General features: G+C 61.7%; 41 protein-coding genes, 5 pseudogenes and 2 riboswitches (1 of these 48 running past the window's edge). Of the genes and pseudogenes, 20 read left to right on the plus strand and 26 right to left on the minus strand.

The annotated features are described in order from the left end of the window. Nucleotides 1-352: 352 nt before the first annotated feature. The gene (locus P0D96_RS34320) at nucleotides 353-1,297 is read left to right on the plus strand and encodes a flagellar brake protein (RefSeq protein WP_408318089.1); all 945 of its coding nucleotides are present in this window, start codon (nucleotides 353-355) and stop codon (nucleotides 1,295-1,297) included. Nucleotides 1,298-1,332: 35 nt separating this feature from the next. On the opposite strand, the gene P0D96_RS34325 is transcribed toward P0D96_RS34320, so the two are convergent. The 4 genes from P0D96_RS34325 to cobW all read right to left on the minus strand — a co-directional run bounded on the left by P0D96_RS34325 (nucleotide 1,333) and on the right by cobW (nucleotide 7,975). Then, the gene (locus tag P0D96_RS34325) at nucleotides 1,333-1,872 is read right to left on the minus strand and encodes a vWA domain-containing protein (RefSeq protein ID WP_408318148.1); all 540 of its coding nucleotides are present in this window, start codon (nucleotides 1,870-1,872) and stop codon (nucleotides 1,333-1,335) included. Nucleotides 1,873-2,003: 131 nt separating this feature from the next. After that, on the minus strand, nucleotides 2,004-3,074 hold the full coding sequence (locus tag P0D96_RS34330) for a magnesium chelatase ATPase subunit I (protein ID WP_408318090.1): 1,071 nt from the start codon (nucleotides 3,072-3,074) through the stop codon (nucleotides 2,004-2,006). Next, on the minus strand, nucleotides 3,071-6,877 hold the full coding sequence (cobN, locus tag P0D96_RS34335; RefSeq protein WP_408318092.1) for a cobaltochelatase subunit CobN: 3,807 nt from the start codon (nucleotides 6,875-6,877) through the stop codon (nucleotides 3,071-3,073). The genes P0D96_RS34330 and cobN overlap by 4 nt, the downstream gene beginning before the upstream one ends. A 6-nt stretch (nucleotides 6,878-6,883) precedes the next feature. Beyond that, on the minus strand, nucleotides 6,884-7,975 hold the full coding sequence (cobW, locus tag P0D96_RS34340) for a cobalamin biosynthesis protein CobW (protein WP_408182664.1): 1,092 nt from the start codon (nucleotides 7,973-7,975) through the stop codon (nucleotides 6,884-6,886). Nucleotides 7,976-8,174: 199 nt separating this feature from the next. Next, nucleotides 8,175-8,455, minus strand: a riboswitch (cobalamin riboswitch). 67 nt (nucleotides 8,456-8,522) lie between these two features. After that, nucleotides 8,523-8,774: riboswitch (cobalamin riboswitch) on the plus strand. Nucleotides 8,775-9,012: 238 nt separating this feature from the next. On the opposite strand from cobW, the gene cobA reads away from it, so the two are divergent. From cobA to bluB, 5 genes are read left to right on the plus strand one after another with little or no spacing between them, the layout of a single operon-like run. Beyond that, complete coding sequence (gene cobA, locus P0D96_RS34345) at nucleotides 9,013-9,786, plus strand: uroporphyrinogen-III C-methyltransferase (RefSeq protein WP_408318150.1); 774 nt, start codon at nucleotides 9,013-9,015, stop codon at nucleotides 9,784-9,786. Then, on the plus strand, nucleotides 9,783-10,226 hold the full coding sequence (locus P0D96_RS34350; protein ID WP_408318095.1) for a cobalamin biosynthesis protein: 444 nt from the start codon (nucleotides 9,783-9,785) through the stop codon (nucleotides 10,224-10,226). Before cobA ends, P0D96_RS34350 begins: the two co-directional genes overlap by 4 nt. Before the next feature lie 11 nt (nucleotides 10,227-10,237). Beyond that, nucleotides 10,238-10,840, plus strand: coding sequence for a cob(I)yrinic acid a,c-diamide adenosyltransferase (gene cobO, locus P0D96_RS34355; protein ID WP_132377049.1), 603 nt, complete (start codon nucleotides 10,238-10,240; stop codon nucleotides 10,838-10,840). A 3-nt stretch (nucleotides 10,841-10,843) separates the two neighbouring features. Then, nucleotides 10,844-12,142, plus strand: coding sequence for a cobyrinic acid a,c-diamide synthase CobB (locus P0D96_RS34360; protein ID WP_408318097.1), 1,299 nt, complete (start codon nucleotides 10,844-10,846; stop codon nucleotides 12,140-12,142). Further along, entirely contained in the window at nucleotides 12,126-12,785 is a 660-nt protein-coding gene (gene bluB, locus P0D96_RS34365; protein WP_132377047.1) for a 5,6-dimethylbenzimidazole synthase, read from the plus strand. The genes P0D96_RS34360 and bluB overlap by 17 nt, the downstream gene beginning before the upstream one ends. 12 nt (nucleotides 12,786-12,797) lie before the next feature. Here bluB and P0D96_RS34370 read toward each other — a convergent pair whose 3' ends face one another. The 6 genes from P0D96_RS34370 to P0D96_RS34395 all read right to left on the minus strand — a co-directional run bounded on the left by P0D96_RS34370 (nucleotide 12,798) and on the right by P0D96_RS34395 (nucleotide 19,614). Beyond that, nucleotides 12,798-13,442: a DUF4136 domain-containing protein gene (locus P0D96_RS34370; protein ID WP_408318099.1), complete on the minus strand. Its 645-nt coding sequence runs from the start codon at nucleotides 13,440-13,442 to the stop codon at nucleotides 12,798-12,800. Continuing rightward, complete coding sequence (locus tag P0D96_RS34375; protein WP_408318101.1) at nucleotides 13,439-15,988, minus strand: CHASE2 domain-containing protein; 2,550 nt, start codon at nucleotides 15,986-15,988, stop codon at nucleotides 13,439-13,441. Before P0D96_RS34375 ends, P0D96_RS34370 begins: the two co-directional genes overlap by 4 nt. 66 nt (nucleotides 15,989-16,054) lie before the next feature. Next, complete coding sequence (locus P0D96_RS34380) at nucleotides 16,055-17,506, minus strand: FecR family protein (RefSeq protein WP_408318103.1); 1,452 nt, start codon at nucleotides 17,504-17,506, stop codon at nucleotides 16,055-16,057. Further along, on the minus strand, nucleotides 17,503-18,240 hold the full coding sequence (locus P0D96_RS34385; protein ID WP_408182674.1) for a response regulator transcription factor: 738 nt from the start codon (nucleotides 18,238-18,240) through the stop codon (nucleotides 17,503-17,505). The genes P0D96_RS34380 and P0D96_RS34385 overlap by 4 nt, the downstream gene beginning before the upstream one ends. Before the next feature lie 475 nt (nucleotides 18,241-18,715). Next, nucleotides 18,716-18,991, minus strand: a complete 276-nt coding sequence (locus tag P0D96_RS34390) for a hypothetical protein (RefSeq protein ID WP_408293444.1) — start codon at nucleotides 18,989-18,991, stop codon at nucleotides 18,716-18,718. A gap of 281 nt (nucleotides 18,992-19,272) precedes the next feature. Then, nucleotides 19,273-19,614 carry a hypothetical protein gene (locus P0D96_RS34395; protein ID WP_132377041.1) on the minus strand — a complete coding sequence of 114 codons (342 nt, stop codon included), beginning with the start codon at nucleotides 19,612-19,614 and terminating at the stop codon, nucleotides 19,273-19,275. A 627-nt stretch (nucleotides 19,615-20,241) separates the two neighbouring features. Here P0D96_RS34395 and hpnJ point away from each other — a divergent pair. From hpnJ to P0D96_RS34455, 12 genes and pseudogenes are all read left to right on the plus strand, one after another. After that, nucleotides 20,242-21,663 (plus strand): hopanoid biosynthesis associated radical SAM protein HpnJ, encoded by a 1,422-nt coding sequence (gene hpnJ, locus P0D96_RS34400; RefSeq protein WP_408318105.1) that lies wholly within the window; start codon nucleotides 20,242-20,244, stop codon nucleotides 21,661-21,663. A gap of 1,469 nt (nucleotides 21,664-23,132) precedes the next feature. After that, nucleotides 23,133-24,305 (plus strand): annotated as a pseudogene (gene hpnI, locus P0D96_RS34405) (bacteriohopanetetrol glucosamine biosynthesis glycosyltransferase HpnI); the annotation flags it as partial. A 306-nt stretch (nucleotides 24,306-24,611) separates the two neighbouring features. Then, on the plus strand, nucleotides 24,612-25,115 hold the full coding sequence (locus P0D96_RS34410; protein WP_408318107.1) for a hypothetical protein: 504 nt from the start codon (nucleotides 24,612-24,614) through the stop codon (nucleotides 25,113-25,115). A gap of 300 nt (nucleotides 25,116-25,415) precedes the next feature. Continuing rightward, the gene (locus tag P0D96_RS34415; protein ID WP_408318109.1) at nucleotides 25,416-25,640 is read left to right on the plus strand and encodes a hypothetical protein; all 225 of its coding nucleotides are present in this window, start codon (nucleotides 25,416-25,418) and stop codon (nucleotides 25,638-25,640) included. A gap of 730 nt (nucleotides 25,641-26,370) precedes the next feature. Beyond that, nucleotides 26,371-26,868: a MaoC family dehydratase gene (locus P0D96_RS34420; protein WP_408318111.1), complete on the plus strand. Its 498-nt coding sequence runs from the start codon at nucleotides 26,371-26,373 to the stop codon at nucleotides 26,866-26,868. 2 nt (nucleotides 26,869-26,870) lie between these two features. Further along, complete coding sequence (locus P0D96_RS34425) at nucleotides 26,871-28,601, plus strand: PHA/PHB synthase family protein (RefSeq protein WP_408318113.1); 1,731 nt, start codon at nucleotides 26,871-26,873, stop codon at nucleotides 28,599-28,601. Between the two features lie 550 nt (nucleotides 28,602-29,151). Next, nucleotides 29,152-30,153, plus strand: coding sequence for an AraC family transcriptional regulator (locus tag P0D96_RS34430; RefSeq protein ID WP_132377036.1), 1,002 nt, complete (start codon nucleotides 29,152-29,154; stop codon nucleotides 30,151-30,153). Between the two features lie 248 nt (nucleotides 30,154-30,401). Further along, nucleotides 30,402-32,204 (plus strand): acyl-CoA dehydrogenase, encoded by a 1,803-nt coding sequence (locus P0D96_RS34435; RefSeq protein WP_408318115.1) that lies wholly within the window; start codon nucleotides 30,402-30,404, stop codon nucleotides 32,202-32,204. Nucleotides 32,205-32,221: 17 nt separating this feature from the next. Then, nucleotides 32,222-33,895 carry an electron transfer flavoprotein-ubiquinone oxidoreductase gene (locus tag P0D96_RS34440; RefSeq protein ID WP_408318117.1) on the plus strand — a complete coding sequence of 558 codons (1,674 nt, stop codon included), beginning with the start codon at nucleotides 32,222-32,224 and terminating at the stop codon, nucleotides 33,893-33,895. Nucleotides 33,896-33,956: 61 nt separating this feature from the next. Next, entirely contained in the window at nucleotides 33,957-35,153 is a 1,197-nt protein-coding gene (gene bktB / locus P0D96_RS34445; RefSeq protein WP_408318119.1) for a beta-ketothiolase BktB, read from the plus strand. A 25-nt stretch (nucleotides 35,154-35,178) separates the two neighbouring features. Further along, nucleotides 35,179-36,030, plus strand: a complete 852-nt coding sequence (locus P0D96_RS34450) for a 3-hydroxybutyryl-CoA dehydrogenase (protein ID WP_408318152.1) — start codon at nucleotides 35,179-35,181, stop codon at nucleotides 36,028-36,030. Between the two features lie 510 nt (nucleotides 36,031-36,540). Then, nucleotides 36,541-37,167, plus strand: a complete 627-nt coding sequence (locus P0D96_RS34455) for a hypothetical protein (RefSeq protein WP_408182214.1) — start codon at nucleotides 36,541-36,543, stop codon at nucleotides 37,165-37,167. A 145-nt stretch (nucleotides 37,168-37,312) separates the two neighbouring features. On the opposite strand, the gene P0D96_RS34460 is transcribed toward P0D96_RS34455, so the two are convergent. From P0D96_RS34460 to P0D96_RS34495, 8 genes and pseudogenes are all read right to left on the minus strand, one after another. Next, on the minus strand, nucleotides 37,313-38,137 hold the full coding sequence (locus tag P0D96_RS34460; protein ID WP_408182213.1) for a hypothetical protein: 825 nt from the start codon (nucleotides 38,135-38,137) through the stop codon (nucleotides 37,313-37,315). Between the two features lie 102 nt (nucleotides 38,138-38,239). Then, nucleotides 38,240-38,489, minus strand: a pseudogene (locus P0D96_RS34465) (IS5/IS1182 family transposase); the annotation flags it as partial. Nucleotides 38,490-38,573: 84 nt separating this feature from the next. Beyond that, nucleotides 38,574-40,667 carry a glycogen debranching protein GlgX gene (glgX, locus tag P0D96_RS34470; protein WP_408318122.1) on the minus strand — a complete coding sequence of 698 codons (2,094 nt, stop codon included), beginning with the start codon at nucleotides 40,665-40,667 and terminating at the stop codon, nucleotides 38,574-38,576. Further along, a complete protein-coding gene (locus P0D96_RS34475; RefSeq protein ID WP_408318124.1) occupies nucleotides 40,651-43,146 on the minus strand; it encodes a glycogen/starch/alpha-glucan phosphorylase in 2,496 nt (831 codons plus the stop codon). The genes glgX and P0D96_RS34475 overlap by 17 nt, the downstream gene beginning before the upstream one ends. Nucleotides 43,147-43,190: 44 nt before the next feature. Beyond that, the gene (locus tag P0D96_RS34480) at nucleotides 43,191-45,587 is read right to left on the minus strand and encodes a phosphoketolase family protein (RefSeq protein ID WP_408318126.1); all 2,397 of its coding nucleotides are present in this window, start codon (nucleotides 45,585-45,587) and stop codon (nucleotides 43,191-43,193) included. Between the two features lie 44 nt (nucleotides 45,588-45,631). Then, nucleotides 45,632-45,862: pseudogene (locus P0D96_RS34485) on the minus strand (arginine deiminase family protein); the annotation flags it as partial. A gap of 1,025 nt (nucleotides 45,863-46,887) precedes the next feature. Next, nucleotides 46,888-49,395, minus strand: coding sequence for a mechanosensitive ion channel family protein (locus P0D96_RS34490; RefSeq protein ID WP_408318128.1), 2,508 nt, complete (start codon nucleotides 49,393-49,395; stop codon nucleotides 46,888-46,890). Nucleotides 49,396-49,468: 73 nt separating this feature from the next. Then, nucleotides 49,469-49,759: a DDE-type integrase/transposase/recombinase gene (locus P0D96_RS34495; protein ID WP_408318130.1), complete on the minus strand. Its 291-nt coding sequence runs from the start codon at nucleotides 49,757-49,759 to the stop codon at nucleotides 49,469-49,471. Between the two features lie 34 nt (nucleotides 49,760-49,793). Between P0D96_RS34495 and P0D96_RS34500 the strand changes: the two are divergent. Then, nucleotides 49,794-50,031 (plus strand): annotated as a pseudogene (locus P0D96_RS34500) (DDE-type integrase/transposase/recombinase); the annotation flags it as partial. A 470-nt stretch (nucleotides 50,032-50,501) separates the two neighbouring features. On the opposite strand, the gene P0D96_RS34505 reads toward P0D96_RS34500, so the two are convergent. Next, nucleotides 50,502-50,714 carry a DUF2964 family protein gene (locus P0D96_RS34505; RefSeq protein ID WP_132383185.1) on the minus strand — a complete coding sequence of 71 codons (213 nt, stop codon included), beginning with the start codon at nucleotides 50,712-50,714 and terminating at the stop codon, nucleotides 50,502-50,504. A 159-nt stretch (nucleotides 50,715-50,873) separates the two neighbouring features. Between P0D96_RS34505 and P0D96_RS34510 the strand changes: the two are divergent. After that, nucleotides 50,874-51,191 (plus strand): annotated as a pseudogene (locus tag P0D96_RS34510) (integrase core domain-containing protein); the annotation flags it as partial. Between the two features lie 348 nt (nucleotides 51,192-51,539). Here P0D96_RS34510 and P0D96_RS34515 read toward each other — a convergent pair. From P0D96_RS34515 to P0D96_RS34545, 7 genes are all read right to left on the minus strand, one after another. Beyond that, on the minus strand, nucleotides 51,540-51,908 hold the full coding sequence (locus P0D96_RS34515) for a BON domain-containing protein (RefSeq protein ID WP_408182201.1): 369 nt from the start codon (nucleotides 51,906-51,908) through the stop codon (nucleotides 51,540-51,542). 30 nt (nucleotides 51,909-51,938) lie between these two features. Further along, nucleotides 51,939-53,084, minus strand: coding sequence for a porin (locus P0D96_RS34520; RefSeq protein WP_408318132.1), 1,146 nt, complete (start codon nucleotides 53,082-53,084; stop codon nucleotides 51,939-51,941). A gap of 92 nt (nucleotides 53,085-53,176) precedes the next feature. After that, nucleotides 53,177-54,805: a 3-(methylthio)propionyl-CoA ligase gene (locus tag P0D96_RS34525; RefSeq protein WP_408318134.1), complete on the minus strand. Its 1,629-nt coding sequence runs from the start codon at nucleotides 54,803-54,805 to the stop codon at nucleotides 53,177-53,179. 41 nt (nucleotides 54,806-54,846) lie between these two features. After that, complete coding sequence (locus P0D96_RS34530; RefSeq protein WP_408289629.1) at nucleotides 54,847-55,203, minus strand: Rieske (2Fe-2S) protein; 357 nt, start codon at nucleotides 55,201-55,203, stop codon at nucleotides 54,847-54,849. Nucleotides 55,204-55,389: 186 nt separating this feature from the next. Further along, a complete protein-coding gene (locus P0D96_RS34535) occupies nucleotides 55,390-55,950 on the minus strand; it encodes an RBBP9/YdeN family alpha/beta hydrolase (RefSeq protein ID WP_408289626.1) in 561 nt (186 codons plus the stop codon). Between the two features lie 7 nt (nucleotides 55,951-55,957). Further along, on the minus strand, nucleotides 55,958-56,806 hold the full coding sequence (locus P0D96_RS34540; protein ID WP_408289623.1) for a TauD/TfdA dioxygenase family protein: 849 nt from the start codon (nucleotides 56,804-56,806) through the stop codon (nucleotides 55,958-55,960). Between the two features lie 10 nt (nucleotides 56,807-56,816). Further along, a protein-coding gene (locus P0D96_RS34545) for a quinone oxidoreductase family protein (protein ID WP_408318136.1) crosses the window boundary here: on the minus strand, nucleotides 56,817-57,671 show its 3' portion. The gene runs 126 nt beyond the window's last position; the window shows 855 of its 981 coding nt (coding positions 127-981); the start codon falls outside the window, past its right edge; its stop codon occupies nucleotides 56,817-56,819.

Below are 57,671 nucleotides of genomic sequence, written 5' to 3' on the forward strand. Positions count from 1 at the left end.
GAGAGCGAGCGACAGGTCGTCAACCCCTTCGCGCAATATTTTTCAGAAAGTTGAGAGACACCGAAACAGACCACCACCACAACGCTGCCAAATTAGTTAGCCATCCGATTTAATTGGCCACTCATGAGGCAATCGTACTCGCGACGGCCAAACAGTAATCCGCGACCGCACCTCCCCGCCGCCAACCAGCCAAACCAGCCTCCGTACCATATAGAGAGCCACGAGACCCATCCGGCGCACACCCGAAAGAAGCGTCGCAAGAACTGGAAAGCCGGCCGCGCCGCTAAAACCTAAAGTTTCCCTCTCGCCAGCCGTCAACCAAGATATCCTGTCACTTAAATGGCCGCCGACCATGGATAACCCAGTTGAGGAACACGTCGAGGAAACCTCACTCGCAGCCCAAATGCCAGCTCTGAATCCGGAGAAGGTGCCGGTAGGCACGCCCCTCGACTGGCCGATCGTCGACGCCGACGGCACGCTCCTTTTCGCCAGCGGCACCATCCTGGCAACCACGGACGAGCGCAAATTCCTGTTCGGGCACTTCCGTCCGCAGCGCGGCGACCTGGTGGGCGCGGCCACGCAACCGCCGCTCCAGGCAGAGCCACAAGCGGATCCCAACGGCGAACTGACACTCAAGGACATGCATCTGGAAATCGGTGCATTGATCGGTGTGCGCTCGCAGCTCGGCAGCGGAGCGCCGATGCATCCGTGCCGCATCATCGGTTTCGCGCCGAATCTTTCGCTCTTCGTCACTCCGCCGATGCACGAAGGCCGCATGCTCCCGCTGGGCGTCGGCGAAAACATCGAAATCGTCGCGATCGCCAGCCATGCGGTGTTTCGTTTCGTCTGCACGATCGAAGCGATTTGCCGCACGCCGTTCGACTACGTCGTGCTGTCGAAGCCGGGCGTGATCCGCCGCCTGCGCGAACGCAAGTCGATCCGCGTCCGCGCGCACCTCGCAGTGCGTTTCGGCATCGGTCAAAGCGGGGAATCGTATGAGGGCCTCGGACTCGCGAGAGGCATCAGCGCACTCGGCATGTCGCTGGACGCCTCGTGGACGCTGGGCGCCGTCGGCGACCGCTTGCGCGTTGCGTTCCGCCTGAAATCGAAGGATCTCGACACGGAGATCGAAACCACGGCGGTGATCCGCAACGTGCACAAAGGCGGCGGCCCCGGCGAGCCTTCGACTCACGGGCTCGAACTCGATCAGCTCGACGCGTCTCAGCAAATGGCGATGAAAGTCTTCGTGTTCGACCGCCAGGACGACGTGGTGTATTGGTCGAGCGGTCTGAAATAAGCGCAGGCCCGAGAGCGAAACGCCCCACGCGCCGCTCAGCCCATCAGTTCTTCCGGCGTGAAACGCCGCGCGCCCCACGCATCGGCGAGCATTTCGCAACGTCCCAACCGGATCGCCTCGCGCTCGAAATCGACGAATACGACTTCGTCCACATCGAGCGGCCGCACCGGCATATCACGCGTGCGACCATCGGTCAGAATCCACAACCAGCGTTGCTGCCCGGGCTTGCGGCGCGCGCTGCGCTCCAGCAGTTCGGTTGCTCGCCGGACGCCCGCCGTCAACGGCGTGCCGCCTCCGCCGCCCACGGGCCTCAGCCACCGCTCGTTCCACCAGCGGGGCACAGCTGGGCCGAAACGCACATCCGCACCGGCGCCACCGAAACAGACCAGCGCCGCTTCGGCACGCGCGGCGCTCGCGCGATCGAACAAGGCGATCAGCAGTCCCTTGGCGAGCGCGAGGCGCTGCCCGGCCAGCATGGAGCCGGAGCAATCGAGTACGAAGCAATGCAGCACACCGCCGCGCGGCGCCTCGCGCACGAAACGCAGATGCTCGGCGCGCAGCGCGTCCTGGCGCATCGCGGCGAGTGTCGGCGGCCAGTCGATGCGCTTGCGCGGTTCCCCGCTCAAGCGGCCGCGCCCACCCACGCCCGCGCCTTGCCGCCATCGAAAACCGCTGCGCGAGTCAGCGGCGGCGCCCTTCCGATGGCTCAGCGTTTTTTTACGCTAAGCGGTATGACGCCTTTGACGTGCGTGGTCCCGGCCGGTTCGGGCGCGAGGTAGCCCCAATCGCTATCGCCGGTAGCGGCGGCCGGCGGCGCATTTCCTTCCGCAGATGAAGCACGGCTATCGGAAGAAGCCTCCCGCTCGGCGTCACGCTTACGCGCATCGCCTTCGGCCTGCGACTCGCGAACATGGCGCCGATGAACCAACACCGCCTCGGCCACCCGATCGACATGCTCGGCCGTCACCGCGGCCGCCTGTTCGAGCGCCGCCAACGCGCGCGCCGCGCGCAGCATCACGAGATCGGCGCGCAGGCCATCCACGGCGGCGCCGATGCACAGCTCGCTGACATGCGCATGCACGGCGTCGTCGAACGCGAGTTGCGGCAGCGCTTCGCGCGCCGCTCGAATCTGCTCGATATAAGCCGCCTGCTGCTGCGCATAGTCCGCACGAAAGCCCTGTGGATCCAGATCGAACGCCAGCCGTGCCTTCACGATCGCCTGACGCACGCGCGGCTCGAAGCAGTTCTGCAACTCGACCATCAAGCCGAAACGGTCGATCAATTGCGGCCGCAGTTCGCCCTCTTCAGGATTCATCGTGCCGATCAGCACGAAGCTGGCGTCATGGCTATGCGACACGCCATCGCGCTCGACGGTATTCACGCCGCTCGCAGCCGCGTCGAGCAAGGCATCGACGAGTGCGTCGGGCAGTAGATTGATTTCGTCCACATACAGCACGCCGTGGTGCGCTTTCGCGAGCAGACCGGGCGAGAACCGCACCGAGCCGTCGCGCAACACGGTTTCGATATCGAGTGTGCCAATCAAACGATCTTCGCTGGCGCCAAGCGGCAGATTTACCAGTTGCCCTTGCGGCAACAACTCAGCCAGAGCGCGCGCGGAGGTCGATTTCGCCGTGCCGCGCGGCCCCGTGACCAGCACGCCGCTTAAGCCCGGATCGATGGCGGCCAGCAGCAGCGCCTGCTGCAACGGCGCCTGCCCGATCAGCGCGGCAAAGGGAAAAGCCGGCCGCGCGGCGCCCGCACTCATCGCTGGATTCATGTTTGCATTCCTTCGATCTGCTGCTCGCTCGCGAGCAGATGCTGTTCGACTTGCGCGCGATAGTCGCCGGGCGCCTGCCACAAACCGCGCTGCATGGCTTCGAGCAGACGCTCGCAAATCGAATGCAACGCGTGCGGGTTATGCCGCTGCAAGAACTCACGGGTGTCCGCATCGTTCAGATAGGCATCGGTCACGAGCGCATATTGATGACCGGCGATCACGCGCGCGGTCGCATCGTAGCCATACAGATAATCGACGGTCGCGGCGATTTCAGCCGCGCCCTTGTAGCCGTGACGCTTCACGCCATCCAGCCATTTCGGATTGACCACGCGCGAGCGGATCACGCGCGCGATCTCCTCATGCAGCGTACGCACGCGCGGCGCGGCCGGATTGCTGTGGTCGGCGTGATACACGCTCGGCTGATCGCCAGCCAGATGCCGCACCGCCGCAACCATGCCGCCCTGAAACTGGTAGTAGTCGTTCGAATCGAGCAGGTCGTGCTCGCGGTTGTCCTGGTTCTGCAGCACCACGTCCATCGCGGCGAGGCGCGTGCCGAACGCGTGGCGAGCTTCTTCGCCCGAGTTCTTTTGCGTGTACGCGTAACCGCCCCACGCCTGATACGCGTTCGCGAGATCGGCGTCGGTCTGCCATTGCTGCGAATCGATCATGTCCTGCAGACCCGCGCCATATGCGCCGGGCCGCGCGCTGAACACGCGCCAGCCGGCGCGCTTGCGCGCTTCGGCGGCATCCATGCCGCGCGCGATCAACGCATCGCGTTCGCGCAGCACGCGTGCGCGAATCGGATTCACGTCCTCGGGTTCGTCGAGTTCGGCGACGGCCTGCACGGCGGCGTCGAACAGATGCATGACGTTGGCGAAGGCGTCGCGGAAGAAACCGGACACCCGCAGGGTGACGTCGATACGCGGTCGGTCGAACGCCTCGATCGGCATGATTTCGAAATCGGTCACGCGATGGCTGCCCGGCGCCCACTTCGGCCGCACGCCGAGCAACGCGAGCGCCTGGGCGATATCGTCGCCGCCCGTGCGCATGGTCGCGGTACCCCAGACGGAAAGCCCAATGGCGCGCGGATAGTCGCCTTTCTCCTGCAAGTGCCGTTCGATCAACTGCTGGGCCGATTTCAAGCCGAGCGACCAGGCGGCTTGCGTGGGAACTGCGCGCGTGTCGACCGAATAGAAATTGCGGCCGGTGGGCAGCACGTCGGGCCGGCCACGCGATGGCGAACCGCTCGGCCCCGGCGGCACGAAACGCCCTTCGAGGCCACGCTTCAATTGAAGTATTTCCTGCGGACCACAAGCGTCGAGCCGTGGCAACACGTCGTTACGCAGACGCTCGATCACCTGCTCCGCTTGCGGCAAGCCGGCCGCATAAAACGGCGCTACCGATGCGTCCGTTCGATCGCCACACACATCACGTAGCAACTCGGCCGCCAGCAACTCCAACCGTTCCCGCGTATCGCCACAGTGCCGCCACGGCGCATCGCTCACGCGCTGCAGCACATCGGGACGCGGCCCATCCCACGCCGCCGACCAGTCCACCGACAGCGGATCGAACAGATGATCCATCCGCAGATCACGCGCCAGCGCGTCGATCAAACCGGCCTTGCCGCCTTGGCCGTCGCCGACCGGAAAACGCCCCAACGCCAGCAACGTATCGCGCCGCTGCACGCCATCAGGCGATTGCCCGAACGTATGCAAGCCATCGCGAATCTGCGCCTCCTTCAACTCGCACAACCACGCATCGACGCGCGTGAGCAGCGCGTCTTCATCGTCCTGCCCGTTCGGCGCCGCGAGACTCAGCTCCTCATGCAGCTTATGTTCGACGATGGTCGCCAGAATCGTGCGTCGCAACAGCTTCGAGCGGCGCGGATCGACCATCAGCGCTTCATAATATTCGTCGACCTGGCGCTCGAGATCCTGCAAGGGTCCGTAACTTTCGGCGCGCGTGAGCGGCGGCATCAGGTGATCGATGATGACGGCCTGCGCGCGGCGTTTCGCCTGGCTGCCCTCGCCGGGATCGTTGACGATGAACGGATACAGATGCGGCATCGGCCCGAGAATCAGATCGGGCCAGCAGGCATCGCTCAACGCGACGCTCTTGCCGGGCAGCCATTCCAGATTGCCGTGCTTGCCGACATGCACGATCGCGTCGATGCCGAACTGGTGACGCAACCAGAAATAGAACGCCAGATACGCATGCGGCGGCACGAGTTCGGCGTCGTGATAGCTCGCGTAGTCGCCCTGTTCGCGCGAACGCGACGGTTGAATGCCGACGAACACCTGTCCGCAGCGCCAGCCCGCGATCATGAAGCGGCCGCGTCGCAGCTTCGGGTCCTGTTCGGGCGTACCCCAACGTGCGTTGAGAGCCTGGCGCGCCTCGGCGGGCAACGCATTGAAATGCGCGAGATAGTCGTCGAGAGCCAGGCTTTGCAGCGCGGGACGCAGATCGCGCACGACCGGATCGTTGGTCACGCCTTCGGTGAGCTTCTTCAACAACGCGTCGCCGTTCGCGGGCAAGTCGGCGAGACGATAGCCCTCGGCGCGCAGCATCGACAGAATGCCGACCACCGAGGCGGGCGTATCGAGGCCCACGCCATTGCCGATGCGCCCTTCGCTCATCGGATAGTTGGCGAGGATCAGCGCGAGTTTCTTGTCCACGTTATCGAGTGAACGCAGACGGCACCAGCGCCGGCTCAGTTCAGCGAGAAAGCCGACTCGTTCGGCGTCAGGCTGATAACGCACCACGTCGACCTGAGTGTGAGGACAACGGTACGCGAGCCCCTTGAAACTGATCGCGCGCGTGATGATGCGGCCATCCACTTCCGGCAGCGCGATATGCATGGCGATATCGCGCGAATTGAGGCCTTGATTGTCCTTGACCCAATCCTCGCGATTGCCGCCGCTCAGGATCACCTGGAACACCGGCGCATCGCCGGCGAGCGCGAGTGGCTCGGGGTCGTCGATCGCCGACGCGGCGAAGGCGGTCGTATTCAGCACCAGTGCGACATCGTGCTGCGCGCACAGCGACTGCACGACGTCTCGGCTCATCGCATCTTTCAGCGAAGTAATCGCGATCGGCAGCGGATTCAGGCCTTGCGATTCGAGCGCGTCGATCAGCGCATCGAACACGGTCGTATTGGCGGCCTGCAGATGCGCCTTGTAGAACAGGATCGCCGCGACCGGCGCGTCCTGCCGCCAGCGCGCCTGCCAATCGGCAACCGTCGGCGTGTCACGCTCGGGATGGTAGAGCGTCGCGGCAGGCAACGCGCGCGGTGGCGCCGGTTCGCGTCCCCACCCGCAGACACGGTGCGCGATACAGCGCAGGAACGCCTCGGCATTTTGTGGGCCGCCTTCACGCAGATAGCGCCAGAGCTGATGGCACAGATCGGCGCTCGCGGTGCTGCGCGCGAGCAGGTTCGGATCTTCCTGCAGATCGCCGGAAAACATCGCGAGCGTCTGCTGCTTGCGCTCGGCGAGCGCCACCACCTGCTCGATGCCGTAAGGCCAATACGCCTCGCCGCCGAGGTGATCGACCACCACCACGCGTGCATGCTGCAAGACGTCTTCGACATAGAAATCGACCGACGCCGGTTGCCGCAAATACGTGACGTTCGCGAGCCGCACGCTCGGGAAGCCCTCACCCAGGCGCGGAAAAACGCTCGCCAGCAGCGACAGCGTGGTATCGGCGGAACTGAGCACCACGATATCCGCGGGCTGCTGATCGATACGGATCACGCCTTGCGTATCGTCGACAAAACCGCCAGGCGTGGTACGCAGCAGATGCATGAGCGCTTACGCCTGTTGCGTTTCGACGCTCGACGGCACGCCGAGCGCCGCGTCGAACGCGCGCTGCAACGCGGCCTGATCGAGATCCTCGCCGATCAGCACGAAGCGGCTCCGGCCGCTTTCGCCGGCCTGCCAGCGTCGATCGAAATAGCTGTCGAAGCGCCGGCCCACGCCCTGGATCACCAGACGCATCACCGCGCCCGGCAGCGCCGCGAAACCTTTGACGCGGTAAATCGTGTTCGTTTCGACCAGACGCTGCAACGCAGCGATCACCGCTTCGCGCGACGACACATTCGCCTGCACGACCACCGAGTCGAATTCGTCATGATGGTGGTCGGCGTCGTCGGCGGAACCGTGGTGATCGTGGCGCAAGTGGATCGTGTCTTCCGAGGCCGCTTCGAGGCCCAGCAACGTGTGCAGATCGAGTTGCCCCATGTGCGCGCGCACGATCTTCACTTGCGGCGGAATCTCCTCGCGGAGCAACACTTCAACCGCGCTTTGCTGCGCGTCGTCGAGCAAATCCGTCTTGTTCAGAATCACCAGATCGGCCGCGGACAACTGATCTTCAAACAGTTCGTGCAACGGCGACTCGTGATCGAGATTCGGATCGGCCTTGCGTTGCGCATCCACGGCGACGGGGTTGTCGGCAAACTGACCGCTCGCGGCGGCCGGGCCGTCCACCACGGTGACCACGGCATCGACGGTGAAACTGTTCTTGATCTGCGGCCAGTTGAAGGCCTGCACCAGCGGCTTCGGCAACGCGAGACCCGACGTCTCGATCAGCACGTGATCGATCTGATCGCGGCGTTCCACGAGCTTTTCCATCACCGGAAAAAACTCTTCCTGCACGGTGCAGCACAAGCAGCCGTTCGCGAGTTCATACAGTTGGCCTTCGGTTTCGACACCGTTTTCATCGCAACCTATGCCGCAACCCTTGAGGATTTCCCCGTCGATGCCGAGTTCGCCGAACTCGTTGACGATCACCGCGATGCGCTTGCCGCCCGCATGCTGAAGAATATGCCGCAGCAGCGTGGTCTTGCCGCTGCCGAGAAAGCCCGTGACGATGGTGACGGGGATCTTGCGCATTTGAGTTTGCATCGTGAGGTCCATCCGTAGGAGTTGCACGCGCACGCCGCTGTGTCTGTATGGCCATCTGCCTACGCCGGGCAAAACGAGGCACAGGCCCGGCCAGCCACGACGATAACAAAACACGGGGACGAACGACGGCGTTGCCGCGACAACAGAAAAACAGAAAGCGGGAATGAGGTCATGAACGCAGCGCCGCATCCCCGCGGCGTTCGTCCTTCGTATTCTGGCCGGTATCCGGGCTGGCGAAAGCGCCGCTTCCCCTTCCCGGGCGAGTGATTTCTCGCCCAGTGGTGATATGCCGACGCGGCCTTGCGCGTGGACATCGAAGCCGGCTCCGCGGCGCTAATGAACTGAACTTAGCACCACATTTCGCTTACCGTTGCGGGGGCAGCACAGGTTGACCCGATCCATGGCAGGTGGGTACCCTGTTTCCCGTTTAACTGCATGCGCACGAGCGCGCATACGAGCACCAAAGTGCGTGCGAGTGTAGGCCCGCGGCCCGGTGCCGTCAAGGAACCGCAAGCCGCAAGCGCTTATCGGGCGGGGCGCCATGTGCTATCGTATGCGCGCGTTTGGTGCCCGCACATGCATTCGCGTGTGCAGTTAAACGGGAAACAGGCGGCGCTCCATGCGCTCAACCTGTGCTGTCCCCGCAACGGTAAGCGACCTGCGGCGCAATCTTGAGTTGTCTTACGCCGCGCATGCGTTTTTTCGATGCCACTGTCCAGCACATTCCAGCGAATGCGGACGGGAAGGCAAAGCGCATGAGGCCGCCAGCCCGGATACCGGCCAGACGCGGAGGCGGCGAACCTCAGGGCAACATCGCGCCGCCGGCCGCCGGAATCCGCGAGGGACGGATGTGAAGGCGCTGAAGCACGACATAGTGTGTCCACGTATGCGGATTCCGGCTGGAATCGCTACGCGCCACACATTGCGCCGTGCCTGAATCCGTCGTACCGCATGACCCCAAAGTCCGCCGCCTGGCGACCGTCCGCGCTTTACCCCTTTCCGCTTGTCACGACATGGCGCTCGCCATGCACGCCGCGATGACCCGCGCCTGGCTGATCGGCGCCGGCCCCGGCGACGTCGAGCTCATGACCATCAAGGCGACCCGTGCATTGGCGCAGGCCGACGTGGTGCTGGTCGACGATCTGGTGAATCCCGAGGTGCTGCAGTTCGCGCGTGCCGACGCGCTCGTCGTCTACGTCGGCAAACGCGGCGGCCATCCATCCACGCCGCAGGACGGCATCGTCGCGCAGTTGCTCGAACATGTGCGGGCCGGGCGCAGCGTCGCGCGTTTGAAAGGCGGCGATCCGTTCGTATTCGGCCGTGGCGGCGAAGAACAGCAGGCACTGCACGCGGCGGGCATCGAGGTGGAAGTCATCAACGGCATTACTGCGGGAATCGCGGCGCCCGCGGCGATCGGCATTCCCGTCACGCATCGCGATCACGCGCAGGGCGTGGTGTTCGTCACCGGACACGGCGCGGGCAGCGGCGAGCCGGACTGGGCCGCGCTCGCGGCCACCCGCATGACGCTCGTGATCTACATGGGCATGCGGCGGCTCAACGATATCGTCGGCGCGTTGCTCGCGGCCGGCATGAGCGCCGACACGCCGTGCGCGGCGATCGAATCGGCCACGCGTCCCGGGCAACGCCATGCGCTCGCGCGGCTCGGCGAATTCGCCGATATCGTCGCGCGCGCCGGGCTCGGCTCGCCGGCGATCGTGGTGATCGGCGGTGTGGCGTCGCTAGCCTTGGAGCGCGCGGCGGCGCAGGCCGACGCTGCAACGCCGCCCGCAGACGGAACGGATACGCAATGAAAACGCTGAGCGTCGGCATCGGTTGCCGTTTGCACAGCCCGGCTGCGCAGATCGAAGCCGCGGTGCGCGCCGCGCTCGGCGCGCATTCGTTCGACGAAATCCGCAGCGTGGCCTCGGTCGATACCAAAGCCGACGAAACGGGCCTGCTCGAATTTTGCGCACGTCATGCGCTGCCGCTGACATTCTTCAGCCTTGATCAGATCGCGTCGATGCCCGTGGCGGAGCCTTCGGCGGCAGTGCGCGAGCATCTCGGCGTGGACGGTGTTTGCGAGCCGTGTGCGCTGCTTGCCGCGACTGCCGGGCTCGGCGAACCCGGCGCGCTCAATGCGGATCGAGCCCGCCTCGTCGTGCGCAAAACCGTCCATGCCGGCGTCACCGTGGCGATTGCTTCGAGCGCCGCGCACGCCGATAGTGAACACCCAAACAACGACACTCAGTAACAGGACCTGCCATGAAGACCGATCCCGAATCGCATCAACGCATGACCGAGCGTCGCCGCGAAGGCCACGAGAAAAAACAGGCCAACGCCACCGTCGAAAAAGGCCTGCTGATCGTCAACACCGGCACCGGCAAAGGCAAAACCACCGCCGCGTTCGGCATGGCCGTGCGCGTGCTCGGCCACGGCATGCGCCTGGGTGTCGTGCAGTTCATCAAGGGCGCGCTGCACACGTCGGAGCGCGACTTTCTCGGCGCGATCGCCAACTGCGATTTCGTCACGATGGGCGACGGCTACACCTGGAACACGCAGAACCGCGACGCCGACATCGCGACCGCGCGCAAAGGCTGGGACGAAGCGCGCCGCATGATCGAGAGCGGCGATTACCAGATGGTGATCCTCGACGAGCTGAACACGGTACTCAAGTACGAATACCTGCCGCTCGACGAAGTCCTCGCGGTGCTGACCGCGCGCGCGCCCATGCTGCATGTGGTGGTGACCGGCCGCCACGCGCCGGACGCGTTGATCGAAGCCGCCGATCTCGTCACCGAAATGCGCATCGTCAAGCATCCGTATCGCGAGCAAGGCGTGAAAGCGCAGCGCGGCGTGGAGTTCTGAGCGATGGCCGCGTGCCCCGCCCTGTTCATCAGCGCGCCCGCGTCGGGCCAAGGCAAGACCACGATCACGGCGGGTCTCGCGCGCTACCATCGGCGGCTGGGGCGACGCGTGCGCGTCTTCAAGACCGGACCGGACTTTCTCGATCCGATGATTCTGGCGCGCGCGAGCGGCGCGCCCGTGCTCTCACTCGATCTATGGATGGTGGGCGAAGCCGCCTGCCGCACGCTGCTCGCGCAAGCGGCCGCCGAAGCCGATCTGATCCTGATCGAAGGCGTGATGGGTCTGTTCGACGGCACGCCGAGCAGCGCCGATCTCGCCACCACGTTCGGCGTGCCGGTGCTCGCGGTGATTTCGGCGAAGGCGATGGCGCAGACCTTCGGCGCGGTCGCCTTCGGTCTCGCGCAATTCCGGCCGCAGGTGCCGTTTTATGGCGTGCTCGCCAATCGCGTCGGCTCCGCGCGGCATGCGCAGATGCTCGAAGAAGCGTTACCGCCGGAGTTGCGCTGGTGCGGGCACATTGCCGCCAGCGATGAAATCGCGCTGCCCGACCGGCACCTCGGCTTGCATCAGGCGGACGAAATCGACGATCTCGACGCGCGCCTGGATCGTGCCGCTGACACTCTAGGCCGCACCGCGCTCGCCGAACTCCCACCGCCTGTCGAATTCGGCGCGCCCTTATCGGACGTCCTGCCGCGCCTGCTGGAAGGCAAGACAATTGCGATTGCGCGCGACGCCGCGTTCTCGTTCATCTATCCGGCCAACATCGCGCTGCTGGAAGCACTCGGCGCGCAAGTCGCCTTCTTCTCGCCGCTCGCCGACGAAGCACTGCCGGAACACGCCGACGCTTTGTACCTTCCCGGCGGCTACCCTGAACTGCACGCCGAAGCGCTGGCCAGCAACGCCCGCAGCGCCGCAAGCATTCACGCGCACGCGAGCTCCGGCAAGCCGCTCGTCGCCGAATGCGGCGGCATGCTCTATCTGCTCGACCAACTCACCGACACGCACGGCGCGACCACATCGATGCTCGGCCTGCTGCCCGGCCACGCAACGATGCAAACGCGCTTCACCGCGCTCGGCATGCAGCAGATCGACAGCCTGCACGGGCCGATGACGGGCCATACGTTTCATTACTCGAAGCTGAACACGTCGCTTACGCCGCTGCGTTCAGCGACCCGGCCGCAGGGCGACGCGCCGGGCGAGGCCGTCTATCGCGCCGGCTCGGTCGTGGCGACTTACATGCACGCTTATTGGCCCTCCAACCCGGCCTTCACGGCCGCCCTGTTCCATGGCGAAGCCTTTTAACGATTCCGAGCGCGACGCCGTCTACCGCGCGATTTACGAACGCCGCGACATGCGCCATTTCGTGCGCGATCCGGTCGACCCCGCCGTGCTGCAGCGCCTGCTCGACGCGGCGCATCACGCGCCGAGCGTCGGCTTCATGCAGCCGTGGCGAATCGCGCGGATCACCGATCCTGCGCTTCGGACCGCTTTGCATGACACGGTGGAGAACGAACGCCTCGCCACCGCCGATGCGCTCGGCAAACGCCGCGAAGAGTTCATGAAGCTGAAAGTGGAAGGCATGCTGGACTGCGGCGAGTTGCTGGTGATGGCGCTGATGGACGGCCGCGAGCGCCACATATTCGGCCGCCGGACCTTGCCGGAGATGGACCTCGCGTCGGTGGCGTGCGCGATCCAGAACATGTGGCTGGCCGCGCGCGCCGAGGGTCTCGGCATGGGCTGGGTGTCGCTGTTCGACGTCGACGTGGTTCGCCAACTGCTGCACATGCCCGAGGGCGCGCGGCCCGTGGCGATTCTGTGTCTGGGCCACGTCGACCAGTTTTATAGCGAGCCGATGCTGGAAACCGAACGCTGGGCGAGCCGCATGCCGCTTACCGACTGCGTGTTCGAAAACCGTTGGCCGGAAGACAGCAATGCGTCGGAATGATCTCGACGCGCGTTACGGCTGAAGCGGCTTTACCGACATGACTTTCGGCAGGCCGCCAGTTTCGTCGGCGCGCAGTTTCACGCGCCAATCTGGCGGCGCATCGAAGGGAAACCTGGCCAGCGCGCTTTTGACGAGCGTCGGGATGGCATGCAACGGATCCGCATCGCGGTCGCTGCTCACCGCGCTGACTTTGTAGACCTCCTGTCCGCTCGCACGCTCGAAAAACCGCAGCGTCAGCGCATGCTGGTACGCGGGGCCGCCGAACAGCGAGAATGGTGTTTCAGGCGGTCGAACACAGTCGCCCGACGTGCAGCCTGTTTCACCGACGCCGATCGTCGCCGGGCGCGTGTCGTAGGCCACTGAAAGCAGATAACGTCCGGACTGCCCCGTCGTTTCGACGAAGCCCTGTTTCGTCAACTCGTCCACCAACAGGCTTTCGAATTGTGGATGGTCCGCGCTGGCCTCCTGCGACGGCATGCGCGCCATCGTGTAAGTCCGCTCGCCTTGCAGCGCGGCGGCCGCGTTCGCGGCGTCGGCGGTATGCACGTCGGCGCTCAGACCTGCGCATCCGGTGAGACTCGCCGCGGCCAGCGCGGCACAGATCAGGATTGCTTTCACCATCTTCTCGCTTCGATAGGGTGCGTATTCATATGTCATGTTCGTGGCGCGAGCGAGGCGCCCGATTGCGCATCTTCAAGCACCGGTAAGCAGAGCGTAAATGCCGTGCCCTGGCCGGGCTCGCTCGCCACTTCGACATCGCCGCCGTGGCGCGTGACGACCGTCTTGACGAAGGCCATGCCGAGCCCCGCGCCGCCCACTTCCGGCCGCTCGGTTTCGTGAAACCGCCGGAAGCGCTCGAACAGCCCTGCCTGCTCCTCTTTGGGTATGCCGTAGCCCTGATCGCGAATCGTGCACGACACGCGCCTGGCCGCGCCCGGCACGCACTTCGGCGTCAGGCTCGCAAGGCTACACACGATCCGCGTATCCGGCGGACTGTACTTGACCGCGTTGTTCAGAATGTTGACGAGCGCGCGGGTCATCAACGAACGGTCGGCGCAGATCCAGTGGCCGTCGTCGGCGGCGTCGGCGGCGCCAGTCTCCGTGTGGAGCGTGATGCGCTTGGCGTGCGCCTGCGGCCAGACTTCGTCGCTGGCGTCGATCAGCAACTCGGTCAGGCTCACCGGTTCGAGCACATAGGTTTGCGATTCGGCGCGCGCCAGTTGCACGAAATCGTCGGCCAGCGTGAGCGCGCGCTGCGCGTAGCGTTCGATGCGCTCCAGCAAGGCGCGCGCGAGCCCCGGCTCGCTGCGGGCGCGCTCGATCTCCACCAGCGCCAGAATCGACGCCTGCGGCGAGCGCATGTCGTGCGACAGAAGCCGCAGCGCGTCTTCCCGCTGACGCTCGGCCGCATGCAAGGCCGACACGTCGACAAGGCCCGCGATCCAGCCGGTGGTCTCGCCCTGCTCGTTGGTGCAGTTCGCGTAGCGCAGCAAGTGGTCGCGCTCGTGGGCGTCGCGCACCTCGACGCCGTGCGCCATCAGCGCGGCGAATTCGTGGCGCGCCGGATCGAGCGGCGCCGGCCAGTGCGTGCGGGCGAGCAGATTGTTTTCGGCATCCGACGCCGCGTCGCCGTCGATCGTCTTCACGAGCGTCAGGCTCCCCAGCACGGCTTGCATCGAACGGCCTTCGGGCAGCGGCGCGCCGAGCCGCGCGAAATGCGCCTTGGCGGCGTGATTTGCGATCAGCACGACGCCACGCACGTCGCTCACGAGGATCGGCTCGGGCATGCTGTCGAGGCTGTCCCACACGAAACGCTTCATGTCCTGCACGCGCTGCGCGGCCTGCGCCATCAGCGCCATGTGCTGCTCCAGCACGTCGCCGCCGAACTCGCGGCGGCGCTGCGGCGTTTCCGGCAGCAGATGGGGTTCGTCGGCGAGGCGCTGCAGTTCTCCGCGCAGATACGCCATCGTCATTTCGAGGCGCCGCCAGTTCCAGATCGGATAGACGGTCACGAGACCCAGAATCGCCGGCACCGGCGACATCCACAGCCGCGCGCCGTACAGCAAGGCCGCGCTGCCGGCCGCCGCGAGCAGACACAGTGCGCCGGTCAGCAGCAACGAACGGCGCGGCGACAGCACGAGAAATCCGGCCAGCAGCGCGGCAAGCGGCGCGAGCGACGCTGCGAACAGCATCCACGGATAGACCGGCTCGATTTCGCGGCCGGTGAGTAGCGTATCGAGCACGTTCGCGTGGATATACACGCCGGGCAGCGGGCCGAGTTTGCCGGACACCGGTGTCGCGAAGCGGTCGTACAAGCCCGACGCGGTCACGCCGATCAACACGATGCGGCCGCGCAACTGGTCCGGTGTCACGTCGCCGGCGAGCACGCGCACGAAACTCAGCTTGGTATAGTTCTGCGCGTTCGGACCGAAGGGGATCAGGAAGCGGCCTTCGCCGCCGTCGTCGGCTGCGGCTGCGGCTGCGGCTGCGGCTGCGGCTGCGGCTGCGACTGCGGATGCGGATGCGGATGCGGATGCGGATGCGGCCAAAGCATGGCTGCGCTGCCAGCCGTTCAGATGGAGCGAGCCAAGCTCTGCCGCCTGGGCGACCGGCACCATCAATTGCGGCCAGCGTGAATCGGCGCCGCCCTCGTACCGCGCGACGCTGCGCACGATGCCGTCGCTGTCGACTTCGAGATTGATATGGCCGAGCCCCGCCGCCGCATGCGCGAGCGGCGCCACCGGCTCGACCACGACGCGGCGGCCGCCGTCATCGGCTGCGGTGAGCAATACCGGCAGATAGGTCGGACTCATCGCGATGGCGCGGGCCAGTTCGGCGTCTTGCGGATTGGCCTCGGTGAACAGCACGTCGTAGATCACCGCGGCGGGCTTCGCGCTGGCGATCCGTTCAAGCAGCTTCGCGTGGACACTGCGCGGCCACGGCCAGCGCCCGAGTTGCGCGATGCTCGCGTTGTCGATTTCGACCACCACGATATCGCGCAGCAAAGGTTGCGCATGCAGGCTCAGAAAGCGGTCGTAGACCAGTTGATCGACACTCGCGCTCAGACGGCCGAGCGAACTGAGCAGAATCACCACGATGCCCAGACAGCCGATGCCCACCCATTCGATCAGGAAGCGGCGGCCGGCGCGCCGTCCGAGACGGGCGCGCGGATCGAGGCTCAGGCGCGTAGGTGTGGTCGGCAAAGGGTTGCTTGGTTCGAAGCCAGGAAGCGGGCTGATGCATGGCTCAGCCCCGTGAATCTACCAGCGTCAGCGCGCAAGCGTAAACGAGCGCACCGCGCTGCTCTTTTCGTAGAAGCGGCCGTTCTCGAACTGCTCCGCGACGATCGTCCAGTAATAGACGCCGGCCGGCAGATCGCTTACGACCACTTGGCCGCCCGACAGATCGGTGCGGTCCACAAGCGGATGGCGCAGATCGGCCGTGGTCGCCAGCACGAAACGAAAGCGTGTTTCGACCGTGGCGCGGCTGACGAACCAGCGGAATTCATAGTCGCGGCTGCCGGCCCGCTGCGTCGCCGACGCGGCCAGCCCGAGCTGGCGGCGTTCGAACGCGTACACCTGCGGCAGGCCTTCGAGGCCGTTGGAGTCGATCGCGGCGATGCGTACGAAATAGGTACCGTCGGCCAGGTCGCCGAAATCCGCATGCGGCTCGCTGACGCGCTGATCGCGGATCAGGTCGAGCCGGTCGGCGTCGCGTGCGATTTGCACGCGATAGGCCACGGCACGGTCGGCCGGCGCGAGATCGAACGCGACGGTCTTGCCGTCCTGCACTTTGGCCGGCTGCGTAAGCGCCGGCGCGGGCAGCAACTCGACCGGTCCGCCGATCGCTTCGCCCGAGCGCGTCACACTGCCGAAGCGCGCCTTCACGAGCTGCGCGGAGCTCTGCAGCGGCACGCCGGGCAGCGGCGCCGAAGCACGGCCGCCGAGCGCCGCCGGGTCGACGCCAACTGCGCCGTCCAGCACTTCGACCGCGGTGGTTCGCGCGTCGCCGTCGTAAGCGACCTTGAAGCGCGTACCGCGCACACCCGCCACGACCGACGGCGAGCGGATCTGAAAGCGGTCGTCCTTTTTCGTCGCGTGCGTTACCTGGCTTTCGACTTCGCCGCTGCGCAGTTCAAGCATGCGATCGCCGGCGCCGGTCAGTGTGGTGCGCCGCAGCGTGCCGATATCCAGCAGGCCGTTCTGCCCCACCGTGACGTGCGAGCCGTCCGGCAACTCCAGCGTCACAAAGCCGTTGTCCCCGGTGCGGACGCGGTCGCCTTCGCCGAGGGTCGTGCCTTCCGCGAGCGGCACGTAGGGGTTCTTGCCGAACGCGTGCTCGGCCGGTCCGCTGGTCGCGATCACGCGGGCCGACTCCTGTTCCTGTTTGAGCTTGCCGGCGGGCAGAAGCAAAGCGATGCCCGCCGGCATGCGGCGTGGCGCGGGCACATGATTCAGGCGGCTCAGCACGGCCCAATCATTCGGATCGCGCATATAGCGGCCGGCGATGTCGTACAGCGTGTCGCCTTCGTGGGTCAGATACGAGACGTATTCCGGCGCAGCGGCTTTTGCACGCTTCGGTGCGCGCGGCGATTGCGCGGACGCCGACACCGGCGCGAAACAGGACATCGCGAGCAGGCCGGCTGCCGCGAGCCATGCACCGCTGCGGCGGCCCGGCGAAACCGCGCTGCCGCGCGCTGCTCCATCGACGGAAAACGTCACGCCTCCCCCGCTTCGGGGCGTTCGTCGGCTGCTGCCGGCGGCGTGGCGGAATCGACCCGTTCGAGCCGGTAGCCATAACCGTAAATCGGCGTCAGACGATAGCCGTGCTCCGGGCGCAGACCGAGCTTGCTGCGCAGCATCGACACGTGGGTGTCCATGGTGCGCGACGGAATGTCGGTTGCCTGCTTCCAGATCACATCGAGAATGTGCGCGCGCGACAGCGGCCGGCTCAGATGCTGGAACAGCAGGAGCGCAAGCTCGAATTCCTTCTGCGTGACGGCCACTGCCGTGCCGCGCACCACCACATGCTTGGCGCCCAGATCGAATTCGAATTCGCCGAAGACTTCCTTCGCCGCGGGCGGCTTGAGGTGGTAAGCGCGGCGCAGGAGTGAGCCGACGCGCGCCAGCAAGACCGCGGCGGACACCGGTTTGACGACATAGTCGTCCGCGCCCGTGTTGAGAATCGACGTGATGTCGGTTTCGCGGCCGCGGCTCGTCATGAACAGCACCGGCAGGCGCTCGGAGAGGCTTTCGCGCACCCAGCGCAGCACCTCTTCGCCCGACATGTCGGGCACGTTCCAGTCGAGCACCAGCAGATCGAACGTCTGGCGCCGCAACTGCCGCACCAGTTCGCGGCCCGCACCGTATGCGTGACAGATATGGCCCGCCGCCGACAGCGTTTGGCAAACCAGGTCGGCCTGAGCCGAATCGTCATCCAGGACAGCAATTCTCATAACACCCCGCAACGCGACATCCTTCGTAACTGGTGGCCGGCTAGCCGGCAGATGACCGGGATGACGGCGTAAAGCACCGACGATCCGGCTTCCAATTTCATCTTCGGCTGCACATTTTTCGACTAGTGGTCCTTTGCCTTACGCCCTGTCCGGTCCGGTCCTGCCGCCGCAGTCTCGATATTGGGACGCGTGATTGGCTTTATCGCGCCGGGTATCGAAGGGGGCAGTTCATCATAATCGAAAAACGGCCGCTGTTTTCCGGATGCGATTAAGCCGCTATCCGGTCCGGCTATGCGATGCTATTTATTGGTATCGACCGCAAGGATCGTAGTTCGGGTCGGCTGGTCTCGCTCGCACGGTAATTGGCCCCGTTTGCCGTTGTCTTTTCAGGCCTCGTCCCGCATTGAGGTTACGGCGATTTGACAATTTGCGAGTCAGTATAGAAACAGTCTCAAAATAAATCGTTTAAAGATTGTTAAACCGAATTGAGGCTGCCACCGCAGATATACATCGAAATACGCAGATCGCCGCAGCGGTCGTCGAGCGGAACGCAAAATGAAATATCCGTGACACTGGCGAAGATCCCGCCCTCGACCGACGTCGTGCCAGAGCGCACGCGGCCGCATCGGACACCAAACATGGTGTTGGTGCATATACCGTCCGGCGCCTCGTCACCGACTATCTGGCCGGACACGTACAACACCAGTCCCGCAGTGCAGGCAAATACCCGATACGCGCTCGACATCCCCATCGAGCCGACTCTGGACCAGCTTCCTGAAACCGTCACTCGCGGGATGGCCTTCGGTCTGTTGGAAAGGTTAAGAGATCGCCCCACCTATGCGAACCGCATCAAGATGAAACTTGGCGAACCTAGCTGTCGCTGATCTATCCAGCGACTTCGATGATTCTGCTTCCATACTTCTGGTCTGCTGCATACGCGTTGCTGCTCGCGGTGCGCGGCGAGACGTACGAACGGCAAGCCCCCAAAAGGAAGAAACGCCTTGACGCGTGGACGTTTGTCGAAGCGTGCGTTTACGGGTCCACCTCCAGCGTTACGCCGGCACAGCGAATCACGTGCAGGTAAGCGACCGTATCCCCGACTGCGGCGGTGGCCTGCTCCGCAAGGCTCCGCATGCGCGAAGACTTTTCAGCGCACGCCATCATCGTCTCGAGAGCGTCCGAATCTGCAAAACCGTGAGCTGCCGCAGCACCGAGTATGGCATCGAGAACGCGTCGGGCCGCAACTCGGGCAGCGATCGGCGCCAGCGGAGCCCGATACGTAAGAAAGCCTGCCATCAGTAAAAATTCGACCGGGCTGATGCGCTCGCCGTTGCCAACAGGAACACCGTCTGTATTGACTCGCTCTTGCGTCATGGTTCGTCTCCCGCTCTGGAGCAGCAAGCGCTGTGATCGCGCAGATCCGTGCCGCTATTGCCGCTGGCCGGTCCGTAGGGGATTCGACGACGGCCCGGTGCTGCACGCAGCACCGGACACCGCTTGATGTCCGAGGTGATGTCTCGGGCGGCGCAGAAATAGTCTAGTACAGGATGAATCGCTAATGACGGTAAACACGGCGTAAGATCGCCGCGGGCGTGGCCTTGTAAGTGTGCGTTTCGCTAGCTGAGCATCGACACCGGGTTTATGCGACCTTCCACCTTCAACGTAATCGCACTGTAACTATCGACAGGTTAAAAGATCGATTTTTCGTCATGCCGAGGCGCCAAGTCGTAGTATTCTTGATTCGCCTCGTGCTCCCCAGCGATAGCCGCTGCCTCACCACTTCACGTCAACTGTTGTGCGGCTCTGAAAATGTGATGATGCGGCGAATCCCTGCACGCCCGCTTCCGTGGGCGCACAGGAGATGACGACTTCCAAAGCAACTACCTAATCATTGTTATCTTTTTGAAGGCTTCGAAACACTTCGCGAACATCGCCGATGCCTGGCGAGTCCAAGTGGGTGACTAATCCCGGCCACGCGGACTATTCTCTTCGAGGGTATTCATGAAAACGCTGTTTCTGCAGGCACCTTCATTTGAAGGCTTCGATGGCGGAGCGGGCTCACGCTTCCAAACGAAGCGCGAGATTCGATCATTCTGGTATCCAACGTGGCTCGTCCAGCCCGCTGCGCTGATTGAAGATAGCCGCGTCGTGGATGCTCCCGCAGATGACCTGTCGCTGGATACGACACTCGACATTGCTCAGAAATACGAACTGGTAATCATTCACACAAGCTCTCCATCGTTCCAGAGTGATGTTCAATTTGCAGAGCACCTGAAGCGGCGCAAGCCCCGGATCCTGATCGGGATGATCGGTGCAAAAGTCGCTGTCGATCCTCACGGCTCGCTGACTGCGAGCGACGCACTCGACTTCGTGTGCCGCGAAGAATTCGACTTCACTTGTCGCGAGATCGCACAGGGCCTCCCGTTCAAATCGATTCTCGGACTGAGCTATCGTCTGCCGGATGGCGGGATCATGCACAACGACGCCCGACCGATTCTCGAAGACATGGACCAGTTACCGTTCGTCTCACCGATCTATAAGCGCGACCTAACGCCGGAGAATTACTTCAGCGGCTATCTCAAGCATCCGTATCTGTCGCTCTACACGGGGCGAGGCTGCAAATCCAGATGCACCTTTTGCCTCTGGCCGCATACGGTTGGGGGTCATCGCTACCGCACGCGCTCGGTCGAGAACGTCCTCGAAGAAGTGAAATGGATCAGGGACAACATGCCCGAAATCAAGGAGATCATGTTCGATGACGATACCTTTACGGATCTCCGACCGAGAGCCGAAGAGATCGCTCGTGGTCTCGGCAAGTTAGGCGTGACGTGGTCGTGCAACGCCAAGGCGAACGTGCCCTATTCAACCCTCAAAGTGATGAAAGAGAATGGGCTGCGGCTCTTGCTCGTCGGGTACGAATCCGGCGACGATCAGATTCTCGTGAACGTCAAAAAGGGCCTGCGGACCGATATGGCCCGCCAGTTCAGCGACGATTGCCGCAAGCTCGGCATCAAGATCCACGGCACGTTCATTCTTGGGCTTCCCGGCGAGACGCACGAAACGATCGAGAAGACGATCAAATACGCGAAAGAGATCAATCCCCACACGATTCAGGTGTCACTCGCCGCGCCCTATCCGGGAACCGTCCTTCATAAGCAAGCGGTGGAGAACGGATGGTTGAATGAAGGGAAGGTCATCGCCCTCGTCAATTCGGCAGGCACCCAGGCTTCCACGATTGGCTATCCGCATTTGTCGCGCGAAGAGATCTACGTTGGCGTTGAGGAGTTCTATAAACGCTTTTATTTCAGACCAACAAAGATCTGGGAAATCGTCCGCGAGATGCTGGTGAGTTGGGAGATGATGAAACGGCGCCTGCAGGAAGGCGTAGAGTTCTTCAGATATCTTCGTGCACGCAAGGCATGAGGCGCCGGTCTACCTTTCTCGGAATGATGGGCCGCCCGGCATCAGGAAGAACATCGAACGGGTCGGCTCAACTGCCCGGACCGACTCACGCTTAAAGTGACAAGAAGCGTGTCGCGGTCGCGGTCGGGAATCCAGGTCGGCTTTCTACGGCCAGACCCGCACTCGGCTCGGAAGCCTCTGCGGCACAACGATCGTCCGGTCGAACTGGCTACCGGATTGCACGCTCAGTGCTTTTTTGTCTCGGGGCGTCTCGTCGAACGCACAATTTGACATACGTCATTTGAACGGCAAGGGGCGGAGGTAGGTTACCGGTACCGCGTAATTGCTGGCACCTGCCATGTCGCAGGAGAGTGTAGATGACCAAGTGCGTTGCGCGGATGCCGGCCCGCGCATCGGCACGGGTCACTAACACTGGCGAGGCAAATACCATGGAATTTTTGTTATTAGCGGCAATCTTCCTTACATCGGCTGGATTCCTTGTTAGCGCTGCCGTAGCGCCGACCCCGCCTGCGGCGATGGCGCCAGCCTCTGCTTCCGGCTCCGGGGAAGACAGGACCACGGCCCCGCAGCCACGTCCAGAGTCGCCCGGGATGAATGTTCCACTCCCTCAGCAGAATCCTGAGCCACACTCTCACCAATAAGGCGTCGAACAAACGCATAGGTGTGGCCGCGTGTGACCGGAGTGTCCCGTCCCCGCGCGAAGATACGCGAGTTGCTGGACGTAGTGCGAGCGAGTATCAGCAGCAATGCCGACAACGTAGCCACGGTCGCAGTGCCACCAACCTTCACAACAGTATGCCCTTGGTGAGTTACCCAACTAGCGTCGTGGAATACGACCTCGACGATAAGCGAAATCAGTTTCATGAGAGCGTGAGGCTCATGCCAGGTTTCCTGCTAGCCAGCGCACAAAAACGACTAACAACAAATTTCGGTAAAGCGCGACAAAACTTCTATGCTTCTAAAGACTAACGGATAGGAAGTGCTGCCGCCGCAGGATAGGCAATGAGGAAGGAAGCGGCTAGTCAGAGCCATTCGTGTTGCAGTAAATGCCCGCAGTGTGTGGCTTGTCACTATAGACATTGAAGTAGTTAATTTTGGTATCTGACGTTCGATTTGGAATTCCAGGCAAACGAAATTGGGCGATCACGCGAAGGTGAATCAGATCGCAAATCGCTTACTCCTTGCTGACGAAGACGCGCTTTCGCTTGTGCCAAGGATATCCCCAACCACATCGATTTTCAGAGGCCTCCCGCGTGCATGGTGCCTGATATCCAAATGCTCGAGATGACAGGCTCGAAATGCAGCGCGGGTTGGAACCCCCGGGGAACTCCGATATTCTTCGTAACAGGGCGTGGCGTCCAGGCGTTCACGGTGTGTTGTGTACTGACTGAAATCATCTGCAATACAGTTCACTCGCCTCGCCGCGAGCGCCAGATGATGGCGCTAGTGTTAACTGACCAGATTAACAAATGAGTCTGATCGCCTTCGAAGGCCTACTACTTGTGGCACATTCGTTTCTCATCGGATTTGCGCTTCTATGTGGCATCGGCGCCGCGCTGGGGATCGTGTACACGCTACTGGCCGGCGCTTTGATCGGGCGTTTCTTTGCCCGTACGACGACGCAGCCCACCAGCTTTCCGCCTGTCACGATCCTCAAACCACTGCACGGCGACGAGTGGACCTTGCTCAGCAACCTATCGACCTTCTGCCAGCAGGACTATCCAGGCCCGGTGCAATTCCTGTTCGGGGTACACGACGCGGGAGATCCGGCGTTGCACGTGGTCGAACAACTGCGTCTGCTGCACCCAAAAGCACACATCACGGTAGTTGCTGATGCGCGCCTTTATGGTCCCAACCGCAAGATGAGCAACATTCTCAACATGCTGCCCGAGGCGCAGCATGATGTGCTGGTGTTCGCGGACAGCGACGTGAGCGTGGACGCGGGCTATCTGCGCAATGTGATCGGCGAACTGCAGAAGCCCGGTGTAGGGCTTGTCACCTGCGTCTATCGCGGACAGCCCGATCCTGGTTTTTGGCCGCGCCTGTCGGCCAAGGCGACCAATTACCAGTTCCTGCCCAGCGTCGTAACAGGGCTTGCGCTCGGCATGGCACGTCCGTGTTTTGGGCAGACCATTGCGATGCGGCGCGAAACGCTCGAGAAGATCGGCGGCTTTACCCAGTTCGTGCATCACCTGGCGGAGGACCATGCGATTGGCGAGGCGGTGCGCATGATCGGCGAGAAGGTCGTGATTCCGCCGTTCACAGTGTCGCACGCCTGCGTCGAGGCCAGCGCCGCAGAGTTGATTGCGCACGAATTGCGCTGGAGTCGGACCATCCGGACGATCGATCCGATCGGCCATCTAGGCTCGGCGTTGATACATCCATTCGCCTTCGCTCTGCTGGCTGTGTTCGTTTCCGGCGGCGCAGCATGGGCTTGGCCGCTTGCTGCGCTAGCGCTCCTCGCGCGACTCGCGCTGAAAATCCAGGTGGATCGGGCGTTGCGGCAAGCACGTCGCGATCTGTGGCTATTGCCGTTCTGGGACATCGTGTCGTTTTCGATCTTCGTGGCGAGTTTCCTGTCGACGCGCGTCATCTGGCGCGGTTTCACCTTCAAGGTGGACGGCAACGGACTGCTGTCGCCAGTCAGGACGAGTGACGGTCATGTACATTTGGGTGGAAGGTTGCACGGGTTCGAAGCAGTGGGGCCCAATACAGAGCTGTGTGCTGGTGCAGTCGATAGTTGTATGTTGGGTGACGAAGATTGCACGAAAAAACCTCTCGTGCCGTTGACAACTTGCTAGTCAAGACGGTTATTGCCGCTTCGTCGTTTCAGGCGTAACGAATACGTCCGACAGCAGCGCACGCCTGGACCTCGTTCATCAAGCCGCAGTGCAATGCTCCATAAGAACGAGACTGCCAGGCGCGATTACCGATAGTGGAGCACTTCCATGCTTAACCGACTTGCACTCCAGATCGTTGGTATTGCGGCGTTGATGCTCGCGGGTTGTACTGAGCCGCATCGGCAGGTGGAAGCTGGTGCAGACCAGTCTGTACTTATTGCCCGCTTGGGTCCGCCCAAGGAAACGTACGATCTACCAAACGGTGGCAAGCGGCTGATGTGGCCGACCCAGCCCATGGGAACGACGACAACGGCAGCCGACATCGACGCTTCCGGCAAAGTACTTGGTGTTCGGCAAGTACTTCAAGACAAAGAGTTCTATCGCGCGGAGGTGGGAAAGTGGACCCGGGACGACGTGCTGGTCAACTTTGGCCGCCCTTTCGAAACCTCCTACTTCAAGCGGGTGAACAGAGAAGTGTGGTCCTACCGGTACATGGAGAACAACATTGAGCATCTGATATACAACTTTTACTTCGACGATCAAGGAGTCCTGCGACAGACGCAGAGATCACCTGATCCGCAATTCGATCCCAGCCAGCGCAATCGGTTCTAACGACAGCAAGCAGGCAATCAATTGTTCGCGAGGCCGCGAAGGCAAACCCATTATCTTTGTCGGGTTGATCCGTTACGGGTTGCATGTAGCGCTCACTCAGCGCAGGGTCTACAGTCTGTGCATATGTCATGGCGCAGTTCACGCGGTGGACCCTCGCTCCATTGCCCACTGGCGGCCAGTGATGGCCGTACCGCAGGGATAATGGCGTAATTGGGTGGTCACCGGCTACCAGCATCTGTGAACGCACGCGTTACCGGCTCTGCCTGTATATCGACACTCGGTCGACTTCTGGAGATCAATATGAACGGACGCCGCGGACCCGTTTTTGCATCCGTTTTCTGCGTGGTACTTTCATTCCTGTCGGCGCCTGTGGCATTCGCCCAAACCGGCGCTGCAGCGACTAAGCAGATGCAGGACACCCAGCGCAAGGCCCAACAAAAGGCTCGCGAGGCCAAAAAAACCGCTCCCCAGGACGCGGACACCCAGACTGAAAAGAAGGCCAAACCGGCGTCCGAAGCTGAGTAAGTATTGCATACGGCCGCACGACGCTCCGTCCGAGCGGGCGTCGCATCGAAGAAACGGTTCGGGAAAGCTTTCGCGTTATACGCTGTTCGTTTGCGGGTATGGACGAGGTCAATGGATGGGAAAAAACCGCAGCGCTCGATCGTACTCCGATGCAAATGCGTCGACCTTTCGGCGGGTTACGCTGTTTTTGTGCGGCCAATTAAGGACTCCGGTCAGAGTTGTGACTTGAGGCCGGTGAGTGATTGCAGTTCGCATGGCATGTTCCAAGGAAACAGCGCGGTGTGGTCATCGACGGCCTGTACAAGTGGGATAAGTCGGAACCGCCAGGTGAGTTACCGGTACGAATCGACGCCGTTGAGGCAACCGGACCCGCTGCCCCTGAAGTGGGGCAAACACGCATCGGCGAACCACCTCCTTCGCAAGTCATGGCCGACTTTGTCAATAGATGGGCCGCTTTAGGTAGTCGGTTCGCGTCCAATCGGGACTAAGATCGGCTCAACGGTTAGCGCGCCGGGCCATTAACTCTGCCCAACCCGTGTCCCCTCTTCGATCGCTTTTCTCGTGATTGCGCCGTTGAATCTTGAAGGTGACAAACATCCAGGTACCGCGCGCGGCGGCAGAATTTCACTTTGCCGCATTCCAGGGCCCGCGTGAAATTGACGCTGTGAGGCGACGACACTTCGGAAGCGTACAGGGTCAGTCCATTCAATAACAACCAGTTGAGCAACAGATGAACGAAATCGGCGGTTACGACATTGAAGACCTGGAAACAGGCATGAGCGCCACCTTTGCGAAGACCATAACGGAGACGGATATCCTGTTCTTCGCGGCCGCATCGGGCGACAACAACGCCGTACACATTAACGAGGAATTCGCGCGGACCACGCCGTTCAAAGGGCGCATTGCGCATGGGATGCTGACCGCAAGTGTGATTTCCGCGACCCTCGCCGGACACCTTCCGGGCCCCGGTACGGTGTACCTCGGGCAGAACCTGCGTTTCAAGGCACCAGTCCGGCCCGGCGATACGGTGCATGCAACGGTCGCTGTGAAAGAACTGCAGCCGGAAAAGGGCCGTGTCGTGATGTCGACCGTCTGTACGGTTGGCGGAAAGGTGGTGATCGACGGCGAAGCAACCGTCCTGGCCACGTCCCGTGCGCGGCGCCTGGTTGAAAGCGCGGCCAGTGCCGAACCGTCTGCAATCATGAGTCAATCAAGCGAAGCGGTGTGATCATGTCGTTAAACGTACCCACTGAATATGTACAGGGATTCCTCAAGTCCGGGCAGCGGTTCTGGCGCGCAATGACCGGTCTGGAGGCGAATGGCGCTCCGCAATACTACACGCACACCAGAGCGGAACCCCCGGAAGCACTAGCCGTTTCCGCGGCGCTTCTCGAGGCTCACTCGGCGTACTGGCCGCAGCTGGCGTCGGTATGGACCCGCACGCTAGCCAGCACGATGGGCGCGGAAACCGAGCCCGTGATTGCGCCGCAGCGCAGTGACCGCCGCTTTCTCGCCGAAGACTGGCGCAAGAATGCCTGGTACAGCCTGCTCAAGCAGAACTACCTGCTCAACGCGCGGTTGCTTGAAGACGTCGTCGATGCGGTTGTCCTAAGTGAAAAGGACAAACGGAAGCTCGAATTCTTCACGCGGCAGTTCATCGACTTGCTGAGCCCAGCCAATTTCGCCGCAACCAATCCCGAGGCGCTCAGGCTTGCGTTCGAATCCAGCGGTGACAGCTTGCGTGACGGCTTCACGAACCTGCTTGGTGATCTGCAGCGCGGCAACATCTCGATCACGGATGAGACCGCTTACGAGGTCGGGCACAACGTGGCAGCGTCCCAAGGCGCGGTCGTGTTCGAAAACGATCTATTCCAGTTGATCCAGTATGCCCCGCTCACCGACAGGGTAGCCAAACGCCCACTGGTAATCGTGCCGCCCTGCATCAACAGGTATTACATTCTCGATCTGCAGCCTGACAATTCCTTTGTGCGCTTTGGCTGCGAACAGGGGATGACCGTGTTCATGGTGTCGTGGCGCAACCCGGATGCCGCGATGGCGCAGACGACATGGGACGACTACGTCGAACAGGGTGCATTGACGGCAATCAACGTAGCGCTGGCGATCACCCGTGCCGATCAGGTCAACGCGGTAGGCTGGTGCGTGGGAGGCACGATTCTGTCGTCTGCCGCGGCGATTTCCCGGGCACGGGGCGACGACAATATGGCTAGCATCACGTTGCTCACCACGATGCTGGATTTCGAAGAACCTGGCGAGCTGGGCGTCTTCATTGACGAAGCAGGCGTCGTTCAGCGCGAGAGTGCAATCGGTCGAGGCGGCATCTACTCAGGCAAGGAACTTGGGTTCACGTTCCAGACGTTGCGAGCAAACGATCTGATCTGGCCATATGTGATCGACAACTACCTGAAGGGCAAGTCGCCGCCGCCATTCGACCTGCTGTACTGGAACGCCGATAGCACGAATCTGCCGGGGCCCATGTACACCTGGTATTTGCGCAACATGTACCTGGAGAACAACCTGTGCAAACCAGGGCGGTTGACGGTATGCGGCATGCCAGTCGACCTGGGACGCATCGACACCCCGACCTACGTACTGGCAACCGAGGAAGATCATATCGTGCCGTGGCGGTCGGCTTATCGATCCACACAACTGGTTGGCGGCCCGACTCAATTCGTTCTCGGCGCGAGCGGCCACATAGCCGGGGTCGTCAATCCTGCGTCGAAGAACAAGCGAAGTTTCAGGGCCAGTGGCGATTTGAGCAGCGATCCGGATGCGTGGCTGGCGTCAGCCGAAACACGGCCGGGTAGTTGGTGGACCCACTGGATTGAGTGGCTGAAGCCGTACGCTGGAGATTCGGTCAAGGCGCGCACGAAACCGGGAAGCGCCCATCATAAGCCGATCGAGCCGGCGCCCGGGCGCTATGTGAAAGCTCGCACGGCATAGGGCTTGCTCCGGGCAGCGCGGCCCCGGCATGCCGATTCCCTGCCACTCGTGCGCGCGCATTTGCTCCACGGAATCGAATCCATTCCGTGGACTTTCGCGATGCTTCGAAACCCTTCCCCGGGCACAGGGCGATATTGCTCTCGCTACTTGCGGCCTACTTGCGGCCTGACGCTGGCGCCACCGCCCGGTCGATTCTATTCAATCATTCACCTTCCTATTTATCATGCACCGCAAATCAACCGTATCTAATCTCGCGCCGGACGAAGTGAAGGCAACCTCAAGTGCGACGGGTCTCCACCCCGTTGCAAAAACAGAACACGAAAGCAACGCACTACAAGCGGAAACGCCGGCCACACGCATGCCAAAAGCAACTTGGGCCTGGGCTGAAAGCTCCAGACACTTCGACTGGATGGACTGGCATACCCCCTCCGGCCCTCTCGACCATCACTGACTTTGACCTGTAGATATAGGTGGGGCTGTTACCTGGTCTGAACGGTGCCGTACAATAACTGACGTGGTGAACCGACATTAACGAGTCCCGTCAACGCCCATGCATTCACCCAGCGCCACCGTCCCGATCTCACTTGTCAACGGTTTCCTCGCCGCCGCGGGTGCACGGCCGGGTCTGGTCGGCAAATACCTGGACGAAGCCAGCATCTCGCCGGCGCTGCTGATCGAACCGGGCGCGCGAGTCACGGAGGAACAGTTTTCGACTTTATACCGTGCCCTCGCCATTGAATTCGACGATGAAATGCCGGGCATCTTCGCCCGTCCAATGCGCAGCGGCACCCTGAAGTTTCTTTGCCTGAGCCTGCTCGATGCGCCCAACCTGGAAATTGCCATGCATCGGTTCGGGCAGTTCTTTCACATTGTCCTCGATGACTTCAGGTTCGAATCGCGCAGAGACGGCCTGATAGCGTGCGTTGCCCTTCACCCTGATCCATCGTCGACCGTCAGCATGCTCGGGCAGCAGCTCATGTTAAAGCTCGCACACGGCGTGGCATCATGGCTGATCGGTCAGAAAATCCCCCTGCTGCAAGTCGAGTTCGCGTTTTCCTGTCCGCCGCACACGGTGGATCATCTGTACCTGTTCCCCGGACCTGTCCATTTCGACTGCCAGCAAACGCTGATGCGCTTCAGCGCCGCGTATTTCGACATGCCCATCCGCCAGCGCAAGACGAATTTGCGCAAATTTCTCGCACGGGCTCCGGAAGACTGGATTTTTGTTTCCTTCAGCGAGCAGCTCACGAGCCACCGCATCCGACAATACCTCGCAGCCAGTTTGCCGGATGTGCCGACCGTCGAAGACGCCGCACGGAGTTTTCACTGGTCGGTGCGCACCTTGTGCCGGCGCCTCGCCGCAGAGGAAACCGCATTCCAGACGCTGAAGGACGAGTTGCGGCGTGATATCGCTATCCAGCGACTCACCGGCACCAATGACCCGATTGCAGCGATCGCGGGCGATGTCGGCTTTGACGATCCGACCGCATTTCATCGGGCCTTTCGCCACTGGACTGGCAGCACGCCTGGCGAGTACCGCCGGCAACCCTGAGCGCGACCCTGCCCGTCTGCCGGAACCGTTGAACCGCAACCGGACTTGCTCGCCCCGCGCAATGGGGTAAACGCCCATCGGCGCTCTGCCCGTTTCGCAAGACGTGGCCAACTTTGTCAATAGATGGGCCGATTTAGGTAGTCGATTCGCGCCCAATCGGGACTACGATCGGCTCACTGTTACCGCGCCGGGCCACTTCGTCTGCCCTGCCCGCGTCCCCTCTTAGATTGCATTTCTGGAAATCCATCATGAGCTATACGGCGCCCGTCAAGGACATGCTGTTTGTCATCAATGAACTTGCCCATCTCGATCGCGTATCGACGCTCCCGGGCTTCGAAGACGCCACTGCCGACACTGCGCAGGCGGTGCTCGACGAAGCGGCGAAGTTTAGCGCGGACGTGATCGCGCCGTTGAATATCGAAGGCGACAAAAATCCGAGTACCTGGCGCGACGGCGAGGTCTACACCACGCCGGGCTTCAAGGAAGCGTTCCGCCAGTTTGCCGAAGGAGGCTGGCAAGGTGTCGTGCATCCCGTCGAATATGGTGGCCAAGGCTTGCCTAAACTGCTTGCGGCACCGTGCATCGAGATGCTGAATGCCGCCAACCTGTCGCTTGCGCTGTGCCCCCTGCTCACCGACGGCGCGATCGAGGCGCTCTTGACAGCCGGCACTGAGGCGCAGAAGCAAGCCTACGTGCCGAAGCTGATCTCTGGCGAATGGACCGGAACGATGAATCTGACCGAACCCCAAGCCGGCTCGGATCTGGCATTGGTACGCACGCGCGCCGAGCTTCAAGGCGACGGAACGTATCGCGTGTTTGGCACAAAGATCTTCATCACGTGGGGCGACCATGACATGGCGAAAAACATCGTCCATCTCGTGCTGGCTCGTACGCCCAATGCGCCTGAGGGCGTCAAGGGAATCTCACTCTTTGCCGTACCCAAGTTTCTCGTCAACGAAGACGGCTCGTTGGGCGATCGCAATGACGTGCATTGCGTGTCGATCGAACACAAGCTCGGTATCAAGGCAAGCCCGACCGCGGTTTTACAGTTCGGCGATCATGGCGGCGCAATCGGGCAACTGATCGGCGAGGAGAATCGCGGCCTCGAATACATGTTCATCATGATGAATGCGGCTCGCTTTGGCGTAGGCGTGCAAGGTATCGCCGTTGCTGAAGGCGCGTATCAGAAGGCCGTAGCCTACGCGAAGGATCGCGTACAAAGCCGGCCGGTTGATGGCTCCGCCAAGCAGTCTGTGGCGATCATTCAGCACCCGGACGTGCGCCGCATGCTGTTGACGATGCGCGCGCTAACCGAGGGCGCCCGCGCGCTCGCCTATGTTGCAGCCACGCATAGCGACATCGCGCATCGCCACGCGGACGAAGCCGTGCAGGCAGAGCATCAGGCCATCTATGAATATCTCGTGCCGGTCGTGAAGGGCTGGAGCACGGAAATCTCAATCGAAGTGGCGAGCCTGGGCGTGCAGGTCCACGGCGGCATGGGCTTCATTGAAGAGACTGGTGCTGCACAGTACTATCGCGACGCCCGCATCCTGACGATCTACGAAGGCACCACGGCGATTCAGGCGAACGATCTGATCGGACGCAAAACCTTGCGTGACGGCGGCGCGGTGGCGAAAGCAATCCTCGCCCAGATTGATCGGACGCTGGGCGAACTGCAAGACTGCGCGGCGTTCTCGTCCAACCCTGCATTCCGGTCGCTGCACAAGCGGCTCACGACCGGCCGCCAAGCTCTCGCGAGCGTAGTGGAATTCATGCTAGCCAACGCCAAGAGCGATCCGAACGCAGTGTTTGCTGGCGGCGTGCCCTATCTGAAGCTGGCTGGCATCGTCCTCGCAGGCTGGCAATTTGCGCGCGCCCTGTTGGTGGCTGCTGAGAAGCACGCTGAGGATAAGCCGTTCTACGACTCGAAGATCGCAACCGCTCACTTCTTTGCCGATCACATCCTGTCGCAAGCCGTCGCGCTTGAGGCATCCATCGTCAGCGCGAAGAACAACGAAGGCATGTTGGCGCTGAGTGAAGACCAGTTCTAAAGAAAAGGCATCGCATCGTGATAGACGCAAGTCTCATTGAGCAATACGGTCCACGCGAGTCGATGGAATACGACGTCGTGATCGTCGGCGGCGGCCCGGCTGGCCTGTCCGCGGCGATCCGCCTGAAGCAGTTGGCGGCGGAAAAAGGCGTCGAGCTTGGCGTGTGCGTACTGGAAAAAGGCTCGGAGATCGGGGCGCATATCCTGTCGGGCGCGGTGATGGATCCGCGCGCTTTGAACGAGCTGGTCCCTGACTGGAAGGAAAAAGGCGCGCCTTTAGACGTTGAAGTGACCGAAGACCGGTTCCTGTTCCTGACGGAAACCGGTTCGAAAAGCGTGCCGACCTGGGCGCTGCCGGACAATTTCAAGAATCACGGCAACTATGTGATCAGCCTCGCGAATGTCACGCGCTGGCTCGGTCAGCAGGCTGAGGCGCTGGGTGTCGAGATTTTCCCGGGCTTTCCTGCTGCTGAAATCCTCTACAACGATGACGGTTCGGTTAAAGGCGTCGCGACCGGCAATCTCGGTATCGGCAAGGACGGCGAGCCGACCGAGAACTTCCAGCTCGGCATGGAACTGCACGCGAAATACACGCTGTTCTGCGAAGGTGCGCGTGGGCACCTCGGCCGCCAGCTGAACGACAAATTCAAGCTGCGCGAAGGCGCCGATCCGCAGGTCTACGGGATCGGCATCAAGGAACTGTGGGAAATCGACCCTTCGAAACACAAGCCGGGTCTGGTGATGCACACCGCCGGCTGGCCGCTGGAAAACGACACCTACGGTGGCTCGTTCCTCTATCACATGGACAACAACCAGGTGGTGGTGGGTTTCGTCGTGGGTCTCGGCTACACAAACCCGTATCTCTCGCCGTTCGAGGAATTCCAGCGCTACAAGACGCATCCGGCGATTCGCGCGGTGCTCGAAGGTGGCAAGCGTGTGTCGTACGGCGCGCGGGCGATTACCGCCGGCGGCCTAATGTCGCTGCCGAAACTGGTGTTTCCGGGTGGCGCGCTGGTCGGCGACGATGCGGGCTTCCTGAACGCATCGCGGATCAAGGGTTCGCATGCGGCGATCAAGACCGGCATGCTGGCCGCTGAAGCGGCGTTCGACGCCGTGCAGGCTGGGCGTCAGAACGATGAACTGACGGCATATCCGGAGAGCTTCAAGACCTCGTGGCTGCACACCGAACTGCATCGCGCGCGCAACTTCAAGCAGTGGATGAGCAAGGGCCTGTACCTCGGCACGCTGATGGTCGGCATCGAGCAGAAGCTGCTGGGCGGCAATGTGCCGTGGACGTTGCATCACCAGCATTCGGATCACGAAATGCTGAAGCCCGCATCGCAGTGCAAGCCAATCACGTATCCGAAGCCGGATGGCAAGCTCACGTTCGACCGGTTGTCCTCGGTATTCATCTCGAACACGAATCACGAGGAAAACCAGCCGGCGCACCTGACGCTGAAAGATCCGTCGGTGCCGGTGAATGTGAACTGGCAGACCTATGCCGGTCCGGAATCGCGTTATTGCCCGGCGGCCGTGTACGAGTTCGTCAAGAACGACGACGGCAGCGAACGCCTCGTGATCAACGCGCAGAACTGCGTGCACTGCAAAACGTGCGATATCAAGGACCCGACGCAGAACATCGTGTGGGTCACGCCTGAAGGTGGCGGCGGTCCGAACTATCCGAACATGTGATTCGATACCCGGGGCGTCGAAAACGATGCCTGCGTGCGCCATCTAATTCAAGGAGTGCAACGTGCAAAGAGAGGTCGTTATTGTGAGCGGTGTGCGCACCGCCATTGGAAAGTTCGGCGGAAGCCTGAAAGACGTGCCGCCGACCGAGCTTGCAGCGCTTGTAGTGCGAGAGGTACTGGCACGGGCCAATGTTGCCGGCGATCAGGTAGGACATGTAGTCTTTGGCAATGTTATCGCAACTGAACCCAAAGACATGTACATGGCACGCGTGGCCGCCATTAACGGAGGTGTCTCCGAAACGGCGCCGGCACTGACCGTGAACCGCCTGTGCGGCTCCGGATTGCAGGCCATTATCTCTGCCGCGCAAGCAATTCTGCTGGGTGACGCCGACGTTGCCATCGGTGGCGGCGCGGAAAACATGAGCCGTGCGCCCTACATGACTCCCGACACACGCTTTGGCGTGCGGATGGGCGATGCGCGTCTGATCGACATGATGCTCGGCGCGCTTAATGATCCCTTCCATGCTGTTCCCATGGGGATCACGGCAGAGAACGTTGCGCAGAAATATGGCATCACGCGCGAACAGCAGGACGCATTGGCTGTGGAATCGCACCGCCGTGCAGCGCGCGCGATCGCCGAAGGGCGCTTCAAGGAGCAGATTGTTCCCGTAACGCGCCGGGTCAAGGGGAAGGAAGTGTCGTTCGACACGGACGAGCACGTGCGTCCGGACGTCTCCCTTGACGACCTTTCCGGTATGCGACCCGCTTTCCAGAAGACCGGTGGCACCGTAACGGCGGGTAACGCATCCGGTATCAATGACGCTGCCGCCGCCGTCCTGATGATGGAGCGAGGAGCTGCTGAACAACGCGGGCTCAAGCCGCTGGCCCGGCTGGTGTCCTACGCTCATGCCGGCGTGGATCCGCTCTATATGGGCATCGGTCCCGTGCCAGCCACGCGCATCGCGCTCCAACGCGCGGGTCTGGAGATTCGCGATATCGACGTGATCGAAGCAAACGAAGCATTCGCCGCACAAGCCTGCGCCGTCGCACAGGAACTCCAGTTCGACGCCGACAAAGTGAATCCCAACGGGTCCGGCATTTCACTGGGTCATCCGATCGGCGCAACCGGCGCATTGATCACCGTCAAGGCTCTCCACGAACTGAAGCGTGTTCACGGGCGTTTCGCGCTGGTGACCATGTGCATTGGCGGCGGTCAGGGTATCGCGGCTATCTTCGAAAACCTCCAGGCGTCGCCATGAACTATTTGACTATCGGAGATCGAACATGACCATTGAAACGATCGGCGTCGTCGGCGCCGGAACGATGGGCAGTGGTATCGCGCAGATCGCCGCAACGGCCGGACTCAAGATCGTTCTGATCGACGTCACCGAGACTGCCCTCACGCGAGGCATGGCGGCATTGCGGTCGAGTCTGGAGCGGCTTGTAGCGAAGAATACGATCGCCGCGGAGGTGGCCAGCGCGACGCTGGCGCGCATCGATACTTCAACCGACTATCAGCGCCTCGCCGAGGTGGATCTGGTCATCGAGGCCGCAACCGAACAGGTCGAGCTGAAACGCGCGATCCTGAAGCAGATCGAAGCGGTCGCAAAACAACACGCGATTATCGCCACGAACACCTCGTCGATCTCCATAACATCGTTGGCATCGAATCTTGCCGATCCTTCCCGCTGCGTCGGCATGCACTTCTTCAACCCGGTGCCCCTGATGCCGCTCGTCGAGATCATCCGTGGTGTGCAGACCAGCACGGAAACTGTCGACGCAATTCACGAATTGTCCCGCCGGCTCGACAAATCGCCAATCGGGGTCAAGAACTCGCCAGGATTCGTCGTCAACCGGATTCTGGTGCCGATGATCAACGAGGCATTTTTCGTTCTGGCGGAGGGAGTCGCAACGGCGGAAGAAATTGACGAGGGGATGCGTCTTGGCGCCAATCACCCCATTGGACCGCTTGCATTGGCGGACCTGGTGGGCCTCGATGTTTGCCTCGCCGTGTTAGAGGTACTCGCGAAGGACCTTGGCGATCAGAAGTATCTCGCCTGCCCTTTGCTTCGCGAACTGGTGGCTGCTGGGCGTCTCGGGCGCAAGACCCGGCACGGAGTCTACCGCTACGATTGATCAACGGTAAGTGCCAACGTCGGCCGCCGCATTCGAGAGCATGAAACTCCCCGTCACGATGGAACTCACGCTCAGGATCAGTCTACCGTGAGCCCTGCGGTACATGTTCGCCCGCACGAAATGCCCCTGAAAGACCTACACTGATAGACGGCACTGCCAAATTGCGAGGCTGGCCATCACCCCGGACAAGATTCGTTTGACGCCGAGAATGCATTTATCGCCGCAGCCGTCACGGGGGAATGTCCATGAAGACTCTGATAATGCTGGCGTGCGTGATGCTGTCGGCGAACGCGTTTGCAGAGTGCGCGAAGAACGCCCGTGGCGAAACGGTCTGTGGCACACCGCTATGAGCAAATCCGTACATGAGCACCTGCGGCGCAGAACGAAGTGCAGCGGCGGTTCAAGGCGCGCCGTGGACAAGATGGTCTCGCTCCGGCCAAGGCAGTAATGAACAGGCCGGGCGCGACGCGCGCATCGCAAACAAGTACCTGATCGCACAAGGTGACTGCCATGCCATTCCGATCGAAAACGCGCATTTCCGCTGCCCGCCGCTGTATTTGCATTGTTGCGGCTTTGGGCTTGTCCGCCGCATGGATTCCCGAGTGCGGTGCGGACGACGCCGTCCCGTCGGCGGCTGCGCAAGCCGTCCCAAGCGGCGCATCCGTCGACAGCGAGAGCGGCACCGTCAGCCTGATCGACCAGCGAAACGCAATCATCGTCGTGACCGTGCCGGGCCACGAGGATCTGAGTTTCAACGCTAAAAACCACCGGGACGCACTCAGCGCCGTCAAAATCGGCGACAAGGTCACGGCGAGCTATCTGGAACCCTATGTCACTGAACTGTCGCTCGCGAAGGGCGTGCCGCTCACGCGCCTGAACCGCACGGTCAAGCTGACCCAGTATTCTCCGGGTGCCGGACAAGAGGAGTTTCAGGCGCTCAGAGTCTTCCAGGGCGTGGCCGAAGTCACCGGCGTCGATCACAAGCTCAACCTGCTGACGATCGAGGACAAGGAAGGTACGGCGCATTCGGTCCGGGTCAGCCGCCCCGAGCTCGTCAAAGTGATGCAGTCTCTCGCGCGCCATAGTCACGTGAGGATCACGTATGAATCCGAGACCACGGTGGTTGTCGCGCGCTAGGGTGACATCGCAGTGACACAGACGTTCCTCCTGCCAACCATTACGCACGCTATGCCACGCCAGGATCGCCTGCTGCTCGACGGAGTTGATCGCTACAAAACGGTTTCCAGACCGCAACCAGCCAGCTGTGCAATCCGGATCGAATCTAGAATCGAAACGTCGCGCTCAAGACTGGGCCCTTGAAACGCAGACTTTGAACAAGTTGATCACCCGAACCGTAGAACGCGAGATAGCGATATGACAGGGTGACGTCGCCCCACTTCATTGCATACGCAATACCGGACGCAGCCTGCCAGGTAAAGTCCGATGTACCGGTGCCTACATCGAGATAGAACGGAACATACCAGCGGCCATCGCCGGTAAGCGACACTCGACCGCGAACGCCGATAAATCCGTCATAGATATCCGCGCTTTGCGACGCGTGGAATTCCGGGGTGAAACCTGGTCCGGCACCTCCAGCAGTGGTGTTGCGAGACACGTCGAGCGAGCTGCGCACGCCAAGATAGCGGATTCCCACAATCGCATCGAGTGTGACGCGCGACAGCTGTACGACGGTGTGGCCGCCACCCAACTGAATCAATACGCCCTCGAAGCTGGTTTCGCCGCTGCTTTCCAGTTGACGCTCGAGAGCACCGCTGCCCTTTGTCTGTACTGTTGCGGAGTGATTGCCGAAGTTCAGGTAAATTGCGTCGGCGAAGATGCTCCAGTCGCCCTTGCGCGCTTCGCCCTGCAGCATCGCAAAAAAACGGATGTTCTGGAAATAGTTATACGGGCCAGTCGATGCATCGGCCTCGCCGTTGTCCGGCAACGAGAAACGCATCGAACCGTCGACGCTGGGCAACCAGACATAGGGCGTCAGAGCGAATTGCCACCGAGTGCTGGCATCTACAATGGGAGGTGTGTCCGCCCACGCTGGCAAACTTATGAGCGCGACACTCGAAAGTGCGATTCGAAGAATACGGCGGCGCATAACGAGCCCCTACGCAACGATTGACCTGGAAGCGCACTTCCATGACCTCGATGATTGGGTGGACATGAAGTACCCGAAAAACGGTGCAACTTAATGGAAGGGCCGTACGGTCATTGCGTTCGGCGCTCGGTCGGGTCGACGCCGCATGATTTCTAGTACGCGTTCGTGCTCCCATCGTCGAATCCGGCGATATTTACTTGTGCTACATCGGTCCTTGAGGAGGTAACGCCGGCAGGGCGTCGGGCCAGTACACGTGCAGATTCGGATCGTGTTCAACAGTGGTAGAGCGATGGACCGCCCGCTCGTCAACGGAGACATCTACGATCCTCACGGCGTTGTCCTTGCCTATGTAGTTCACCAATACATCCGAGAAGTAATGCAACCTGCTTGGGGTCGCGATGGTCATTCATGCCGTCACGTCGCTCGGCAGGTCCGTTCACCTCTCTTCGAAAACCACCACACTGCGCGCTTGCACACGACATGCTTTGCTTTCCGCCCTGACCTCTTCGGCAAGCGGGACGATGTCGTGCGGTGGGACCGCTGCCGTATCGACGACGCGCCGCCAGCCCCGCTTGTCGAAGTCAGGAAGCGCGACGAGGCGCGCGACTTGGTCCATGTTGAACACCACGTGCAGCAGCGGCTCGTCGGAAGTTTGCCCGGCAAGCGTGAAAGCGAGGAGACAGGATTCCGGGTCGTGCCATGCGGGCTCATGCAGGCGCTCGCCGTGCCAGGCCACGTCGGGGTGCGTCTGCCCGTTTGCGGGACGCCCGGTGAAAAAGCGCGCACGGTGCAGACTCGCGTGCCGTTTGCGCAACGCAATCAACTCACGCACGAAGCGGGACATGTCCATACCGGCATCTGACGGTGTCCAGTCGAACCAGCCAAGTGCGTTGTCCTGGCAATAGCAGTTATTGTTGCCACGCTGGCCGCGCAGTACCTCGTCGCCGGCGAGTAGCATCGGTACGCCCCGGCTCAAGAACAGGATGGCAATCAGGTTCCGCGCCTGGAGGCGTCGAAAGCGGAGCACTTCAGGGTCGTCGGTCTCGCCTTCGGTGCCGCAGTTCCACGAGATATTTGCATCGCTGCCGTCGCGATTCTCTTCGCCGTTGGCTTCGTTGTGCTTTACCTCGTAACTCACCAGATCGTTTAGCGTGAAGCCGTCGTGGCAAGTGACGAAATTGATGCTGTTGCTGGGGAGCCTGCCGTCGTCCGCATAGAGGTCCGAGCTTCCCGCGATGCAGCTGGCAACTTTGCCGACGAGGCCGCGATCGCCGCGCACGAATTGGCGAATCACATCCCGGTAGCGGCCGTTCCACTCGGCCCAGGCCATGCCAGGGAAAGCGCCGACGTGATAAAGACCGGCAGCATCCCATGCTTCGGCGATCAGCGGCACGCGCGAAAGCACTCGCGAAGACTCGATAGCCCAGGGAATCGGCGGGTCGGCCATCAGTTCGCCTCGCTGGTCGCGCGCGAATACGCTTGCCAGATCGAAGCGGAATCCGTCGACGCCCAGCTCCTCCACCCAGTATTCGAGGCAATGCACAATGAATGCGGTTACCACAGGATGGTTGCAATTGACCGTATTTCCGCAGCCCGTGTAATCGCGGTAGCGGCGCCGGTCGCCCCCGTCGAGATGGTAAAAGATGTCGTTCGCCAGGCCCTTGAAGTTAATCACCGGCCCTGAAGCATCGCCTTCCGCCGTATGGTTGAAAACGACATCGAGCAGCACGAAGATGCCCGCGGCATGCAACGCGTCCGTGAGCTCCCGGAATTCCTGCGGAGCGCGATTGGTATCGATGCAGTATCGGGGATGCGGGCTGTAGTAGCTGTGCGTGCTGTAGCCCCAATAGTTGCAAAGCCCGCGCACGGCTGCGGCTTGCGGCACGTCCTGCTCATCGAAGGCCATGACCGGCAGCAGTTCGACGTGGGTGACGCCGAGCTGCTTCAGATACGGAATTTTTTCGATTAAACCGGCGAACGTTCCGGGATGCGCTACACCGCTCGAAGGATGGCGGGTGAAACCGCCGACGTGTAACTCGTAGATAATCGCGTCGTCCAGTCCGCGCGATGCTCGGCTGCCGGACGCGAGCATCGGCTCCGTCACGATCGCGCGGTGTGTTGCATGCCCGGCGTCGGCCGTATCGCCAGCAGGGCGCCGTGTCCATAGATCAGTTGACACGGCACGGGCAAAAGGATCAAGCAGTTCCTTGCTCGGATCGAACGCGCAGCCGGTATGCTGCGTGTCCCGCGGTCCGTCCGCGCGCCATGTGTAACAGGTGTGCAGCGGCAGGTTTTCCACCAGCACATGCCAGTAGAAGAAGGTTCGATTACGCTCGGACACGAGCGGGACGATCTGGAACGGCTCGCGACTGCTCGGGGCCGCATAGAGCAGAAGTTCCACCTGCGTTGCGTGGCGGCTGAAAACGCAAAAGTTGACTCCCCCGGGCACAACCGTTGCCCCCGGGGGGAAACGGGATCCGGGATGAACCGGATAAACTCGGGCCGGGCCGGTTTCAGAGTCGCTGGTCAAGATCGACGCTCACCGGGTGAATCTTCCAGATCTGTTCGCAATACTCGCGTATCGCGCGGTCGGAGGAGAACTTGCCCGCCCGCGCGGTGTTGAGTATCGACATACGGGTCCAGCGTCTCGCATCCTGCCAGGCGGCGCTCACCTCCTCCTGGCACGCCACGTAGGCCGCATAGTCCGCCAACACGAGGAACGGATCGGTTTGCCGCAGATTTTCGATCAACGGGCGGAACATATTGCGGTCTCCACGCGAGAAGTGCCCACCCGCGATCAGATCCAGTGCTTCACGCAGTTCCTCGTTCGCATTCACGCAATCCGCCGGACGATAGCCCTCGCAATGGATCTGCTCCACCTGGTCTGCGGTCAGGCCAAAAAGGAAAAAATTCTGATCGCCCACTTCCTCCCGGATTTCGACGTTCGCGCCGTCGAGTGTCCCGATGGTCAGTGCGCCGTTCATCATGAATTTCATGTTACCGGTGCCTGACGCTTCCTTGCCGGCGGTGGAGATCTGCTCGGACAAGTCGGCGGCCGGATAGATAAAGTGTGCGTTCTTCACGTTGAAGTCCGGGAAGAACACGACCTTCAGCCTGCCATCCATCGCAGGATCATTGTTCACGACTTCGGCCACACCGTTGATCAGTCGAATGATCAGCTTGGCCATTGCATACCCCGGCGCCGCTTTTCCGCCGAACACGAAACAGCGGGGCGCGACAGCCCGTTGCGGGTCGCGACGCAAGCGCTGATACAGCGTAACGACGTATAGCGCATTCAGGTGCTGGCGCTTGTACTCGTGAATGCGCTTGACCTGAATGTCGAACAACGCGGTAGGATCGACGACGACACCAACCGCGCTCCGTATGTGCTGCGCCAGAGCCTCCTTGTTCGCACGCTTGACGCCGCGCCACTCGTCCTGGAAGGCAGCGTCGTCGGCATGCGCTTCGAGAGCCCGAAGCCGCGTGAGGTCGGTCACCCATCCCTCCCCCACAGTCTTGTCCAGCAGCCGCGCCAATCCCGGGTTGCTGAGCAGCATGAAGCGACGCGGGGTGACGCCATTGGTCACGTTATGAAAGCGCTCGGGCCACAGTTGCGCGAAGTCGCGCATCACGGTCTGCTTGAGCAACGCGGAATGCAGCGCCGCCACGCCGTTCACGGCACAACACCCGACAGTCGCCAGATGCGCCATGCGCACTTTTTTCTCGCCTGCCTCGTCGATCATCGACATCCGCGCGAGGCGTGCGTCATCGCCGGGATAACGTTGCCGGACCTCGTCGAGAAAGCGGCGGTTGATCTCGTAGATGATTTCGAGCGGGCGCGGCAGCAGGCCGCGAAAGAGCGGCAGCCCCCAAGTCTCGAGTGCTTCAGGCAGCAGCGTATGGTTCGTATAAGCGAGCGTGCGCCGGGTGATGCTCCATGCCTCGTCCCAAGGCAGCAATCGCACGTCCACGAGCAGGCGCATCAGTTCCGCAACGGCGATTGAAGGATGGGTATCGTTCAGTTGCGCCGCAAACATGTCCGCGAAGCGCCCAATGGGTTCGCCCTTGAGATCGAGCAGGCGCAGCATGTCCTGCAGCGAGCAGGAGACAAAGAAGTACTGCTGCGCGAGACGGAGCCGCTTGCCGGCTTCGGGCTCGTCGTTGGGGTAAAGTACCTTGGACAGCGTTTCGGATATCACCTTCTCCTGCACGGCCTGGTAATAATCGCCAGCGTTGAAGTCCTGCAGGTCGAAGGACTCGACGGCTTCGCTCTTCCACAGGCGCAGCGTATTGCAGGTATTGACCCGGAATCCCAGCATCGGCGTATCGCAGGCCACGCCCTTGACCATGTGCGCCGGAATCCATTGCACGCGCAGGCGGCCCTGAGGATCGGTCTCGCTTTGCGTATGTCCGCCGAACGCAACGTAGTAAGCCACGTTCGGGCGCACGATCTCCCACGGGTTGCCCTTTTGCAACCACTTGTCGGTAACTTCCACCTGCCAGCCGTCGCGGATCTCCTGATCGAAGATGCCAAACTCATAGCGTATGCCGTAGCCCACGGACGGTATTTCGAGCGTCGCCAGTGAGTCCAGATAGCAGGCGGCAAGCCGTCCGAGCCCGCCATTGCCGAGTCCCGGCTCTTCCTCGATCGCGAGCAGCGCGTCGAGGTCCTGGCCGAGCGCCTGCATGGCGGCACGCGCATTCGCCTCGATACCCAGATTGACGAGGTTGTTGCCGAGTTGCGGTCCGATCAGGAACTCTGCGGAGAAGTAGCAAGTCACCCTCAACTCGCGTTCGGCATAGGTCTGGAACGTCGCAGCCCAGCGCGCCAGCATGCGATCACGCACACTGTAGGCAAGGGCCATGTACCAGTCATGCGGGGTAGCGATGCCCGGTGGACGGGCCTGCAGGCAGATGAGATTGTCGAGCACGCCGCGCTTCAGCGCGTCGGCATCCAGCCCCGTTCGCGCGGAGCTGCGGATAGCGGTGGTGGTCGGGTCGGCAGCCATAATCGTTCCCTGCGGTTATCGGGGCTGGCGATCGGGGCTGGCGTTCACTCGGGCCATACCCAATCGGTGATCTCCGCGCGATCGATGCCATGCGTGTGCGCGTAGTCCAGGTTGCTGATGATCGCGTCCTTCATGTCTTCCCTGAGATGCGCTGTCCTGCCCTGCAATCGCGGCACGCGGTCGAGTACGTCGATCACCAGATTGAAGCGGTCGACCTGATTGAGAATCGCGAGTTCGAGGGGGGTGTTGATGTTGCCCTTCTCCTTGTAGCCGCGTACGTGCAGATGCTCGTGATTGCGAAAGCGATAGGCCAGTTTGTGGATCAGCCACGGGTAGCCGTGGAAGTTGAAGATCACCGGCTTGTCGACGGTGAAGAGGCTATCGAACTCGCGCTCGGTCGAGCCATGCGGATGCTCGCTCGCGGGCTGCATCCTGAAGAGGTCGACGACGTTCACGAAGCGCAGCTTCAGCTCCGGCAGCCGTTCGCGCAGGATGGCCGTGGCCGCCAGTGCCTCCTGGGTGGCAACGTCGCCGCACGCGGCCATGACAACATCCGGTTCCTCACCTTCGTCGTTGCTTGCGCGCCGCCAGATGCCCAAGCCTTTCGCGCAATGCACTATTGCCTCGTCGATGGTCGTGAATTGCAGGTGCTTCTGCTTGTCCGCGACGATGACGTTGATGCAGTCGGTCGACCGCAGACACCCGTCGGCCACGGCAAGCAGCGTATTCGCGTCCGGTGGAAGGTAGACGCGCGTGACGGACGGGCTCTTGTTGGTTACGAGATCGATGAACCCCGGGTCCTGATGCGAAAAACCGTTGTGATCCTGCCGCCACACAGTCGACGACAGCAGAATGTTCTCGGACGATACCGACGCACGCCACGGCACGTGATTCTTGCTGATGTCCAGCCATTTCGCATGCTGGTTGAACATCGAGTCCACCACGTGCGCGAATGCCTCATACGTGTGAAAGAAACCGTGCCGCCCGGAAAGCAGATAACCTTCGAGCCAGCCCATCAACGTATGCTCGGACAGCATCTCCATCACCCGGCCGTCGCGCGCCAGTTCCCCGCCGTCCTCGTCTTCCGGCAGGAGATCGGCCATCCAGATCTTCTTGCTGACCTCGTAGATCGACTGAAGGCGGTTGGACGCCGTTTCGTCGGGGCCAAACACCCGGAAGGTGTTCATGTTTTCGCGCATCGTGTCGCGCAGGAATTCCCCGAGCGGCCGGGTATTCTCTTGCAGCACCTTGCCCGCCTGTGTCACGTCTACCGCATACGCGCGGAAATCGGGCAACTTCAATTCACGGCGCAGTATTCCGCCGTTGGTATGCGGATTGGCGCTGATGCGACGTCGTCCTTTGGGCGCGAGGGCTTTCAGTTCGGGAAGCAGTCGTCCGTCGGCATCGAACAGTTCTTCGGGCTTGTAGCTGCGCAGCCAGCTATCCAGAAGCTCGAGATTCGCGGGATTGCCGCGCACGTCGGAGAACGGCACCTGATGCGAACGCCACGAGCCCTCGACCTTGTGTCCTTTGATCGTCTTCGGTCCCGTCCACCCTTTGGGCGTACGCAACACGATCATCGGCCAGCGCGGCCGCTCGACTTCGCCGCCAGCGCGCGCCTTATCGTGGATCGCGCAAATCTCGGCGACGACCGTATCGAGCGTGTCCGCCATCTTTTGATGCATCTCGGCATGGTCCGAACCTTCGACGAAATACGGCTTGTAGCCATAGCCCACGAACAGCGCTTCCAGCTCTTCGTGGCTGATGCGTGAAAGCACGGTGGGGTTAGCGATCTTGTAACCATTCAGGTTAAGAATCGGCAATACGGTGCCGTCCCGCGCCGGATTGACGAACTTGTTCGAATGCCAGGCCGTGGCAAGCGGTCCCGTCTCCGCTTCGCCATCCCCAACGACGCAGGCCACGATGAGCTCGGGGTTATCGAACGCGGCTCCGTACGCATGCGACAGGCTATAGCCAAGTTCGCCGCCTTCGTGGATCGAGCCAGGAGTTTCGGGCGTAACGTGCGAGCCGATGTGGCCTGGAAACGAGAACTGCTTGAAGAACTTCTGCATCCCCTCTGCGTCTTCGCTTTTGTCCGGATACACCTCCGAGTAGGTGCCTTCCAGATAAGCGGGGCCGAGTACGCCGGGAGCTCCGTGTCCGGGACCCGCCATGAAGATCACGTCCAGATCGTCGCGTTTGATCACGCGGTTCAGATGCGCCCAAACGAACGAAAGCGCTGGACTCGCGCCCCAATGCCCGAGGAGCCGCGGCTTGACGTGCTCCGCCTTGAGCGGCTCGCGCAGTAGCGGATTGTCCATTAGATAGATCATACCGACCGAGAGGTAGTTGCATGCGCGCCACCACGTATCGATCAGCCGAAGTTCATCGCTGCCAGGCCCAGTCTGCTCCGAAGCAGCCGTCGTAGGATGTGTGCCCATATCGATGTCTCCTGTCCTTGCGCATTGCCGTGTTCTCAATCCGGAACATCTTCCACAACCACGCCACCAATCAGGAATTCTGCGAGCCGGCGCGGTTCAAGGTTATCGAGCCAACTCCGTACTTCGCCGGCAAGGCCCACGCCGGTCGTGTTCGGGCGGGTCTTACGTTCGCGGATCCACGTTCGTGCCTCGGGGTTTTTGACTGCCTCGGTAAGCAGATGGTGCATCTCGACGACTTCAACGCCGCGTTCGCGCATCTTTGTCACAAAGAACAGACCATCACCTTGTGCAGCTTGCCGGCCTCGGAGTGAACTCCGAGGTTGAATGTCTCCGTGCTCACCATGCTGGTCCTGAATTGCGAGTGTGACGAATCTCTTGCAGGTTTCAGGGGGCGGCAACAACTCTCCGTTCTACAAACCGGATGGCAGTTTTCTTTGCGTACGTGAATGCCGCTCCCGGACTCATGCCTGTGGTGATGACTAGCGGGCCCCGGGGGCGTAGGAGTCGCACCGGATGCGACTCGGAGCCGAGCGCAATGGCATGCTGACCCCGGTAAACAAAGTGGCTACGGTTACGGTCGGCAGATCGACAAACGCGCGACGCAGCACGGTACAAACTAAAAAATAGCTTTGCTGACGCTTTGCCACAATAGGACTTTGGGTTTATTGGCCGATCGATAACGCTGGCTGAAGTGCGTTTCAGTTCAGATCAGTTCGTAATCGACTCGGCAGCCTGTTCTCCTTCGGTGACGGGCGGCGACCGCCGGGGCGACGGTATGCCGTCCTTCTTTCACACGGCTGACAACATTTCTCCTGCAAGCTTCGCGCAGATCAAGGTCAGTTTCGAGCCTGTTATGGGAATGCGGCGCGTGCGCCCGTCACCCGCCAAGATGACGGAGTACTGGAAGGAGCATGGCCGCTATGCCGACGTCCCGAGCGTGACGTCGTGGACGCACGACCTGCCTTTCAACGTTGACGAAAACCGCGTCCGCTCCCTGTTCTGCGCAATGGAGGCACGAATGGCACTCCCACCCGAGCTAGTCGGTGTGTCTGGAGACGGAGTGAGTTTGATGTCCCCGATGGGCGGCACCGCTTTGCCCTGCTGTCGGTCGGGGGCATGACGAGCTTCCCGACACACGTTCCGGCCGCTCGATCCTACGACATCGTCCGACAGATCGGTGCAAAGCAACCGGATCCGTGCTGGCATCGGAGAGAAACGAATTCATGCATGCGAGCAGATTGGGGTTATGCCGTCGATGCACTTGCGTTGGGATATGGCACTTGCGGCACCAATTACCGCTTCAACCGCGGCGCTGCCCTTCCCTCTCGTCCTGGCCACCATCGTCAGGCTGTGACCATGCTCTCGGTCCGCTCGGCGGGGTGTGAACCCGCATATGCGGCACTGGAATCTCAATACCCGCCTCGTCCATCTTTCGTTTGAGCCGCGCATTAAAAGCGCGCACCACGCCCCACTGCTGCATCGGCCGCGTCTTGATCTGCCCTTTCACAACCATCCAGTTAGCCTCGAAACGCTCAAGCCCCCACACTTCGACGGGCGCAAGTATTTCGTTGCGCAGGCGAAAGTTTCCCTGCAGGTCTTCGCCCACTTCCACGATCATGCGTGTGACTTCATCAAGGTCAAGCGAGAAGGGCACTCGTACCTCGAACACCGCATTGGCGAAGTCACGCGACAGGTTTTTAACGATTTTTATCTGCGAGAAGGGAATGGTGTGAACCGCGCCTTGTCCGTCACGTAACCGGACCGTGCGAATCGTCAGGTCCATGACGATGCCGGCGTGGCTGCCGTCAATCTCAATCCAGTCACCGACCGAGATCGTCTCCTCGACAATGATGAAGAGCCCCGTGATCAGGTCGGTGACGAGCGTCTTCGCACCGAAGCCGACTGCAAGACCGATCACGCCTGCGCCCGCAAGGAGAGGCGTAAGATTGACGCCCAGGGTGGCGGCGGCGACGATGGCGGCGAGGGTCGCAACCGCGACGAAAACAGCGTTGCGCACGAGCGGCAACATCGTGCGTGCGCGCATGCCGGGGTCGAGTGCCTTGTTCCGCGAACTGCTCGGGCCCAGCGCGTTGAGAATGGCGGTGTCGCACAGTATCCAGATGAACCAGGCGCCAAAGACCGTCGCGACAACTGTAATCAGCGCGTGCTTGAAACTGGGTGTCATCGCACTGTGCTTGATCATTCGCGCGATCGGTCCGCTCCACAGGTCCAGCTCGAATTGAATGTACGCGAGCCACATCAAAAGGACGAGCAGCGTGCTCACGAAGCGCAAGAGTCGCATCAGGTGCGGCGCGCGGCGCTGGGCGCGCGTGTCCCTTCGACGCGTCACGTGCATCAGCAGCGCCGACACGAACAGCGTGAGCACGAGTAACAGCGCACTGAGAAGCGACGGTTGTAGTACGTTCTCTTCCGAACCGCGCGCATCAACGATCGTAAAAACCGATGCGATCGCGATTAAAAGGACCGGGATGTTCCACAGCGATGCCAGGATATCGAGCGCTTCCGTGGCGAGTTTGTGATCACGCCTTTGCGCATACGGGCGATTGCGTATCAGATGCGTGACGGGCCGCCGGTAAGCGAGTGCGAAATAACCGATCAGCAGGGCCGCAGCCACATTTGCGGATGCCGATACGAGCCCGGCGAGATTCAAACCGAGCAGGTTTGTGACGTCTGGATTGGCCGTCGCGTCACCGAGCGCACCACATGCACCGATAGCGAAAAGCGGCCAGCGGCTTTGCGCGAGCAGCTGATGAACTGCGACACGCCGGTGTGCCGTGTTGAACGCAGAGAACACAATCAGGCAGATTGCCGAGAAGATCGAACCCGCGACTATGGCATAGACGATCACAAGCCCCAGCGTGCCGCCGAGCGCGTCAGGCATTCCGCGCATGAACAGCGCCACCGCCACGAAAGCGGCGATCCATGGCGCCGTCCGCCAAAATGCAAAACTCAAGAGTTCGAACGAAGTTGGACCCGGTTCCAGCGTGAGCTTCCAGCCGTAACGCGCACCGATGCGCCGCCGCAGATAGATCAACAGGCCAGCGCACGCGCCCCAACCCACAAACGTCGCGATCATGCCAAGCAGGACGTGGCCGAACGACTCCCCGCTTCCGCCGCTGAGAATAGTCCAAAGATCGTCGGCCGCCGCGCTCGAACGGGCCGCCCAGAAATGCAAGGGTGTGCGGCCTTCACTCAAATCCGTTTCGACAGACGCAATGCCTGACGCAATCGCGCCGAGCATATCGCTTTTGCCTTGTCCGGACGATGCCGGCGCAGCGGGGGCGGCACTTTGGGTACCTTCACGAAGCCCCTTCAGATGGGCTACCAGCGCTTTGCGTTGTGGATCGCTCTCGAGCGTGCCGATCAGGCTGTCCAGTGAGCGCGCCAGTTCGGCCTGACTCGCGGGCGTTGGTGCCGATGCAGCCTGCGCTGCGGAAGCTGGCGGCGCGGTGCCACCCGTCACATTGTTGAGGATGTTTTGCAGCCCGGCGGGCAACGCGGCTGCCGCTGGACTGATGGCCGCCGTCGACAGAACGAGGAAGCTGGTCACGACCAGCCATAAGCAGGCGCACCCAATGGCACACCACACGTCTTCATATAATCCAGCGTGCGCCGGCAGTCTGGCGGAGACCATGGCATGACTGGATTCACACTGCATAGAGGGGGTCATGGAGATCCCTTCCGAGAGGTCACCTCTGTGAGAGCTGGATCGCCCCGGGCTAACGCTATTACGAAAGCCTTGGCGCACCCGAACTGCGTTTCGTGCGGTTAAAGCATACATCACCATAAACCGATGCCCACTCGGGGTTTTGTTGCAGTAAGGCTCGCAGCCGAAAGGTGATCGATATGAGCAGCACTGCTTATATTGCCAGTTCGTGGAATCGATCTGCGGCGGACGGATGGGTTCCGCGAGCGCACTTCATCTGTCCTTTGGCGATCATATGCATCACTTCGATGCCGCCAGGAAGAATCCGGACGCAGCGAAAAGTCTTGAACCCCAGCATGGGTCGGGTGCGCCGCTTGATCGCCCGATGGTCTTGCTCGACGAGGTTGTTGGGATATTTGGACTGGCGGATCTTGACAGGCGTTTCACGATCCGCATTGATGGCTTCGAGCACCGCGAGATCGGCACCGCTCTTGTCGATGGTCACCGTCTCCGGGACGCCATTCTGGGCGATCGCGTCGGTCGATCATTCGACCGTGCGCCCTCTGGGCGCTCAAGCTGTTGCCGGTACTGGAGAAAGCGTTTCGTCGTCGCAAGCGGCCAGTTGGAAAGAGCTGGCGAATGGATGAGACGTACATACGCGTCAAGGGCGACTGGAAATATCTCTATCGGGCCGTCGACAAGGACGGTAACGCCATCGACTTCCTGGTGCGCGCCCAACGGGACAAGACTGCAGCCCGGCGTTTTTTTGAGAAATCGTTCGGCCATCATTTCTTCAAGATGCCGCAGACTCAGCGGATAGGCGACGTACCAGCGCACGCACGTCAGAATCACCTCCAGTGGATAGCGCAAGCGTTTCAATACCTTGGCCAACGGCGGGATCAGCGTTTTCATCGATTCTCTCAGCAGCAACTTTGTATCGCTGGAATTCCACCGGCCATCTCTTACTGCGACACAACCCGTTACTATGCGTGGATTGCAAGGGTGATCCGGTTGAGTATCGAGCGGCTCGCAGCGCCGCTCGATACGCAGAACTCCCGTCTGGCGAACGATATGAACGGGTTCTACGCACAAACAGACGCCGCGGCGACGAAGCAGATACAGGACACGCGGCGGGCAGCGCAGAAAAAGACGCGTGAAGCGAAGAGCGATACGCGCGATCAGACGAAAAAGAAAAACGAAACCACACCTGCGCCGGCATTCCGTGCGCAGTGAGCACGCTGCTATTGCTAGGTCTGCTTTTTCTTGCGCGGCAAGCCGGGAATCGAAATCAGGTTCAGCGCAATGACCGCGATCGCCACGCCAACGAAAATGGCGAGCGCGCCGTACCGGTATTCCATACTGCGGTCATAGACCAGTCCGGTAATGGCGAAATAGAGACCACTGAGCCAGATGGCGATGCCCACTAATGCAATCGCAACCCGCCTTTCCGATTTCTTCATCGGGACCTCCAACATTTGCGACCGGTTTTTAAAAACATATTGTTCGCTATGGCGGCCTTTGCCTGCCTTTGTCCTGCGACCCGGGCCACAAGCGTCGTTATCGTGTCGTGACGGACTCGAAACACAAGCTGCGTGCCGCGCAGAATCTGCCGGAGGGTCCAGCGTCGGCCTGAACCCGGCGCGCGGCATCATTCGGACGGGGGGCACCCAAACTGCTAGCCTCGACTTCCAGCGGATGCGCTGCTCGATGAGCGGCAAGGGTAATTGTTGGAAATGTACTGATGAAGAGCTTCTTTAACAGCCTAAAGAACGAACGGGTGCCCGCTAACGCACTATCGCACGCATCAGCAAGTCGCGGCGAACCTGTTCGAATACACGGAAGTGTTTTATTAGCGCAGTCGACGTCATTTGTCACTCGGCTTCGTACCGCCAGTTCAGTTCCTGCATGGCTGGATCAAAGCTCGGCAGATCAAGGATCCACGCTTTCAGCGACGCAGCTTATTTGTGCGAGACGAGCGAGCAGATTCACTGCGACGCCCGTTCTTTTCGCTAGAAACGTGAAAACAAGGCATGGCAGGATAGGCTTCCGCCGGTTCTGGACGCCATGTGCAACGCATTTCTACTCGACAAACAGGTCGCGTCGAGCGTCAAAAAAATCGAACCGTGCCTTTGCCTCTCGGACGAAGTCCTTGCAAATACGATCATCTCGTCATGAGTCAATGGCTGCGCGAAGCCCCCTGATCGGGTGTCGCCCTTGATGGGTAGAAGCCGGCGCGGCCAGTTGTCTTCGGCCTCGCCGTACTCCATGTGCCTGGCTATTGCAGCTTACATGCCGCCAAGCGGCTTCCTCACCGTCAGCTTGTTGGTCACCGACGTCACTCCTGGAACGCCCCTGGCGATCGCCTCGGCCTTGCCGATCTGGGCAGCTTCCGTGACCGCGCCATTCAGTGTCACCGCGCCGTCTTTCGCGATGACACTGATGTCTCCGGCGCTGATCTCCTTGTCCTTCCCGAAGGCGGCATAAATCCTGCGGCGCAGGGCACGGTCCGCTTTCCTGCCCGCGGGAGCCACGGAGCCCGATGCCGCCGTCGCGGACGCACCTTGCGCACTGGCTGCTTCACCGGTCTGGGACCACGCCGTCGTGGATACCGCAACGAATGCGGCGGCCACCAGCGCGAGTGTGATTGCTTTCATAGATTACTCCGGTTCATGAAGGTGACGGGATCAGAAGCTATGGCGAATGCCGACCATGGCCGCAGTGGTGGAGACGCCCGGCGCAACCGGATTCCCATAGATGATCGTCTGGTTCATCGTCCCCTTGTTGTCGACATAGCCGACTTGCGCGTACGCCTTGGTCCTTTGGGACAGGTTGTATTCGGCACCCACTGCGAATTCGCTCGAGTGATTCGCTGAATTGTTCCGGTCCTTCAGGTAGTAGTAGCCGGACGTGATCTTGAAGCGCGGATTGAACTGGTAGCCGAGGCCGCCCGACGCCATTTCGAAGTCGACGGTATTGCTCTTCGCCGGGTTTTTGCCGATGGCGTACGAGGCGGATAATGAAAACCCGCTGATCGTATACATCGCACCGAAATAATAGAAACGGTTATTGCTCTCGCCTGTCGCAGGCACGGCCGGAGCCGCCGGAAAGTTCTGCGGAAACGGATTGGTGTCATGTCCGTTGTAATACACAGCGGACAGGTTCAGACCGTAATTCGAATACTTGAGCACAGCCGACTCACGCGTGCCGCCCTGGAACTGTCCCGCGACGCCACCCGGCGCGTACTCGAGCGCAAGCGACGCGCCATAGAATTTCGGCGAATTGTAGACCAGCGCGTTGCTGTCATAGAGGGCGCCGATTGGAGCGTTCGTGCTGGTGCCGGGCCAGCCGGCTGCCTGATTGACGCCCAGCCACGCGGTCAGAATACTGCCGAAATACTGCGCGCCGCGTACGTCGGTTTCCGCCATGGCGTAGATCATCGGGATGATCTGCCGGCCGGCGTCGAACGTGCCAAACGGCCCGGTCGCGCCGATTGTCGCAAACTGGTTGAAGATCGCGGTCGTGCCCGGCGTATCGGACAGACCGAACTTGCCATTCGTGGTGTTGAACGTGCCTTGCAACTTGAACGTGATCTTGTAGCCGCCGCCGATGTCCTCGCTTCCCTTCAGGCCCCAGAAGCTGGAATAGATTCCGCCGTCCTTGAGCTGATAGACATGCCCCAGGTTACGCGCGTTCGGCAGAAAGGTTGCGGCCGAGGTGCTCTGATACAGAAGTCCCGTATCGAGTACGCCATAGAGCGTAACCGACGACTGGGAATGGGCCGCTGCGGAAAACACTAGCAGCACTGCCGAGCTATACGATTTTAATTTCATTGCGTCTCCTCCGAGTGTGGGGCGCGCCGGGTAGACCCGGCAATTTATGACTTGTTGTTCGAATGAAACTGTGTTGTTGCCAAGTCGGTATCTCAGGCCGGCAGGTAGTAGTCGCCGAACTGATCCCGAAGGCGGTTCTTGAGCACCTTGCCCGTGGCACCGAGCGGAACCGAGTCGACGAACAATACGGCGTCCGGCTTCCACCACTTCGCAACCCGATCGTCAAAGAACGTGAGCAGTTCGTCCGCGGCGAGCGTGCTGCCCGGCTTCCTCACGATCAGCAGCAGCGGCCGCTCGTCCCACTTCGGATGCCGCGCGGCGATGCATACCGCTGTCGTGACTTCGGGGTGCAGGTACGCGACGTTTTCGATGTCGGTCGAACTGATCCATTCGCCGCCGGACTTGATGACGTCCTTGCTGCGATCCGTAATCTGCATGAAGCCGTCGGGATCGATCCTGGCGACGTCGCCGGTCGGGAACCAGCCGTCGCGCAGCGCCGGTGTGTCGTCACTGCCGAAATACTCCCGCGTGACCCAATGACCGCGCACGAGAAGGTCGCCAGTCGCGGTGTCGTCCCACGGCAACGCGTTGCCTTGCAGGTCGACGATTTTCATGTCGATGCCGAACACCGGACGCCCCTGCTTCGCCTGAAGCGCATAGCGTTGCGCCGCGGGCAGAGACACCTGATGTGCCTTGAAACTGCAGACGGTGCCAACCGGGCTCAATTCCGTCATACCCCATGCATGCAAGACGTCGACGTGATGGCGCTCCTGGAACGCCGCCGTCATCGCTGTCGGGCAGGGAGCGCCGCCGATAATCGTGCGCTTCATCGACGAGAACGAACCCTTGATCGCGTCGACATGCGCAAGCAGTCCCTGCCAGACTGTCGGCACGCCGGCCGAAAGCGTGACCTGTTCGTCCTCGATCAGTTCATGGAGCGATTGGCCGTCCAGCGCCGGCCCCGGAAACACCAGCTTCGCACCCACCATGCAGGCGATATACGGCAGTCCCCACGCGTTGACATGGAACATCGGCACGACCGGGAGGATCGCGTCGCGCGCCGAACAGTTCAGCGCATCCGGCAGCGCCGCCGCGTACGTGTGCAGCAGGGTCGAGCGATGGCTGTATAGCACCCCCTTCGGATTGCCGGTCGTCCCGGACGTGTAGCACAGCGATGACGCGCTGTTTTCGTCCAGCAGAGGCCAGTCGAAAACGTCGCTTTGACCGTTGACGAGATCCTCGTAGCACAGCAGCCTCGCCGGCAGCCCATGGTCTCGCGGCATGTGCGCGCGATCGGTCATGGCAACGAAGACCTTCGGACTCTTGACCCGCGAAGCGACGCTCTCGATCAGCGGCAGAAACGTCAGGTCAAAGAACACAACGCGATCTTCCGCATGTTCGATGATGTACGCGAGCTGGTCGACGTGGAGCCGGGGGTTGAGCGTATGCAACACGGACCCCGCCCCGGACACGGCGAAATACAGCTCCATGTGCCGGTAGCCGTTCCACGCCAGCGTCCCTACCCGCTCGCCCGGCTTGATGCCGAGGCTTGCGAGGGCATTTGCCATGCGGCGCGCGCGTTGCGCAAAATCCCGGTACCGATACCGGTGAATGTCGCCTTCGACCCGTCGTGACACGATCTCCTGGTCGCCGTGATGGCGTTCCGCGTGCATGAGCAGCGAAGCAACCAGCAGCGGTTGCTGCATCATCAAACCTTGCATTCTGTTCCCCTAAATAGCTGTATGTTCCCGCACGGCCCGGATCACGGCGCCGAATTGCCCACCGGTGCCGGCGCGGGACCGGCGGCCGGGTCCTCGAGACTCACGACCAGCTTCCCGTCGACGGCCCGAACCGGGAACGTCGTCAGGCTCAACCCGCCTACGCCCGGCATGCAGCCGGTGCGCACGTCGAAGCGCAGACCGTGCGCCGGGCAGCGCAGCACGCACCCCTCGAGTTGACCGCTTGCGATCGACGCCCCGTTATGGGGACATGCGTTGTCGATGGCGTGGATCGTGCCGTCGATGTTGAACAGGACAATGCTGCGGCCATCGACGAAGGCCAGTTTGCGCTGGCCTGGTGCGAGTTCATCGACCACTCCAACCGGTATCTGACGTGACATTCCCTGTTCCTTTAGCTTTGGACTGCAAACACCATGACTGCCTGCATTGCTGCGAGCGGGACACGGCCTCATCCGGATTGCGCTTGCCGATAAGGCACCGCGGGCAGATGAAGTCGAAGAAGGTTTCGCTCACCTGGAAGGCCCGCTCGCTCGCGTCCCGATCTGGCTGTGCAGGTCCGGTTCTGATCAGACAAGCTCATTGATCAGCGTCTGCGCCATCGCCCACTCACCAAACCCTGCAGCCGGATTCAGGTGACCGACTTCGCCAAGGTCGACGAGACGACTGCCCCAGTTTTTCGCCATCGTCGCGACACGTTCGAACTGCGCGAGCGGATCGTTGCGGCTCGCGCCGACGATGCTCGGGAACGGCAGCGGCTTGCGTGGAACCGGATGCCAGCCGTTCTGGGCTAGTTCATCGATGGCCGGATAGCCCGCCGGCAGCGGCGTCTCCAGGTCGGCAGGAGCGGCGAGCAGCGCGCCGTGAATCCTGCGGCTGTGTTGCTGGGCCCAGTGCACCGTGATCATCACGCCCGCGCTATGCGCGACGAGGATCACCGGGCCATGGATTTTCGCGAGCGCGGCATCGAGCGCTGCGACGCGCGCCGCGCGACTGAGCTTGTCGCGCTCGAGCGGCGGCACTGAGGCGGCCTTGGGCAGCATCCGCTCCAGCAGTGTTTGCCAATGCTCCGCGACGTGGTCGCGCAAGCCCGGCACCATCAGGATGGTTGGTGTCATATCGAGAGTCATGATGCGATCAGTACGGCCTGTCACCGACAATTCCGGCGCGCTCCATCTTGCGGTGACACGGCGCGTAATCCATCACGGCGTAGTGCTGTGTGCTGCGGTTGTCCCAGATCGCGATGCTGTTGGGCTTCCAGCGCCAGCGGACCTGGTACTCGGGGATGTACGCCTGGCTAATGAGATAGCGCAGCAGGTCACCCGCACCCGGATTGGCGTCCTGCCCGAAGCGCACGCGCGCCGCCGTGTGGTAATTGGTGAAATGGGTGGTGAAGGCACTCACGAACAACACCTCCTCACCGGTCTCCGGGTGCGTGCGCACAACTGGATGCTCCGCATCCGGAAATTGCGCCTTAAGAGCGAGACGTTTTTCGATCGGCATCGCGGCACCAAAGCTCGCCTCGATGCTGTGGCGGGCGCGCAGGTCTGCAATCTGGGCCTTGATGTGGTCCGGCAAGTTCTCGTAGGCGAGCACCATGTTTGCCCACATCGTGTCGCCGCCGACGGGCGGGCACTCCACGCAGCGCAGGACAGCGCCGAACTGCGGCGCCTCGCGCCAGGTGGCATCCGCATGCCACGCGTTTTCATACCGGTCGTTAGGCTGATCCGGGTTCTTGTAGATGCGTACGAGGCCCGGATGCTCCGGGTCGCTGCCGGCGACGGGATGGTCCTCCAGTTCGCCGAAACGGCGCGCAAACGCAAGATGCTCGGCGCGCGAGATGTCCTGGTCGCGCAGAAACAGCACCCGGTGTTTGAGCAGCGCCGCACGGATCTCCGCAAACAGGCCGTCATCGTCGACGGCGTCGGCCAGATTCACGCCGACCAGTTCGGCGCCGATGGCGCATGTCAATTGTTCGACTCGCATGGTGTTCTCCTCAGATGACGAAGACTGACGAGCCAGTCGTCTTGCGCGATTCAAGATCGCGGTGGGCCTGCGCCGCGTCCTCCAGCGCGTAACGCTGGTTGAGTTCGATCTTGATGCGGCCTGCGGCGACATGCCCGAAGAGTTCGCCGGCGAGTTCGTCCTTTTCCGCGGGGTCGGCGATGTAGTCCGCCAGCGCGGGGCGCGTCAGGTAGAGCGAGCCCTTCATCGCCAGAAGCTGGGGATTGAACAGCGGGATTGGCCCCGACGCCGTGCCGACGCAGACCATCAGGCCACGGCGCCTGAGCGAATCGAGCGACGCCTCGAAGGTATCCTTGCCGACGCTGTCGAACACGACGTTCACGCCGACGCCGTTGGTCAGTTCGCGCACGCGCTTCGCGACGTCCTCCCGTCCGTAGTAGACGATGTGGTCGCAGCCATGCGCACGGGCCATCTCGCCCTTGGCCTCATTCGAAACCGTGCCGATCACGGTGAGACCCAGCAGCTTCGCCCATTGCGACACAATCAGGCCGACACCGCCGGCGGCGGCATGCAGCAGGATGGTGTCGCCCGCCTTGAAATCGTGAATGCGGCGCATCAGGTACGACGAGGTCAGACCTCGCATCGTCATGCCGGCAGCCGTTTCGCAGGAGATCGCATCCGGCAGCTTGATGAGCGGTGCCGCCGGGACGAGGCGTTCAGTGCTGTACGCGCCGAGTGTGTTGAGAAAGCCGGTGTAGGTCACGCGATCGCCGACTGCGACGTTGGTCACGTCGGGGCCGATTGCCTCGACCACACCGGCGGCCTCGACGCCCATGCCCGCAGGGAGCGGCACGGGGTACAGGCCGCTGCGGAAGTAGGTGTCGGC

Origin of the sequence: Paraburkholderia sp. RL17-347-BIC-D, from assembly GCF_046027915.1 — a bacterium.
In the GTDB taxonomy this organism is placed as follows: Bacteria; Pseudomonadota; Gammaproteobacteria; order Burkholderiales; family Burkholderiaceae; genus Paraburkholderia.

Coding starts and splice junctions, on each gene's coding strand:
- P0D96_RS34320 (WP_408318089.1), top strand. CDS start 353: ATGGATAACCCAGTTGAGGAACACGTCGAGGAAACCTCACTCGCAGCC.
- P0D96_RS34325 (WP_408318148.1), bottom strand. CDS start 1,872: ATGCGCCAGGACGCGCTGCGCGCCGAGCATCTGCGTTTCGTGCGCGAG.
- P0D96_RS34330 (WP_408318090.1), bottom strand. CDS start 3,074: ATGAATCCAGCGATGAGTGCGGGCGCCGCGCGGCCGGCTTTTCCCTTT.
- cobN (WP_408318092.1), bottom strand. CDS start 6,877: ATGCATCTGCTGCGTACCACGCCTGGCGGTTTTGTCGACGATACGCAA.
- cobW (WP_408182664.1), bottom strand. CDS start 7,975: ATGCAAACTCAAATGCGCAAGATCCCCGTCACCATCGTCACGGGCTTT.
- cobA (WP_408318150.1), top strand. CDS start 9,013: ATGACCCGCGCCTGGCTGATCGGCGCCGGCCCCGGCGACGTCGAGCTC.
- P0D96_RS34350 (WP_408318095.1), top strand. CDS start 9,783: ATGAAAACGCTGAGCGTCGGCATCGGTTGCCGTTTGCACAGCCCGGCT.
- cobO (WP_132377049.1), top strand. CDS start 10,238: ATGAAGACCGATCCCGAATCGCATCAACGCATGACCGAGCGTCGCCGC.
- P0D96_RS34360 (WP_408318097.1), top strand. CDS start 10,844: ATGGCCGCGTGCCCCGCCCTGTTCATCAGCGCGCCCGCGTCGGGCCAA.
- bluB (WP_132377047.1), top strand. CDS start 12,126: ATGGCGAAGCCTTTTAACGATTCCGAGCGCGACGCCGTCTACCGCGCG.
- P0D96_RS34370 (WP_408318099.1), bottom strand. CDS start 13,442: ATGACATATGAATACGCACCCTATCGAAGCGAGAAGATGGTGAAAGCA.
- P0D96_RS34385 (WP_408182674.1), bottom strand. CDS start 18,240: ATGAGAATTGCTGTCCTGGATGACGATTCGGCTCAGGCCGACCTGGTT.
- P0D96_RS34390 (WP_408293444.1), bottom strand. CDS start 18,991: ATGGGGATGTCGAGCGCGTATCGGGTATTTGCCTGCACTGCGGGACTG.
- P0D96_RS34395 (WP_132377041.1), bottom strand. CDS start 19,614: ATGACGCAAGAGCGAGTCAATACAGACGGTGTTCCTGTTGGCAACGGC.
- hpnJ (WP_408318105.1), top strand. CDS start 20,242: ATGAAAACGCTGTTTCTGCAGGCACCTTCATTTGAAGGCTTCGATGGC.
- P0D96_RS34410 (WP_408318107.1), top strand. CDS start 24,612: ATGCTTAACCGACTTGCACTCCAGATCGTTGGTATTGCGGCGTTGATG.
- P0D96_RS34415 (WP_408318109.1), top strand. CDS start 25,416: ATGAACGGACGCCGCGGACCCGTTTTTGCATCCGTTTTCTGCGTGGTA.
- P0D96_RS34420 (WP_408318111.1), top strand. CDS start 26,371: ATGAACGAAATCGGCGGTTACGACATTGAAGACCTGGAAACAGGCATG.
- P0D96_RS34425 (WP_408318113.1), top strand. CDS start 26,871: ATGTCGTTAAACGTACCCACTGAATATGTACAGGGATTCCTCAAGTCC.
- P0D96_RS34430 (WP_132377036.1), top strand. CDS start 29,152: ATGCATTCACCCAGCGCCACCGTCCCGATCTCACTTGTCAACGGTTTC.
- P0D96_RS34435 (WP_408318115.1), top strand. CDS start 30,402: ATGAGCTATACGGCGCCCGTCAAGGACATGCTGTTTGTCATCAATGAA.
- P0D96_RS34450 (WP_408318152.1), top strand. CDS start 35,179: ATGACCATTGAAACGATCGGCGTCGTCGGCGCCGGAACGATGGGCAGT.
- P0D96_RS34455 (WP_408182214.1), top strand. CDS start 36,541: ATGCCATTCCGATCGAAAACGCGCATTTCCGCTGCCCGCCGCTGTATT.
- P0D96_RS34460 (WP_408182213.1), bottom strand. CDS start 38,137: ATGCGCCGCCGTATTCTTCGAATCGCACTTTCGAGTGTCGCGCTCATA.
- P0D96_RS34475 (WP_408318124.1), bottom strand. CDS start 43,146: ATGGCTGCCGACCCGACCACCACCGCTATCCGCAGCTCCGCGCGAACG.
- P0D96_RS34480 (WP_408318126.1), bottom strand. CDS start 45,587: ATGGGCACACATCCTACGACGGCTGCTTCGGAGCAGACTGGGCCTGGC.
- P0D96_RS34490 (WP_408318128.1), bottom strand. CDS start 49,395: ATGGTGATGTATGCTTTAACCGCACGAAACGCAGTTCGGGTGCGCCAA.
- P0D96_RS34505 (WP_132383185.1), bottom strand. CDS start 50,714: ATGAAGAAATCGGAAAGGCGGGTTGCGATTGCATTAGTGGGCATCGCC.
- P0D96_RS34515 (WP_408182201.1), bottom strand. CDS start 51,908: ATGAAAGCAATCACACTCGCGCTGGTGGCCGCCGCATTCGTTGCGGTA.
- P0D96_RS34520 (WP_408318132.1), bottom strand. CDS start 53,084: ATGAAATTAAAATCGTATAGCTCGGCAGTGCTGCTAGTGTTTTCCGCA.
- P0D96_RS34525 (WP_408318134.1), bottom strand. CDS start 54,805: ATGCAAGGTTTGATGATGCAGCAACCGCTGCTGGTTGCTTCGCTGCTC.
- P0D96_RS34530 (WP_408289629.1), bottom strand. CDS start 55,203: ATGTCACGTCAGATACCGGTTGGAGTGGTCGATGAACTCGCACCAGGC.
- P0D96_RS34535 (WP_408289626.1), bottom strand. CDS start 55,950: ATGACTCTCGATATGACACCAACCATCCTGATGGTGCCGGGCTTGCGC.
- P0D96_RS34540 (WP_408289623.1), bottom strand. CDS start 56,806: ATGCGAGTCGAACAATTGACATGCGCCATCGGCGCCGAACTGGTCGGC.